Raw genomic sequence first — 57,117 nt, 5'->3', positions numbered from 1 at the left:
CATCACCTGTTCCGCCTCGATGGCGGACGAGGTCACTCGACTCTTCGGTCCACTCCCCGCGCCGCCGCACGTCATCCGCAACGGGATCGACACGCGCACATGGTCGTTCGAGCCGCGGACTCGGCGGGTCGGTGCGCCGTCACTCCTCTACGTCGGACGGTTGGAATACGAGAAGGGCGTGCAGGACCTCATCGCCGCGCTTCCCCGTATCCGCCGGACGCACCCGGGTACGACGCTGACCGTCGTCGGCGACGGGACCCAGGTGGATTGGCTGATCGATCTCGCACGCATCCACCGCGTCCGCCGCTCGGTCACCTTCGTCGGCTCGCTGGAACACGAGGGCGTCCTGGGCCACCTGCACCGCGCCGACGCGCTGGTGCTTCCCAGCCGCTACGAGCCGTTCGGAATCATCGCCCTCGAGGGTGCCGCGGCGGGGACCCCTCTCGTCGCGTCGACCTCGGGAGGGCTCGGCGAGGCGGTGGTGGACGGCGTCACCGGAATGTCGTTCCCGCCAGGCGATCCCGCCGCCCTGGCCGCCGCGGTGCGACGCACCCTGGACGATCCGGTCGGTACCCGCCGACGCAGTGAGGCCGCCAGGGCTCGGCTGACGTCGGACTTCGACTGGAAGAGCGTCGCCGCCGAGACCGAGGCGGTCTACACCGACGCGAAACGTCGTGTGCGGTTCGCGTCCGGCCGGCCGGACATCGTGGAACGTCCGCTACCCGAACGCGACTGAGATCTCAGACCGTCGGGTCGGGCCCCGCGGCCTTCTTGCGCGCGATGTCCTCCAGTGCAGCAACGTATCTCGCCCGATCCTCGGCGCCCGCCTCCCAGTCCGCCTTCCGATTGCGCACGACGCGAGCGGGCGCACCGACCGCGATGCCGTAGTCGGGTACGTGGCCTTTGACCACCGCGTGCGCACCCAGGACGCATCCGCGACCGACGACCGTCTCGCGCAGCACCGTCACCTTCGCCGCGATCCACGTATCGGGTCCGATGCGCACGGGCGACTTGACGATGCCCTGATCCTTGATGGGCACCGTGACGTCGTCGGTGCGGTGATCGAAGTCGCAGATGTAGCACCAGTCGGCCACCAGCGTCGACGCACCTATCTCGATGTCGAGATAGGTGTTGACGACGTTGTCCTTGCCGAAGACCACCTTGTCACCGATGCGCAACGACCCCTCGTGGCAACGGATCGCGTTGCCGTCGCCGATGTGCACCCAGCGCCCGATCTCGAGCCGCGCCAGTTGCGGCGTCGCGTGGATCTCGACGTTCTTGCCCAGGAACACCATGCCGCGCAACACCACATGGGGGTTGGCGGCCTTGAACTTCGCCAGGCGGTAGTACCGCACCAGATACCAGGGCGTGTACGCCTTGTGCTCGATCACCCACTTCAGCGACGCGGGCGTCAGGAACCGCGCCTGGTCGGCGTCCCGTCGACGCGAACCTTTCCACCGTGTCCGCAGCGGCGCGTTCCACATGCTCGTCATGACCGGCACCTTACTGTCGTGAGGACCATCCGCAGGCCGGGGGCCGGGCGGATCTTTTCAGCCGATAGTCTCGTGCGTGCCGATCAGGGACAGACCGTCAGGAGAGTGCATGCACGACGAGAACACGCGGGCCTCGGTTCGCGCTCGTCGGCCGGCGCCCGCCGCCCGGGTACGGGCCGCCGCCGTGTCCGTCGCCGCGGTGAGCGCGCTCCTTCTGGGAGCCTGCGCGTCCGACACCGATCCCATCGACATCTTCGGGCACGCCGGGTGGCAGGGAGGTCTGTCGGACGCCCACAACAGCGCCTCGGTGACCACGAACGGGTCGCGTGAGCTCGCCCTGGACTGGACGCGCCCGCTCGGTGCGCCCACGGCCACTCGGCCGTCCATCGGACCCGACGGCCAGGTAACGGTCACGTCGACCGGGGATGTCGGGTGCGCCCTCGGCTCGTTCCAGGGAGCGACGGGCCGTAAGCGGTTCTGCAATTCCCTCGGACCATCCGGTATCTCCTCGACCGCCGTCGCGGACACGGCGTCCAACCTCTACGCCGGCGACGACGGCAGCATGAGCTCGATCAACCCCAACGGCCAACTTCGCTGGCGTACACCGGTGTACGGCGTGCCCCGGACACCGCAGTTCCTTCCCGACGGCAACGTGCTGGTGATGACCCAGTTCGGTCAGACCAACGTCCTGAGCAACCAGACCGGCGTCGCCGTGGCGCCGATCCTGGATCTCGTCCCACCGCCGCTCCCCCTCGATTCGCCGAATGCCGAACTGCGCCCGGCGAACGACGGTCTGCTGACCTGCCTCGTGGGCGGACCCGACTGCGCCGTCGCCGCATCGCCCGCGGTCGATCCGAACTCGTCGACCGTGTACGTCGTGCTGTGGCGCGCCGGCGCGATCGCCCCGCAACTGGTCGCCCTGACCTACACCGGCGGTGACACCCCGTCGCTCGAGGAAGCGTGGTCCTCACCGTTGCTGCCGAGTTCGGTCACGTCGAGTCCCGTTCTCTCGCCCGATGGTTCGCGCGTCTATCTCACCGACGTCGAAGGCACGGTGCGCGCGTACTCCACCGAGGACGGCACCCCCATCTGGTCGTACTTCGTCGGTGATCGCGCGGCCGGCAGCGTCGCCGTCTCCCCCGACGGAATCATCGTCCCGGCGGGCGGGGCCGGCAGTCGCCTGCAGGCCATCCGCGATGCCGGTGATCGGCCCGAAAGCCTGTGGAAGCGCGATGATCTGGTGCAGCAAGGATCTCCCGCCCTGGCCGGAGGTTCCACCGGGTACACCGTCACCGGCAACGGCGAGCTGTCGCTCGTGACGTTCGACCTGACCACCGGCGAGACCGTGGACACCGATGCGATGCCGGGCTCGACCGGCTACAGCCCCGGAGTCGTCGTCGGCGCGAAGGGCGAGGTCGTCGTTCCGACTGCCCTGGGTGCGCTCTACTCGTTCCGCTGATCCGGCTGCGCACCGGACGTTCGTGGCCCGCAGACGAAGGCTGCGGCGGTTCGTCCGATCCGCGTGATCACCAGGCTCATGGGCCGACTGCCGCGCAAGTCGAGCCGAGGTCGGAGAACGGCCGGGTCGACGTCGATCCCGCGCACCAGGATTTCCAGTGATCCACAGTCCCACTCCGCCAACCGCTTCCGCAGGATCTTCTCCGTGAACGGCAGGCGCTCCACGATCTCGAATCCGGTGGTGTCGGCGGGAAGAGCATCGCCCGTGAGATGCGCGATGCGGGGATCGAGCTGCCACAAGCGGTGTCGGGCGGCGTAGTGCCGCACCAGACCTGCCCGCACGACCGCGCCGTCGGGGTCGACGATGTAGCGGCCGGGTTCCCTGTCCTCGTCGATGTCGTCCGGCTCGGTGTCGGTGAGCGTCCACTGCGTGCCGTCCGATCGCAGCACGGTCGCCCGACGACGAACTGATGCGTCGGCGACTCCCCCGAACCAGAGGCATGCCTCTCGGACACCGCCGTCCAGCGACACCACTTCCACCTCGGCCCGCACCCCGCGAGCGTCGAGATCCAGGGAGTCGACATCGAGGCCCGGCGCGCACTTCACGACGAGGTCGCGACCGGCGTAGACGTCCAGCAAGGCCGGCAGCGGCGGTTCCAACGCTGCCGGGTCGTGACGGCGTCGACCCCCGGCCCGTCGACCCGGATCCGCGACGACGACCGTGTCGCGCGTGGTCGGGGTGAGAGCGTCGGCCCGCAGCACGGCGACGCCCGGAACGTTGTGCTGCGCCATCACGAGACGCACCGGGTCCAGGTCACTGCCCACGACCATCTCGGCCGTGTCACGCAGGATGTGCAGCTCGGTACCGATCGAACACGTGACGTCGTGCACCCGTCGACCACGCAGCCGCTCGGCCCGGTGCCGCGACACCAGCTCCGTGGTGGACTGCTGCAGGGCATCGTCGGTGAACAGCCAGGACGATGCGAAGGGCAACTTGACCCGAGCCCGTCGACGCAGGGTGACGGTCTCGACCAGCGCTGCCGTGCGGTCGCCGAACGTCGCCCTGATCCGCCCGATGTCGGACACCAACGACGCCGGGGTCAGCGAATAGCCGTCGACCTCGGTCAGTTCCTCGGGACGGGCCGACAGGTGCGCGACATCGTGGACGTCGAACGCGTATCCCACGTGTGGAGAGTGTCAGCTCGACGCGGAGTCCGGCTTGGTGCCGGTGATCATCACGTTGTAGAAGTAGCCGCGCGGAACGACGTGGTGCAGCACGTTCTCGTCCAACCAGCTCAGGGACTTCCATCCGTTGAACGCGAACCTCGCCCAGCCCCAGCCCAACTTCTCGGCCGGTACGGCTGCCTCGAAGGTGCGCACCGGCCATCCGAGGAGCGCCGCGGCGAACTCCTCGGTCTTGGCGTGGACATCGTCGGCTCCGGCCGCGATCGCGATGTTCTCGAGCTCCGTCGGATCGAACGTGTGCAGGTCCACCACGGCTTCGAGAGCCGCGGCACGTGAGGACTCGTCCAGCTCCTGCTGCGGGCGCCGCCAGTCGGCGAGGAACGGCAGGCGGGTCGTACGGGTCGTGGCTTCCCACGTCAGTCGTCCCAGCCAGCGGGCGTAGAAGTTGCCCACCGTCGTCGGCTCGCCGGCGAAGACGAAGCGCCCGCCCGGCTTGAGAACGCGGAGAACCTCGCGCAGCGACTGCTCGACATCCGGAATGTGGTGCAGCACGGCGTGACCGACGACGAGGTCGAACGTGTCGTCCTCGTACGGGATGGTCTCCGCGTCGGCGACGCGGCCGTCGACGTCGAGCCCCAGGTGCTCGGCGTTGCGCAGTGCGACCTTGACCATGCCCGGGGACAGGTCGGTGACCGATCCCGTGGCGGCGACGCCGCTCTGCATCAGATTCAGCAGGAAGAAGCCGGTGCCGCAGCCCAGTTCCAGAGCGCGCCCGTACGGAAGTGCCTGATCTCCGGCCACGGCGTCGAACCGTCCGCGGGCGTAGTCGATGCAGCGTTCGTCGTAGGAGATCGACCACTTGTCGTCGTAGGTCTCCGCCTCCCAGTCGTGGTAGAGCACCTGGGCGAGCTTGGTGTCGGACCGGGCAGCCTGCACTTCCTCGGCGCTCGCGTGCGGACGCGGCGCCGGGTCGGACCCGGCGTCGGTCGTCGCGGCGGTGTCGGGGTGCGGTTCACGAGCGGTCATGGACGTTGAGCCTACTTGGTGTGAGGAGCGAGTCCGTCAGTTGCCGGTGAAGGTGGCCTTACCGGGACCGTTCTCGAGGAACGACGCCATGCCGATCGCCCGGTCATCGGTGGCGAAGAGCGACGCGAACACGTGCGCCTCGATCTTGAGGCCGGTCGCCAGGTCGGTGTCCAGCCCCTCGTCGACGGCCGCCTTGGCTGCGGCCAGTGCGCGGGACGCGCCACCCACGAACTGCCGAGCCCATGCCAGTGCCGCCTCGTAGACGGCGTCGGGAGCGACGACCTCGTCGACGAGACCGATGCTCAGTGCTTCCTCGGCTCCGACGAACCGACCCGTGAACACCATGTCCTTTGCCTTGCTCGGACCGATGAGCCGAGCCAGCCGCTGCGTGCCGCCGCCGCCGGGGATCACCCCCAGCAGAACCTCGGGAACACCCAGCTTCGCGTTGTCGCCCACGATGCGTCGATCCGCGGCCAGTGCCACCTCGAGGCCGCCGCCGAGCGCGTACCCCGTGATCGCGGCGACGGTCGGCTTCGGAATGGCCGCCACGGCGCCCAGCCCGGCCTGCAGGCTGCCGATGGCGTCGGTCATCTGCCCGAAGGACATCGCCGCCATCTCCTTGATGTCCGCGCCCGCCGCGAACACCTTCTCACCGCCGTACACGACGACAGCGTGGACGTCGGAATTCTCCGACGCGGCGCGCGACACCTCCAGCAGTTCGCCCTGGACCTGTCGGTTCAGCGCGTTCATCGGTGGTCGGGACAAGCGGATGGTCCCGATGCCGTCGCGGACGTCCAGGGTCACGAATTCAGCCATGCCCGTGGACGCTACCGGGTGGGTGTCACGGGAGATCGGCGTAGTACGCCCCGGCGTCGGCGAAGTCGACCCGCACGGCACCGTCCGTGGTCGTGACACGCGGACACACCGGTGCGAGGTCCACCGTGTCGGACATGGCGCTCTCGACCGTGTCGTGCGCAGCGAGCTGCCTCAGGCAGGCCCAGGTGGGCGGCAACATGACCCGCTCGCCGCGCCGTAACTCCTCCAGCGCGACGGACGGGCGGACCCACGACGCGTCCGACGCCTCGGAGGTCTCACCGTCCGGTCGCTGACCCGACGGCACCGCCGCCGCGAAGAACCTGGTGTCGTAACGCCGTGTGGTCTCTCCCTCCGGGGTGATCCACCGCGCGTACGGCGTCAGCAGATCGGCGCGCACCACCAGGGACGCGTCGGCAAGGAAAGCGCCGAACGCCACATCGTGCCGCTCCACCGCGCGTCGACCCTCCGCGTACTCGGCCGTGTCCGCGACCACCGACTCCGCATCGGATCCGGCGAACAGGACGCCGCATTCCTCGAACGTCTCGCGCACGGCCGCGAGGACCAGCGCGCGGGCAGTCCCGTCGTCGGTCTCGAACTTCTCGGCCCACCACGACGGCGCGGGACCCACCCATCGATCCTTGCCGTCGGCGGGCGTGCGATCCGACGGGTCGACTCCCCCTCCGGGGAAGACCGTCATCCCGGCAGCGAACGCCATCCGTCCGACCCGGCGTTGCAGGAACACCTCGAGACCGGCCGAACCATCGCGCAGGAGAAGGACGGTGGACGCATCGCGCAGGGCTGCGGGAGTGCTCATCTCGCGCGCCGGTGCGAGGACCGACTCCGCTTGCGGCGGGCGAAGAATCGTCCGTCGACCCGGTCCAGCGCGATGCCCTGACTGAACGCCGTCGACAGATGTTCCTCGGTGATGACGTCGTCGATCAGGCCCTGGGCCACGACGCCGCCCTCCTTCAACAACATCGCGTGTGTGAAGCCGGGCGGGATCTCCTCGACGTGGTGCGTGATCAGCACGGTTGCCGGCGCATCCGGATCCATCGCCAGATCCGTGAGGATGGCCACGAGGTCCTCGCGGCCGCCCAGGTCGAGACCTGCAGCGGGTTCGTCGAGGAGCAGCAGTTCGGGATCGGTCATCAACGCACGGGCGATGAGCACCCGCTTGCGCTCACCCTCGGACAGAGTGCCGAACGTGCGGCGTGCGAGGTGTTCGATTCCCGCCGTCTCGAGCATGTTCACCGCACGCTCGTCGTCGACGGCGTCGTACTTCTCCCGCCACCGGCCGAGCACGGCGTAGCCGGCGGACACGACCAGGTCCGCGACCACCTCGTCGGCGGGAATGCGTCCCGCCAGCGACGACGAGGACAAGCCGATACGTGGCTTCAACTCGGAGATGTCGACGTGGCCGAGAGATTCGCCCAGAACGTTGGCGACACCCGTGGTCGGGTACAACTCCGCGGCCGCGACCCGCAGCAACGTGGTCTTGCCGGCGCCGTTCGGGCCCAGCACGACCCATCGCTCGTCCAGTTCGACGTTCCACGACACCGGACCGACGAGCGTCGTACCTCCACGGACGACGGAAACATCGGTGAGTTCGACGAGCAGGTCTGGGTCAGGTTCGGACACGAGACCATCTTCTCCCACACGCCGGGCCCAGACACGGCAGGATCATCACGCGTGTCGCACGAACAGAACCACCGAGCCGGGGCCGGCCGACCCTTCCCTCTGGGATCGCACCTGTGCGACGAGGGTGTCGCCTTCGCCGTCCACGCACCCGACGCCGAGTCCGTCGACCTGTGCATCGTGACGCCGGGAGACCCGTCCCCCGTCGAGACGCGGTACCGCCTGACGGAGCGTACGTACGGAATCTGGCACGGAGTGGTCTCCGATGCGGGAGCCGGAACCGTGTACGGCTACCGGGTGTCGGGGCCGTGGAATCCCGAGGCGGGGCACCGGTTCGACCCGAACAAGATCCTCCTCGACCCGTACGCGCGCCGCATCATCGGCGCCCTCGGCGACGCGCAACGGCTCCTGCCCTACCGGGACGACCCGTTCGGCCCCCCGTCGACGCTGGACTCACTCGGACACGTTCCGCTCGCGGTGGTCACCGCACCGCAGGATGTCACCGATCGCTCGCGGCTCGAAACGGACTGGGACCGTACGGTGATCTACGAACTTCACGTGGGGTCCTACACCGGGGCGCACCCGTCGGTCCCCGAACCCCTGCGCGGAACATATCTCGGCCTCGCCGAGCCGGCCGTCGTCGATCACCTCCTCTCGCTCGGAATCACCGCGGTCGAACTCCTCCCGGTGCACGCCTGCCTCACCGAGCCCGGTGTCCGCGCCCGTGGGATGCGGAACCACTGGGGATATTCGACCGGGTCGTACTTCGCGGTCGAACCGTCCTACGCCAGCGTTCCCGGTGCGGAGGTCGACGAGTTCCGCACCATGGTCGACACCTTCCACGACGCAGGCATCGAGGTGATCCTCGACGTGGTCTACAACCACACCTGCGAGGGTGGCGTCGACGGACCGTCGTTGTCCTGGAGGGGTTTCGACGCTCGTGGGTACTACCTCCTCGACGAGCGCGGACACGACATCGATCTGACGGGATGCGGCAACACTCTCGACGCGGCGTCTCCCACTGTCGTCCGGATGGTGTGCGACTCCCTCCGCTACTGGGTCACCGAACTGGGTGTCGACGGCTTCCGCTTCGACCTGGCCAGCACGCTCGGCCGACCCGGCGGGTGGCGCTTCGACACCCGCGCACCGTTGCTCACCGCCATCGCCGCGGACCCGGTGCTGTGCCGGACGAAGCTGATCGCCGAGCCCTGGGACGCCACGGGACCCGGCTACCAGGTCGGCGGCTTCGGGGGCGTCTGGAGCGAATGGAACGACCGCTACCGCGACACCGTCCGGCGCTTCTTCACCGGCCACGGCGGCGTGCGAGAACTCGCGTCGCGCATCGCCGGGTCCGAGGATCTCTACGCTCCGACCGGGCGCCGGCCGTGGGCCTCCGTCAACTTCGTCACCGCTCACGACGGCTTCACCGCGCGAGACCTGGTGTCGTACAAGCACAAGCACAACGAGGCGAACGGCGAGGACAACCGCGACGGAACGGACAACAACCTGTCGGTCGATCACGGCGTCGAAGGCCCCACCGACGATCCCGACGTGCTGGCCGCACGGGATCGCCACGTCCGGGCGATCCTGTCCACCCTGGCGTTGTCCACGGGCACGCCGATGTTCCTCGCCGGCGACGAACTGGGACACACCCAGCACGGCAACAACAACGCGTACTGCGTGCCGCAGGACACCCCTGCGGCGCAGGCCCACGCCATCGACTGGTCCACACGCGACGACGACCTGACATCGACTCTCGCACGCGCACTGAAGTTCCGGCGGAATGCGCCCGTGCTCCGGCAGCAGGAGTTCTTCGCGGGACGCGACACCCCGAGCGGGGAACCCGATCTCATGTGGTTCGACGTCGGGGGCACCGAGATCGTCGGCGACCGGTGGAACGACGACTCGGCCCGAACCCTCCAGGCGTGGGTCGACGGCTCGGACGTCCGCATCCCCACTCTGCGGACCGAAGGATCACCGGCGCCGACCTTCGAATCGGCTCTGCTGGTTCTGCATTCGGGCGGCGACGCGGACATCGTCGTTCCCGATCACCGCCGCCACGGTCCCGGCGAGGCAGCGCGGTACGTCCCCGTCTTCGACTCCGCGACGCCCGACGGCCGACCGGCGTCCACGGAGCCGGTGGCGTCGGGAAGTAGTGTGCGCGTTCGGGGTCCGATCGTCCTGGTGTACGTCTCGCTCTAGCGCACCGTCAGGTCCGCGATCACCGTCATGGACCCCGGCGCCACCTCGGTGTAGCCGGCGTCCCGCACCCCGACGGCAGTTCCCCGCTCGGCCTCGGCGACCAGTCGCGCCCACGTCTCCGGATCGGCGTCGCGGACGGACGTGGCCCACCCGGTCTCGCCCCACCGCGCGACGTCGTCCGCGCTCATGGCCCCGGCCGCGAGCATGACGGCATGGCCGACCTGCGCCGCCGTCTTTCCGACGGTCATCTCCAGTGCCTCGTTCACCCAGAGCCGGACCGCACCGTCGCGGTGAGGACCCGGATCGTCGCGCTCGAGATCGGTCCCGCCCACCTGCAGCTTGCGCAGGCGTGGATCGAGCGCGCCGACGCGGCACGGCACGTAGGCACGCGCCTGCGCCCCGTTCACCTCGACGGTCACACCGTCCACGTCCTGAGCGGCCGCCCACTGTGCCCCACGAGCGCGCCGCGAGACCTTCCGGATACGGGCGCCGAGCCACGCGATGTACTCCTCGTGCCACGGACCACCGGGCGCGATGCGCTCGTCGAGACACACCCGCATTGTCGCCGTGGCTGCCGCTTCGAGCAGATCGGAGCGAGCCGGCGGGTCGACCTTGGGGATGTGCAGCACGATCGGCATCGCTCGAACGTCGGCGGGATCGTCGGGGTCGACGCGTGATCCGTACGACTCCGCCTCGCTCGTGCCCGCCACCAGCAGCGCGTGCCGCTCCTCGAGTGTCGACGGGGCTATCGGCTCGACGGCCTCCGCCACCGGCTCCGTCACTGGATCGGGATGCGTCGGACGACGCCGTCCAGGGAATCGGCGGCCTCGATCTCGCCGCGGGTGACACCCAGAACGAAGAGCAGTGCGTCGAGGAACGGGTACGAGAGCGCGGCGTCCGCGACCTCCCGCAACGCCGGCTTCGCGTTGAAGGCGATGCCGAGTCCGGCAGCGGTGAGCATGTCGATGTCGTTGGCTCCGTCGCCCACCGCGACTGTCTGCTCCATCGGCACCCCGACCTGGGATGCGAACTGCCGCAGTGCGACCGCCTTGGCAGCACGGTCCACCACGTCACCGATCACGCGGCCGGTGAGTTTGCCGTCGACGATCTCCAGGGTGTTCGCCTTGACGAAGTCCAGTTCGAGCTCGTGCGCCAATCCTTCGATCACCTGCCGGAAACCGCCGGACACCACACCGCAGTGGTAGCCCAGGCGTCGGAGAGTGCGGATGGTGGTGCGAGCGCCCGGCGTCAGTTCCAGATCCTCGGCGACGTCGTCGATAACCGACGCGTCCAGTCCCGCCAGCGTCGCCACGCGGCGATGCAGCGATTCCGCGAAGTCGATCTCTCCGCGCATCGCGGCTTCGGTGACGGCGCGTACCTCGTCCTCCACGCCGGCGCGCGCAGCGAGCATCTCGATGACCTCGCCCTGGACCAGAGTCGAGTCGACGTCGAACACGATGAGCCGCTTCGCGCGGCGGGCAAGGCCCGAGCGCTCCACCGCGACATCGATACCCACTCCCGCCGCCACGGTGGCGAGTGACTGCCGCAGGTCCGCATCCGCCTCGTCGGCGGACGGGCCGCCGACGACCTCGGGCCGGGCGGACACCAACAGTTCGAGTCCCGTGACCGGGTAGTCCGCGATGCCACGGATGGAGTCGATGTTCGCACCCAGACGAGCCAGTTCCCGCGACAGGACGCTGATGGCCCGCGCGGTCACCGGGCGACCCAGCACCACCACGACGTGCGTCGACAACGGCGACCGGCCGTGCTCCCCGCCGACCTCGACGTCGACGTGCACGCCGACCGTCCGCATGGCCTCCTCGAGGTGTTCCTGGAGGTTCTCGACGTCGCCGGGGCAGCTGCCCAGGACGCCGAGTGTGAGACGTCCCCGGATGACCACCTGTTCGACGTCGACGACGCTGACGTCGTGTCGCGCCAATGACGCGAACAGGACGGATGTGACACCGGGCTTGTCGGCGCCGGTCACCGTCACCAGGACGGATGCGGGCGATTGCGGTGCGTTCACAGTGAGTCGAATCTCCTCTTCATGCGAAAAGCCCCTCACCGTGAAGGGAGGGGCTGATCGCCGTGACTGTTCCGGCCTCTGTCGACTGCGACCGGACGGGATCGAGCGGACTACTTGTCGCGGTCGCCCGAGCCCTCGTGATCGCTGGTCGCGATCGGAGAGCGTCGTGCCTGCTCGAGAACCTCGGTCGTCTTGCCGCCACCGTGGCCGGGTCCGACGTGAGCCTCGTCGCGCATGCGCTCGACCATGTGCGGGTAGTGCAGCTCGAACGCGGGGCGCTCGGAGCGGATGCGCGGCAACTCGACGAAGTTGTGGCGCGGGGGCGGGCAGCTGGTGGCCCACTCGAGGGAGTTGCCGTAGCCCCACGGATCGTCGACCGTGACGACCTCGCCGTAGCGGTAGCTCTTGAAGACGTTCCAGAGGAACGGCAGCGTCGAGGCACCGAGGACGAACGCACCGACCGTCGAGATCGAGTTCAGGACCGTGAAGCCGTCGGACGGGAGGTAGTCCGCGTAGCGACGCGGGAATCCCTCGGCGCCGAGCCAGTGCTGCACGAGGAACGTGGCGTGGAAGCCGACGAACGTCGCCCAGAAGTGCCACTTGCCCAGAGCCTCGTCCATCATCCGGCCCGTCATCTTCGGGAACCAGAAGTAAATGCCGGCGTAGGTGGCGAACACGATGGTGCCGAAGAGCACGTAGTGGAAGTGCGCCACCACGAAGTACGAGTCGGTGACGTGGAAGTCGATGGGCGGGCTGGCGAGCAGCACGCCGGACAGACCACCGAAGAGGAACGTCACCAGGAAGCCGACCGAGAACAGCATCGGGGTCTCGAAGGTGAGCTGGCCCTTCCACATCGTGCCGATCCAGTTGAAGAACTTCACACCGGTCGGAACCGCGATGAGGAACGTCATGAAGGAGAAGAACGGCAGCAGCACCGCACCGGTCGCGTACATGTGGTGAGCCCACACGGCGATCGACAGGGCCGCGATGGCGATGGTGGCGTAGATCAGGCCGGTGTAGCCGAAGAGCGGCTTACGCGAGAACACCGGGAAGATCTCCGACACGATGCCGAAGAAGGGCAACGCGATGATGTAGACCTCGGGGTGACCGAAGAACCAGAACAGGTGCTGCCACAGCAACACACCGCCCGTTGCAGGGTCGAAGAGGTGCGCGCCCAGGTGTCGATCGGCAGCCAGTCCCAGCAGTGCCGCAGTGAGCAGCGGGAAGGCGAGCAGCACCAGGATCATCGTCACGAAGATGTTCCAGGTGAAGATCGGCATACGGAACATGGTCATGCCCGGAGCACGCAGGCAGATGACCGTCGTGATCATGTTCACGCCACCGAGGATGGTGCCGAGGCCCGAGAGCGCGAGGCCCATGATCCAGAAGTCGGCGCCCACGCCCGGGGAGTGCACGGCGTCGGTCAACGGCGTGTATGCCGTCCAGCCGAAGTCCGCTGCGCCGCCGGGGGTGATGAAGCCGGCCGAGGCGATGAGTGCGCCGAACAGGTACAGCCAGTAGCTGAACGCGTTCAGACGCGGGAACGCCACGTCGGGCGCACCGATCTGCAGCGGCAGGATGTAGTTGGCGAACGCGAACACGATGGGCGTCGCGTACAGCAGCAGCATGATCGTGCCGTGCATGGTGAAGAGCTGGTTGTACTGCTCGTTCGAGAGGAACTGCATGCCCGGGAGGGCGAGTTCCGCGCGCATGAGCAGAGCCAGGACGCCACCGAACAAGAAGAAGCCGAACGACGTGACCATGTACATGATCCCGAGGACCTTGGGGTCCGTCGTCGTGACCATCTTGTGGATGAACGATCCCTTGGGCCCCAAACGGGGCGGGTACGGCCGGGTAGCCGTCAGCTCGGGGACTGGCTGGGGCGCTAGGGCAGTCACTGATCCTCCTGAAAGCGTCCCCCCGTGCCCGAGGTGAACGCAGTAAATTAGTGCGCTGTAAGGATCGTAACCCCCTGCAGGACCAACCGTGGCACTGGTCCTACTCTGTGTCGTACTTCCGCCCGAGTGTCCGTTCCGGCAGTGCTCGAGAGGGTGCGTAGGGTCGTCGCCATGTCGGATCGTTCTCGTCGTCTCAGCCGGACAGCAGTCGCCCTCGCGACCGTTCCCACATTCCTCTTCCTGGCCGCCTGCGGAGACACATCGAGCGACGATGCGTCCACCATCGTGCGCACCACCACCAACGTCGCCGGAGCCGGCGTCGTGGGTATCGAGCGCGACACGGTGGGTCTGTGCGCCCCCGAACAGCCCGTGGACACTCTCGGTCGGCAGGGCGATTCGCGCCTGGTCGTCGCCGGTGGCAGATCCACCACGGTCCCGGCCGACCCGCAGCGCATCGTGGTGCTGTCCATGACCGCTCTCGACTCCTCGTGCGCCGTCGGAATGTGGGAGCGCGTCGTCGGCGCACCGACCGCTCCCCTCGCGCCTACCGCTCCCCCGTCCGCCCTGCTGCGGCCCGACTACCTCGGCACCGGCATCGCCGAGATTCCCGGCGTCGGGCCCGAGGGCAGCCCGGACCTCGACGCGATCCGCGCGCTCTCTCCGGACGTCATCATCGGCGCCGACTCCCTCGACCCGTCCGTGACGGCGCAGCTCGACGGCATCGCCCCCACCGTGCTGACGCGTGCATCCTCGTCGTGGCTGGAGCGTTCGACCCTGGCCGCCGCGGCGATGGGCCGTCGCGATGCCGCCACCCGGGCCACCGAGCAGTACCGAGCACGCGCCGAGGACGTCGGCCGTCGGCAGAACTCGTCCATCACCGAAGCATCGGTCGTGCGGTTCGGCGCCGGTGACGCACAGCTCCTCGGAGACGACAGTTTCGCGGGCCAGGTGCTGGCGCAGGCCGGCGTCCGTCGACCCGGGCCTCAGCAGGGTGCGACGCGGCCACTCTCCGCGGACGACCCGTCCGACGCCGAGGGTGACCTGATCTACGTGTTGTTCGACGGACAGGACGGCCTGGAACACGGCACGTCCGTCATGGAGTCCGACGCCTGGAAGGACCTCGGCGCCGTCACCGACAGCCGAGTGTTCAGCGTCGACGACACCGTGTGGTCCGGCGACGGTCTCGTGGCTGCCGGAGCCGTTCTCACCGACATCTCGAACTCGCTCAACGGCTACGTCTGACACCTCGGTAGCGTCCACCGGGTGCCGATTCCCGAATTCATCACGACCCTGCGCACCGCGATCGGCCACGACCCGCTCTGGCTCGCCGGTGTCAGCGCAGTCGTCCTCGACGCCGACGACAGGCTGCTGCTGACCCGTCGCACGGACAACGGCCTCTGGGCTGTGGTGTCCGGTGTGCTCGAACCCGGTGAGGAACCCGGGCCTGCCGCGCTCCGCGAGATCGCCGAGGAGACAGGTGTCACCGCCGAGCTCGTGCGGTTGACGAGTGTCGACGTCACCGAACCGATCGTCTATCCCAACGGTGACCGCGCCCAGTACGTCGACATCTGCTTCCTCGCCCGGTACGTCAGTGGTGACGCGCGAGTGTCCGACGACGAGAACCTCGACGTGCAGTGGTTCGCCCGTGATGCGCTGCCCGCGGACATCACCGACACCTCGGCTCTCCGCATCGCCAAAGCTCTCGACCACGGCCCGGAGGCCTGGTTCCGGCAGTAGGTGGCGCGGACTGCACACAACCTGTGCCGCCAGGACACATCCGGCCCTGCCGACGCGTTTTGTGTGCAGGTCTGCGCGGCACCTGGCCACCACCGGGACTCCCGCAACGGTTCCGGCAACCTGCAACGGCCCCAACCGTTGCAAGTTGCTACAGCCGTTGCGGGAAGGCGCGGCGCCGCACGTGCTCCGGTTTCAGCAACCCGCTCCCGTTACTACCGAAGCGGGTTGCGGGAACTGGAGCATGAGACCTCGAAATCTCCAGGCGCCCGGAGGAGTGCGGCCACCCAGGACTCCCGCAACGGTTCCGGCAACCTGCAACGGCTACAACCGTTGCAGGTTGCTACAACCGTTGCGGGAAGGCGCGGCTCCACACCCGCTCGTGCATGCGCGAACACGAATTAGGGCACCACCCGCGATGCGGATGGTGCCCTGAGGTGACGTGGGTCAGAAGTCCCAGTCGTCGTCTTCGGTGGTGACTGCCTTACCGATGACGTAGGAGCTGCCCGAGCCCGAGAAGAAGTCGTGGTTCTCGTCGGCGTTGGGTGAGAGCGCCGACAGGATGGCCGGGTTGACGTCGCACTCGTCCTTGGGGAACAAGCCTTCGTAACCGAGGTTCATCAGAGCCTTGTTGGCGTTGTAGCGCAGGAACTTCTTGACGTCCTCGGTCAGACCGACCTCGTCGTAAAGGTCCTGCGTGTACTCGGTCTCGTTCTCGTACAGCTCGAAGAGCAGGTCGAACGTGTAGTTCTTCAGCTCTTCGCGCTCGGCCGGCGAACGGGTCTCGAGTCCGCGCTGGTACTTGTAGCCGATGTAGTACCCGTGCACGGCTTCGTCGCGGATGATCAGACGAACGAGGTCGGCCGTGTTGGTGAGCTTGGCCCGCGAGGACCAGTACATCGGCAGGTAGAAGCCGGAGTAGAAGAGGAACGACTCGAGCAGGGTGGAGGCCACCTTGCGCTTGAGCGGGTCGTCGCCCTTGTAGTAGTCCATGACGATGGACGCCTTGCGCTGCAGGTTCGCGTTCTCCTCGGACCAGCGGAACGCGTCGTCGATGTCGCGCGTGGAGCACAGCGTCGAGAAGATCGACGAGTAGGACTTGGCGTGCACCGACTCCATGAACGAGATGTTGGTGTACACCGCCTCCTCGTGCGGAGTGATGGCGTCCGGAATCAGTGACACGGCGCCGACGGTGCCCTGAATCGTGTCGAGCAGCGTCAACCCCGTGAAGACCCGCATGGTCAGCTGCTTCTCGACCTCGGTCAGCGTCTCCCAGGACGGGATGTCGTTCGAGATCGGCACCTTCTCGGGCAGCCAGAAGTTGCTGGTGAGCCGATCCCAGACCTCGGAATCCTTGTCGTCTACGACACGGTTCCAGTTGATCGCGGAGACGCGATCGATGAGTTTCGGGCGCGCAACGCCCGCAGGGCTGCTAGCAGCATTCGCAATGGTCATGCGGTCCCGTCTCTCGAGTTTCTGTGTAGGCCTGCCACTGCCGTCCGGACGAATACTCCGGATGTGCGGACGATGGCCCGGGTAGCGTAAATCGCACCCTCACACCAGTACGAGTTTAGACCAAGTCCCCATCGATGAGAACCGGCTCGCCGGAATGAAGCGACTTAATTCTGTCGGCCGAAAAACCGAAAACTGTTCTGACACAACAAAAGCGGCGACGGAACTGTCGCTCCGTCGCCGCCGGCACAGCGTTACACGCGGCGCCTGATGGATCCCTTCAGGTGCCCCTCGGTGTCGCCCGGGGTCACAACATGCAGCTGACGCAACCCTCCACCTCGGTCCCCTCGAGGGCCATCTGACGCAGACGGATGTAGTACAGCGTCTTGATGCCCTTACGCCATGCGTAGATCTGCGCCTTGTTGATGTCGCGGGTGCTGGCGGTGTCCTTGAAGAACAGGGTGAGGGACAGGCCCTGATCGACGTGCTGCGTCGCCGCGGCGTAGGTGTCGATGATCTTCTCGTACCCGATCTCGTACGCGTCCTGGTAGTACTCCAGGTTGTCGTTGGTCAGGTACGGCGCCGGGTAGTAGACGCGGCCGATCTTGCCTTCCTTGCGGATCTCGATCTTCGACGCCACCGGGTGGATGGAGCTGGTGGAGTAGTTGATGTAAGAGATCGACCCGGTCGGCGGGACGGCCTGGAGGTTCTGGTTGTAGATGCCGTGCTGCTGCACGGACGCCTTCAACTCGACCCAGTCTTCCTGCGTCGGGATGTGAATGCCGCTCGTGGAGAACAGTTCCCGGACACGGTCGCTCTTCGGCTCCCACACCTGCTCGGTGTACTTGTCGAAGAATTCGCCGGACGCGTACTTGGACTCGGGGAACCCGCCGAAGTAGGTGCCGCGCTCGATGGCGAGCCGGTTCGACGCACGCAGAGCATGGAACAACACCGTGTAGAAGTAGATGTCGGTGAAGTCGATGCCCTCGTCGCTGCCGTAGTAGATGCGCTCACGGGCGAGGTAGCCGTGCAGGTTCATCTGGCCGAGGCCGATGGCGTGGGAGGTGTTGTTGCCCTGCTCGATCGACGGCACGGAGTATATGTGCGTCTGATCGGACACCGCGGTCAATCCGCGGATGGCGACCTCGATGGTCTGGGCGAAGTCGGGCGAGTCCATCGTCTTGGCGATGTTCAGCGACCCCAGGTTGCACGAGATGTCCTTGCCCACATGGCTGTACGACAGATCTTCGTTGAACGTCGACGGCGTGGACACCTGCAGGATCTCCGAGCACAGGTTGGAGTGCGTGATCTTGCCGGCCACCGGGTTGGCGCGATTCACGGTGTCCTCGAACATGATGTACGGGTAGCCGGACTCGAACTGCAGTTCCGCGAGGGTCTGGAAGAACTCGCGCGCCTTGATCTTGGTCTTGCGGATGCGCTTGTCGTCGACCATCTCGTGGTACTTCTCGGAGACGTTGATGTCGGCGAAGGGCACGCCGTAGATGCGCTCGACGTCGTACGGCGAGAAGAGGTACATGTCCTCGTTCTTCTTCGCCAGCTCGAACGTGATGTCGGGGATCACGATGCCGAGGGACAGCGTCTTGATGCGGATCTTCTCGTCGGCGTTCTCGCGCTTGGTGTCGAGGAACTTGTAGACGTCGGGGTGGTGGGCGTGCAGGTACACGGCCCCCGCACCCTGGCGAGCGCCGAGCTGATTGGCGTAGGAGAAGGAGTCCTCGAGCAGCTTCATGATGGGGATGACGCCGGAGGACTGGTTCTCGATGCGCTTGATCGGAGCACCGGACTCACGGATGTTGCTGAGCAGCAGGGCAACTCCGCCGCCGCGCTTGGAGAGCTGCAGGGCCGAGTTGATGGAGCGACCGATGGACTCCATGTTGTCCTCGATGCGCAGCAGGAAGCAGGACACGGGCTCGCCGCGCTGCTTCTTACCGGAGTTCAGGAATGTCGGGGTGGCGGGCTGGAAGCGACCGGCGATGATCTCGTCGACCAGATCGGTCGCGAGAACCTCGTTGCCGGCTGCCAACGTCAGCGCGACCATGCACACACGATCCTCGAAGCGCTCCAGGTATCGCTTACCGTCGAACGTCTTCAGGGTGTAGGAGGTGTAGTACTTGAACGCTCCCAGGAACGTCGGGAAGCGGAACTTCTTCGAGTACGCGTGCTCGATCAGGCCCTTGACGAACGACCGGGAGTACTGGTCGAGAACCTCTGCCTCGTAGTAGTTCTCCTCGACGAGGTAGTCCAGCTTCTCGTCCAGGTTGTGGAAGAAGACGGTGTTCTGGTTGACGTGCTGCAGGAAGTACGCGCGCGCCGCCTCACGGTCCTTCTCGAACTGGATCTCACCGTTGGGCCCGTACAGATTGAGCATTGCGTTGAGAGCGTGGTAGTCGAGCTCGGCATCCTCGTGTCGCGACACGGCCGGCGACGAGTCGGTGATGGTCGGTGCCATGTGCGTACTCCTGAGATCGGGAATGTTCGGGTTCAGATGGTGCAGGGCGCGTCGAGACGCGCCCAGAATTCTGCGAGGCCCTCTCGGACCCGCTCCACGTCGTACGCCGTCCCCATCACTTCGAAGCGATAGAGGAACGGGACGTGACATTTGCTCGACACGACGTCGCCGGCGAAGCAGTAGGTGTCACCGAAGTTGGTGTTCCCTCCCGCGATGACGGCGCGGATGAGCGATCGGTTGTGAACGTCGTTCAGGAATTTGACGACCGGCTTGGGTACGTAGCCGGTGTCCCGACCGGTAGCGGTCGCGCCGCCGCCGTACGTGGGGAGCACCAGGACGTAGGGACGGTCGATCGTGATGCCGTCACGCGGGTATCGAAGGGGAATGCGCGTCGCCGGAAGATCGAGCTTCTCGACGAATCGGTGGGTGTTCTCCGAGACACTCGAGAAGTAGACCAGCGACTCGGACATTGCTCCACCTTCGGTGACGACTGACTGTGGACGACTCGTGCGGCGCGACGCCGCGCGTCAGAGGTGAGTCGGGGACTCACCGTGACCGTCCCCGTCGAGCGGGGCGGCCGGAGCGCTTCAGGCAGCAGCGGTGACGAGGGTCTTGATGCGGTCGGGGCGGAAGCCGGACCAGTGATCGTCGCCGGCGACGACGACGGGCGCCTGCAGGTAACCGAGGGCCATGACGTAGTCACGCGCCTCGGGGTCCATCGAGATGTCGATGACGTCGTACTCGATGCCCTCTTTGTCGAGTGCGCGGTACGTCGCCTTGCACTGCACGCAGGCCGGCTTGGTGTAAACGGTGACGGTGGTGGCGCTCATGGTCCCTCTTCTCCTACATCGCGTGCGTCGTGTGTCCCGACCGTGAGAAGTACTCACGACCCGGGCGCGCTCGCTGTCGTCCTGACGTCGCCCTCTCCGCGGTGACATCGCACTGCAGGAACGTGGACTGGATCCCCGCTGAACCTGACGTGTACACCACCCGGAAGCTGACCGGTAAACCAGGCTCGACCCGCGCCTCCACGATGGAAAATCGGGGTGGCGCGGGCCTCGAGCCGTTGTGGCCTCTCGGTGTTCAAGACACTACACCTAGTGTCCGACAGCGCAAGGCAACACCACACTTTGTAATGACACTCGTGGAATTACCTGGTCGCAACCGAGAATCGACGGCGTGTCGCACCCTCCCGGGCGCGTCGCGAGGTGTAGTCAGGCGTCGACCAGAGCCGTGCCCGTGAGTGCTGTCACTACATCGGCGATGTCCGACGCGATCTGTGAGTTCTCACGTGGGTGTGCGCCGTCGATCGCGGCCACGATCCCATCGATGGCCAGGTCGACGTCGTCGAGCACGGATGCGCCCGCGATACCGGCAGCCTTGGCGGTGTCCTCCTTGGCCCAACGACCGGCGTTGGCACTCGGCGACGAGCTGATGACAGCGGTCGGCTTACCCGAGATGGCGCCGGCGCCGTACGGCCGCGAGAGCCAGTCGATCGCGTTCTTCAGGACGGCGGGGATGGTGCCGTTGTACTCGGGCGTCAGCAGCAGCAGTGCGTCCGCTCCGGCAACGGCCTCACGCAGTGCGGTGACGGCACCGAGGTCGGCGAGCTTCTCGGGGGTGTCGAGGTCCTCGTTGTAGAAGGGTAGATCGGCGAGACCCTCGTGGATGACGACCTCGACGCCCTCGGGTGCGACGGTCGAGGCGGTCTCGGCGAGTCGGCGAGTGATGGATTCGGCGCGGAGGCTGCCGACGAGTGCGATGACGCGGCTCATGAGTGGATCCCTTTCGATGACGGACGTTCGTGACGTACAACCGGACCGTAGTCCAGTTTCTTCCGACAGAAGGTATCGTGGGGGTGTGACCCGCGCCCCTCTGCCGTTGGCAGCCGACGACACAGAGCGCTGCGACGCCGCTCGCAACCGCCGGCTGCTTCTCGACGCCGCGGTGGGGCTGGTCGACGAGCGGGGGGCGGATGCCCTGACCATGGACGCCGTCGCGACCCGCGCCGGCGTCGGCAAGGGCACCGTGTTCCGACGCTTCGGAAGTCGCGCAGGTCTGATGCTGGCCCTGCTCGACCACACCGAGCGCGAGCTCCAACAGTCCTTCATGTTCGGACCTCCGCCTCTGGGCCCCGGCGCTCCCCCGATCGACCGCCTGATCGCCTACGGACGAGCCCGTCTCGACCTGGTCGAGGTACAGGGCGAGGTTCTGCGCGCCGCGGAGAACTCGGCAGTGTCCCGGTTCGCTGCCCCCGCCCACGCCGTCGGCCTCACCCACGTGACGACGCTGCTCCGCCAGGCCGGGGTCGAGGGCGACATTCCACTTCTGGCCTATGCACTTCTCGCTCAGCTCGAGGCGACGCTCGTGCTGCACCAGATCCGCGACGTCGGCATGAGCGCGGAGCGATTGGCCGACGGCTGGGAGGATCTGGCTCGTCGCATCGTGACCTAGGTCACGCCAGACGAAGGGTGCGCTCCGCCGCCTCGACGAGGCCCACGCCGTATCCGCGACCGTGTCCGGCCGCATGAACCGCCAACGGGTGGAGTTGATGGGCCGGAACGCGCTCGCGCCATCCGTCGACGAGCGGGTGTGTCTCGCCGTACCCGGCGATCACGTCGTCGAGGTACGGGCAGCCGAACAACTCCAGCATCGCGAGATCCGTGTCACGGTGTCCTCCGTGCGCGGCGGGATCGATCAGCACGACTCCGTCCGCGGTCCACACGACGTTGCCGTTCCACAGATCGCCGTGCAGACGTGAAGGAGGGTCGCCGTCGTCCAGAGCTCCCGACGCGATCACCTCGCAGGCTCGTTCGACGAGGATGCACTCGTCGGCCGTGACCGTGCCCGCGTCGACCGCCACCCGCAGGAACGGCAGCACTCGCTCGGCCGCGTAGAAGTGCCCCCACGCGTCGTACTCGGTGGAGGACATCTTGCGGGCTCCGATGAAGATCGTGCCCTCGAATCCCTCGGGCGCACACCCGAAGCTCCGCGCGCCACTGTCGTGCAGTCGCGCGAGCCGGCCACCGAACTCTCGTGCCGCCGCAGCGGACGGACGAGAGGTCTGCAGACGCTCCAGAGTGATGTGCGCGGCGCCCACGTCGAGGACACGGACGGTGCGCGCTCCCCCGGCGGCGAGCCACCGCAGCCCCGCGGCCTCGGCGGCGAAGAAATCGGCATGGGCGTCGTGACGCGTCTTGACGAAGGTCTGCCCGTCCGTGCTCACGCGTTATCCGCCGGCGAAGGGCGGCAACACGTCCACACGGTGACCGACCGGGTACGCGTCGTCACGCACCATCTCGTCGCCGATCAGGAAAACCGCGACGGAGAGCACGCGTTCCAGGGCGGTCCCGTGACGCTCCCGCAGAGCGCCCTTGACGTCGCCGACCGTCGCCCCCGGTCGCAGCTGGTAGGACTCGAGGTCTGTTCCCGCAGCATCGGCGGCACCCGCGAAGTAGCGCACCTCGACGGTCTCGACGTCAGCCACCGATGGCTCCCATCGACCGCTCGGGTGGCACGAAGTCCTCACGTTGCATGCCGTGACCGGCCCACTTGTTCCACATGGCACCGCGCCAGAGCTGCGCGATCTCCTCGTCGCTCGCGCCGCCGCGCAGGGCGACGCGCAGATCCGTCTCGGCGTCGCTGAAGAGGCAAGAACGCACCGTGCCCTCCGCCGTGAGTCGGGTGCGGTCGCAGTCGGCGCAGAACGACCGGGTGACCGAGGCGATGATGCCGACCGTGGCGGGACCACCGTCGACCGTCCACTCCTCGGCAGGCGACGACGCGTCGTCACGCCCGACACCGACGAGCGTGAACCGCTCACCGAGGACGTCGAGCAGCTCGGCTGCGGACACCATCGTCGAGCGTGCCCACTCACGGTCCGCGTCGAGCGGCATCTGCTCGATGAACCGGAGATCCACTCCGCGGTCGAGACACCACTGCACCAGATCCAGTGCGCCGCGCAACGTCTCGCGCATCAACACCGCGTTGATCTTGACCGGGGCGAACCCGGCTGCCAACGCGGCGTCGACTCCCGCCAGCACGGCGGGCAGCCGGTCGCGGCGTGTCAACGAGGCGAAATGGGCACGGTCGACGGTGTCGAGGGAGATGTTCACGCGGCTAAGACCCGCGGACTTCAACCGTTCGGCGCGTCGATCGAGGCCGATGCCGTTGGTGGTCATCGACAACTCCACGGTCGGGGCGCTCGCGGCGGTCCGTTCGATGATGTCGACGATGTCCTTGCGCACCAGGGGTTCTCCCCCGGTGAAACGGACTTCTCGCACGCCGAGCAGTCGATCGGCGACACCGACGAGTCGAGCGATCTCCTCGGCGGTGAGGAGTTGCTCGAACTCGAGGTTCGGCAGGCCTTCCGCCGGCATGCAGTAGGTGCACCGCAGCGAACACTTCTCGGTGACGGAGATCCGGAGATCGCGAGCGATACGGCCGAAGCTGTCGAGCAGGTGCGGCACGTCCGGACGCCCGGCCATGGACGGCGGGCGGCTCACGCCCGGCAGGCTGGGGATTCCCATACTTACCGCCGTCACTCGCACCACCTCCGCAGATTCCTGTACGACCAGTATGCCTGTCCACAGATCCCTAGGATGGTCGCCATGGCGCACAGGCACGGAACGGGCGACCGTTCGGTCGAGGAACACACCCAGCACGTCGACCGGATGATCACGCGTTCCTTCCAGGCGCGGTCACCCGAACGCATCTCCCTCGAGTCCGCGTCGGGCCGGATCACCCACGTCGACGTGCCTGCACGGATCGACGTACCCAACTTCCGGAACTCGCAGATGGACGGGTACGCCGTCGACGCGGCGTCCGTCGCGAGCGTTCCCGTGACCCTCCCCGTCACCGGCACCACCGCGGCCGGCGACGACGGCGGACAGTCCCATCGACACGGCACCGCCCGCAAGATCATGACCGGCGCGCCCGTCCCGGACGGGGCCGATGCGGTCGTTCCCGTCGAGGACACCGAGATCCACGACGACGGCGTGCGCATCCTCGCCGGCCGCAGCGCCGGTGAGTTCGTCCGAGAACAAGGAAGCGACATCCGGGAAGGATCCGTCGTCGTCAGGGCGGGGACGACCCTGCGGCCCCGACATCTCGGGGCGCTGACCGCGGTCGGTTGGGCCGACGTCGAGGTGGCTCCACGGCTGCGTGTGTCCGTCATCGCGACGGGCGCCGAACTCGTCGAGGCCGGCCGCGAGCTGGCACCGGGCCAGTTGTACGACTCGAACGGCCTCACCCTCGCGGCCTACGCGGCGGCCGACGGCGCCGAGGTCACCTTCCGCGGGCGCTCGACCGACAACGCGCAGGAGTTCCGCGAGATGCTGACCGAGGCCGCCGCATCCGCGGACGTGGTTCTCACGTCCGGCGGAGTCTCGATGGGCGACTTCGAGGTGGTACGGGACGTGCTGGGGCCGCTCGGCGGCACGTTCACCCACGTCGCGATGCAGCCGGGTGGTCCGCAGGGATGGACCGACCTGGACGGCACACCGGTCATCAGCTTTCCGGGCAACCCGGTCAGCACCGTCGTGTCGTACCTCGTCTTCGCCCGGCCGGTGATACGTCGACTCACCGGGCTGCCCGTCTCGGCGCCGTCCGACCACGTCGCCGACGCCGAGATCGTGTCCATCCCCGGACGTCGACAATTTCTCCGCGGCCGCCTGACCGACACCGGCGTGGCCGTGACGTCCGGGCCCGGTTCGCACCTGGTGGTCTCGATGGCGGCAGCGGACGTCCTCGTCGACGTCCCGGCGGACACGGTCCGGATCCCCGCCGGCAACACTGTGCGCGTCCTGCCGCTGTGACAGGCTGATCTCCGTGAACGAGACCACCCCGCAGACGAGTCCGGACCAGGAACAGCCCGGCGGCGCCCTCTCGCATCTCGATTCCGACGGGCGCGCCCGCATGGTCGATGTCAGCGACAAGGCCGAGACCCGACGCGTCGCGGTCGCCGCGGGACTGCTGCGGACCACCGCGGACGTGATCCGTCTGGTCCGCGCGGACGGGATGCCCAAGGCCGACGTCCTCGCCACCGCCCGCATCGCTGCCATCTCGGGAGCGAAGCGGACATCCGAGCTCATTCCTCTGTGTCATCCCCTCCCGCTGTCGTCGGTCGCCGTGTCGTTCGAGTTCGGTGAGGACTCCATCTCCATCGAGGCGACGGCCGTCACGACCGGACGCACCGGTGTGGAGATGGAAGCGTTGACGGCCGTGTCGATCGCCGGCCTGACACTGCACGACATGGTCAAGGCCGTCGATCCGGCCGCGTCGATCGAGTCCGTCCGGCTGGTCCGCAAGGAAGGCGGAAAGCGCGGCGTGTGGACACGGGACTCGAAGACACCGACGCCCGCGCCTGCTCGAGCTCCCCTCGGGGATCGCACCGCCGTCGTCGTCGTCGCCTCGACCGGAAGCGCCGCCGGAACGCGCGAGGACACCACCGGACCCCGTATCGCGGCATGGCTCGACGACCGTGGATACGACGTCCGTGGACCGCTGGTGGTCGCGGACGCCGACATCGCCGCCGGGCTGCAGGACGCGCTGACGGACGGTCCCGCACTGGTGATCACCACGGGCGGCACCGGCGTCTCGCCGACCGACGCCACTCCCGAGGCCACCAGGGCAGTGCTCGACCGCGAACTCCCCGGGGTGGCGGAGCAGATCCGGCGCGCAGGCCTCGAGGCGACGGTGCACGCATCACTGAGCCGCGGCCTGGTCGGGGTCGCCGGGCGGAGCGTCGTGGCGAATCTGCCGGGATCTCCGGGAGGGGTGAAAGACGGCCTGGGAGTTCTGGATCCGCTCCTCGACCATCTCGTCGCACAGGTCCGAGGCGGAGGAGCACACGAATGACCGAGATCCTTGCTCGCATCTCGAGCGATCCGATCGATCCCGCCACCGTGTCCGACGCGGTCGCCGGGCCCACTCACGGTGCGGTACTGGTGTTCTGGGGTGTGGTCCGCGATCACGACCACGACAAGTCCGTCTCCGCCCTGGAATATCGCGCCCACCCCGATGCCGAGAAGTTCCTGCGGCGATGCTGCGAGGACGCCGCGGCGGCCTCGGGGCTGCCCACGGCGGCCATCCACCGCGTGGGCGATCTGACGATCGGGGACACGGCACTCGTCGCCGCCGTGGCGTCACCGCATCGCGCCGAAGCCTTCGCCGCCCTGCAGACGCTCGTCGACCGCATCAAGACAGAGGTACCGATCTGGAAGCGTCAGCAGTTCCCGGAAGGCACCAGCGAGTGGGTCGGACTCTAATCCCGTTCTGCCGCACCGTCATCCGTCGACCGGCGGACGAAGCGATGGACCGCCAGCAACTCGGCGTCCGTCGCGCTCTCCGTCCGGATCATGGACTCGACCCGTTGCCTGGTGTCCTCAACGTCCAAGCCTGACCCGATGAACACCAGCGCCGTCCCACCGCGCGGCGACGCCGTCTCGATCTCGATGTGCACTCCGACCGTCTGCACCAGGAACCGAGCATCACCTCGCCCGAATCGGGCGAACCCTTTACAGCGGTACAGCCCCGGTGGCGGGTTCTCCAGGAAGTCGATCAATGCTCTCGGATCGAGGTGGTCGGTCGTCTCGACACTGACCGTCTGGTACTCGGTGTGCAAGTGATCGTGGTGATCGTCGTCCTCCCGGAGGAGGTCGTCGAGCGTCAGTTGGCGCGGTCCGTCGTCCTGTCGTTCCGGCGGATCCAGGAGTAGCCGGACATCCACTGCTCCCCTGGACGTCACCACCCTCGGCGCCGTGGGTGCGGCCCGATGCACCTCGGCCAGAACCGCGTCGAGCGTGGACTTCTCGACCGAATCGGCCTTGTTGACGACGACGAGGTCGGCCATCGCGAGGTGCTGGTCGAGGTGCGGATTGGCCGCTGCCGTCTCGGGCAGGGACAGCGCGTCGACCACCATGACCAGTCCGCCGTAGCGGATCCGCGCATCCGCACTGGCCAGCACCATCTTGATCAACGCTCGTGGTTCGGCGATACCGCTGGCCTCGACGACGATGGCGTCGACAAGTCCACTCGTGGCGGTGAGAGCGCCGAACATGTCGTCGAGATCGTCGGTGTCCACGGCGCAACACAGGCAACCGTTTCCCAGCGTGACGACGGAGTCGACCTGGCCGGCCACCAACATCGAGTCGATGTCCACCGCACCGAAATCGTTGACCACGACGCCTATGCGGAGTCCGTCGTTGCGCCGCAGGATGTGATTGAGCAGGGTCGTCTTTCCGGACCCCAGATACCCGGCCACCAGGACGACCGGAACTGCGTTGCGTGGCACGCCGAACAGGGTACGTGAGCCCCGCTGTGCATCACTCGTCGTGCAGAACGAAGTCGATGATTCCGGCGCCGATCGCGATGGCGTGGGACAACTGTCCGTCCGCGCTTTCCAGAATCGCCGCATCACCGGGGTCGGAGCCGTTCCCCATCTCGACGAACACGACCGGCACCGTGGTCAGTGCAGGCGCGGCAATATCGGATCGTTCCTGGATGCCGTCCACTCCCGCATAGTTCGAGGGCGTGAAACCCTCCCGCAGATAAGCATCGCGCATTGCTGTGGACGCGACCCGCCCGGCGCCGGACTGCACAGAGTTCACCTCCGAGGACGGAATCGGAAGTGTCGGGACAATGATGTGGAAACCGTGATCGGCCGAGTCGGGCGTGCCCGCCGTCGAGGTCGAGTCCGCGTGGATACTCACGGCGACGGCTGCCCCGGACGCACTGGCAGCGGCCGCCCGGTCGGTGATGCAGCCACCCCACCCGTCGTCGTCGGGACGGCTGAGGACGACGGTCGCACCCAGGCTCTCCAGACTCGATTTCACCAGCTGCGTGACGTTCCAGACGATGGTGTGTTCAGGGGTGCCGCCCAGAGCCGTCATGCCGGTGGTCTGGCAGTCCTTCGTTCCTCCCCGCCCGTCGTCTACCTGACGTGAGAGGTTTTCGCCGGCGGAGCTCCCCTGGTGACCGGGGTCCAGGAAGACCACTGTCCCGGCGAGCGGCTCCGCTGCTATGGGAGTGGCTGCAGCGGTGCCTGATACCGCGAATGCGAGAACGACCGCCGACGTCGTCAGCGAGCTGCGCTCGAACATTGTCCTGACCCGCACACGTCCCCCATTCCACGCCGAGCGCGCACGCGCCCGACGAAAACCTCCCACAACATGAAGAATGGCTCGGAAGAATTGACTGTCCGTACTTCCATCGAGAGGCGACCGTGACCGCATCGTGACCGATTACCATGCTCGGCCGGACGGTGACAGCAGAATTCGACAATGGATCCACCGGTTACGGAAAATGACGGCAACAAAGCGCACCCGACTATTACTCGGTCCCTGACCGACGGTAATGTCCGTCGCAGCGCGTTTCAGGAATACGAATACAACGAAAGCGGACGACATGGCAAAGAAGGTCGTTGTTCACCTGGTCGACGACATCGACAGCACCCCTATCGACGAGGACGGCGAACACATCACGTTCGCCGTCGACGGACAGACGTACGAAATAGACCTCGGGCCGGTCAATGCTGCGGAATTCCGCCGCACGGTGGGTTACTACGTGGACCATGCGGCGAAGGTGTCGGGGAGTTCCTCGACCCGGTCCGGCGGTTCGACTCGCACCAACTCCTCGACTCGACGACAGTCGACCGCTGTGGGACGTCGCAGCGCTGAGGAAACGAAGGCCGTGCGCGAATGGGCCCTCGGCGCCGGATACGACCTCGCAGCGCGCGGACGCATCCCGTCCGAGGTGCAGAAGGCGTACGACGCCAGTCACTGAGACACGACGAAGCCCCATGATCGGAAGATCATGGGGCTTCGTCGTATGTCGGTGAATCTCGTTGTTCGGTGGAGCTTGTTCTTTCGGTGGAGCTAAGGGGACTCGAACCCCTGACCCCCACACTGCCAGTGTGGTGCGCTACCAGCTGCGCCATAGCCCCGTGCATCTCCGTGTGGTCCGAAAAGTGCTTCCGTACCGCCCGAAGAACGCTCGACCGAAGTTACACCATCGCCATTGCGAGGTCCAAATCCGGTTCAGCCCAGATCGGCCACCCACCCTGTGTCCGTGGTGGTGTCGACGATCGCACCGTCGACGATGACCGTGGGCGTGCCCTGCGCACCGGCAGCGGCGAGAGCGGCGCTGCCCGCCTCGGCATTCGTTGCCGCGGTTGCTACCCCGGCACCGTCGGTGATGCATTGCACGGCCTCGTCGGATGCGCCCGCATCTCCCGCCGCAGTCGCCAGCTCGGCGTTGGTGTGGTCGGCGCTGCCGTTCTCCTCGGGCTGGAACTCGGGTGAGAACAGGTTCGAGTGGAACGCGGAGAAGGCCGGACCGTCACCCGTGGCCGCGATGCACTGCGATGCGGCTACCGCGCGGGTGCTGTAGTCACCGCTGGGCGAGAGGCGGTTGAGGAAGTCGAGCATGTGGTACCGGACGGCGACTGTCCCGTCGTCGATCTTCTGAGCTAGTTCCTGGCCGTAGGTGTTCTCGAGCTCCGCGCAGTAGGGGCACATCGCGTCCTCGAAGATGTCGACTGTGCGGCTCGCGCCGGGCGCACCCAGGGTGACGACGCCCGAGGGATCGACCGAGGTGGTGACCGCAGTGTTCTGCACGGAACCGTATCCGTCGGCCCGAGGTGCGCTGCGCGAGTTCTGCCACAGAACGCCGCCGATGACGACGGCCGCGATGACGAGGAGCGCGAGACCACCCAGGACATAGGTCGACGTGCTCGACGACTTCTGCGGCGTGTATTTCGACGACTTGGTCGTTCTCGCGGATCCCGACGACTTCGGCGATTTCGGTGACGACGGCGTGGAGGCATTCACGGAGAACACTGTGTCACGGTCGACTGACAACGGCCTGAGAAACCCGGTCCGCAACACGGTCAGGTTTGCCAATGCTTGCTGGTAGAGAACTCGACTTCGCCGTACATTCGCCCGGTGACCCACATCGACCCCCACGACCCGCAGGCCGTCACCTCACCGGCCGGGGAATCGACTCTGCCGCCACACGAGTTCGATCACACACACGCCGACGTCTCCGGCGGATGGCTGCGCGCCGCGACGTTCGGCGCCATGGACGGCCTGGTCACCAACACCTCACTCATCGCGGGTGTCGGTGGAGCCGGCGTCACCACTCACACGCTCGTCCTGAGCGGCATCGCCGGACTCGTCGCGGGCGCGTTCTCGATGGCTCTCGGTGAGTTCACGTCGGTGTCGACCCAGAACGAACAGATCGACGCCGAGGTGAACACCGAGCGTGCCGCGTTCTCCAAGTATCCGGCAGAGGAGCAGGCGGAGCTGGTCGGCATGCTGACCGACATGGGCATGTCCGCCGAGACAGCGACCACGGCTGCCCGTGAGATCCACACGGAACCCGACCGCGCCGTCGATCTGCACATCTCCCGTGAACTGGGCGTCGATCCCACGGAGAAGCCGTCACCGTGGGTCGCGGCGGGGTCCTCTTTCGTGCTGTTCTCGATCGGCGCGATCATCCCGCTGATCCCGTTCCTGCTGGGATCGGACGTCCTCGCCTTCGGACTCGCCTGCGGAGCGGTGGGATTGATGGTCGCCGGAGCACTCGCCGCTCACTTCACCTCACGGTCGACGGTGATCGGTGCGCTGAGGCAACTGCTGTTCGGATCACTCGCCGTCGCGGCGACCTACGGCGTCGGGTCCCTCATCGGCGTCGGGACCGCGTAGCGCGTCGGAACCGCTCGAGACGGCTGCCAGCCCGCCTCCCGACCGGGTGTCCGGAACGACCATCCACCCCACCGCGGCGATCAGCAGGATCGCGCCGGACGAGCCGAATGCCACACCGTAGGACAGGTGCGTCACCAGGACTCCGGCAACCAGCGGCCCGATGACCGAACCGACGTCCATCGCCATCTGGAAGGCAGCGAGGACCGGGCCGCCGCGGGCGCGGCTACCGATGAGGTCCGCGACGGCCGCCTGCTGGGTCGGCGTGATCAGACCGGACCCGATGCCGGCGACGAACGTGATGACCAGGAACACCTCGGTGGACCCGGAGATACCCATCGCCGAAGTGGACGCGCCGCACAGCAGCAGGCCGGCGACCAGGAACGGCTTGCGGCCGTGCCGATCGGACAGGCGCCCCGCAGGCACCAAGGCCACCGCGTTGCCGACCGCGAACACCGCGAGGGCGATGGCGGCCATCGATGCGCTGCGGCCCAGCGCCGACACCACGAACAACGGAACGATGGCTGTCCGCACCCCGAAGACCGCCCACCCGTTGGCGAAGTTCGACAGCAGCGCCGACCTGTACGTCGACGATCGGAGCGCGTCGGCGAAACGCAACGTGACGGATGCGGCCTCGTCGGCTCTCGTGGTGGCTGCCGGCGAGCGCAGGCCGACGGCAACGACCCCAGCCGCGGCGACGAGCGTGACCGCATAGAACACGAACGGTGCACGGAGGCCGCCGATCCCGAGCACGATCCCTCCGACGAAAGGCCCCAGGACCGTTCCGGCGAGGAAGCTCGACGCGTACATGCCGGACACGCGACCGCGGCGGTCCGGCGGGGCGATGCGGATGAGCAACCCGAGCGCCGACACCGTGAACATGGTCGACCCGATGCCGCCGAGCGATCTGAACAGCAGCAGTTGCCAGTACGTCTGAGCGAGCGCACACAAGCCCGTCGATACCGCGACCACGACGAGTCCGGTCAGGTAGACCCTGCGCTCACCGATGCGCTGGACGAGCGACCCACTGGCCGGGGCGAAGATCAACCTCGTGGCCGCGAAGGCGGAGATGATGACCGTGACGGCGAACTCGTCGACGCCGAAGTCCAGCGCGAACCCCGGCAAGGCCGGCGCGACGATGCCGAACCCCAGAGCGATGACGAACGCGGCGGAGACGAGAATCCAGATGTCACGCGTCGGGTCGTCCTTCGCCGAACTCTTCGGGGCAGGGCCGCCGTTCGAGAGGTCGGACGAGTCCGTCACGTCCCGGACAGGACGGACGAGACGAGATCGCGTGCCGCACTCTGCACCTCGGCCAGATGGTCCGCTCCCTTGAAGGACTCCGCGTAGATCTTGTAGACGTTCTCGGTGCCCGACGGGCGCGCGGCGAACCACGCGTTCTCCGTCGTCACCTTCAGCCCACCGAGGGCGGCGTCGTTCCCGGGCGCGGACGTCAGCGTCGCGGTGATCTCCTCCCCCGCCAACGTCGTGGCCGTCACCTGATCCGCGGACAGCTTGGCCAGCAACGCTTTCTGCTCACGATCGGCGGGCGCATCGGTACGCGCGTAGGCCGGGTTGCCGAAGCGGTCGGTCAGGGACGAGTACCGCTGCGACGGCGTCGACCCCGTCACCGCCGTGATCTCCGAGGCCAGCAGCGCGAGGATGATGCCGTCCTTGTCGGTCGTCCAGACGGATCCGTCTTTCCGCAGGAAGGACGCACCGGCACTTTCCTCGCCGCCGAACCCGATGTCGCCGGAGATCAGACCGGGCACGAACCACTTGAATCCGACGGGGACCTCGAGCAGTCTGCGGTCGAGCGAGGACACGACCCGGTCGATCATCGACGAACTGACCAACGTCTTTCCGACGGCGGCGGCGGTCGGCCATCCGGAACGGTGCGAGAACAGGTAGTCGATGGCCACCGCGAGGTAGTGGTTGGGATTCATCAACCCGTCGGGGGTGACGATGCCGTGGCGGTCGGCGTCGGCGTCGTTTCCGGTGGAGACGTCGAAGTCGTTGCGCGCCTCGATGAGCGAGGCCATCGCGTTGGGCGACGAGCAGTCCATGCGGATCTTGCCGTCGGTGTCGAGAGTCATGAATCGCCAGGTGGCGTCGACCAGTGGGTTGACGACCGTCAGATCGAGACGGTGCCGCTCGGCGATCGCACCCCAGTAGTCGACGCTCGCACCGCCCAACGGGTCGGCGCCGATACGCACGCCGGCGGAACGGATCGCGTCGATGTCCAGGACGGACGGAAGGTCGTCGACATACGTGCCCAGGTAATCGTATTTCTGCACACTTCCGGCGAGTGCGGCAGCGAGGGACACCCGCTTCACGGACGCGACTCCCGAGCGCAGGATCTCGTTGGCTCGCGCGGCGATGACCGAGGTGGCGTCGGTGTCGGCGGGCCCGCCGTTCGGCGGGTTGTACTTGAAACCGCCGTCGCGCGGGGGGTTGTGCGACGGCGTGACGACGATTCCGTCCGCGAGCGCCGACGGGCCGGTGGCGTTGTGCCGCAGGATGGCATGGCTGACGGCAGGTGTCGGCGTGTAGCGACCGGCGGAGTCGACGAGAACGACGATGTCGTTGGCGGCGAGAACCTCGACCGCGGTGACCCATGCGGGCTCCGACAGGGCGTGGGTGTCCTTGCCCAGGAACAGGGGGCCGGTGGTGCCCTGCGACGCGCGGTACTCGACGATGGCCTGCGTCGTGGCGATGATGTGGTCTTCGTTGAAGGCGCCGTCGAGGCTGGATCCGCGGTGGCCCGACGTTCCGAACACCACCTGCTGATCGGGGTCGTCGACGTCGGGCGTCACGGTGTAATAGGACGTCACCAGATGTGGCAGGTCGACCAGATCCGACGCCTGCGCACGTTGTCCCGCTCGCTCGTGAGCCACTTGTGGTCCTCCTGTGTAGATCGCGAACCCCCGTCGTGAACGACCCTAACGGGCGCCGTCGATCACAGGTCCGGGAGTCGGGAGAATTCGGCGATCGCGATGACGTCGTCGAGTGCCGTGGCCACCACCCGGAGCCGCTGACCGACGGTGTCGGCGGTGAGGATCTTCGAACGATCGGACGAGCCGAAGGGCAACGACGACGCGAACGCCCACAGTTCGTCCGTCGATCGTCCCCCGCCGGCGTCGACGCGTGGAACCTCGGGTGTCGGAAGATCGCGCGCCCGGGCGATGTCGGTGAGAATGTCGAACAGTCGCTCGGTCCGCTCCTGCACCAGATCGACGATCTCGTCGTTGTTCTCCGCGGTGTCCGGCGCATCGGGCCACGCGGTGACCCGAGCCCGAGGGTAGGGATCGTCGGTCAGCCATTCGACGACACGGATGCGCTCCACGCCCCGGCACTCGAGGACGAACCGTCCGTCCTGGGTGGGCAGCGCTCGGTCGATTCGCGTGGACACTGCCGCGGTGCCGCGGACGTCGCCACCGCCCACCTCGTGGCCGCGCTCGATCAGGACGACCCCGAAGTGCGAGTCCGTGTCGAGGCAGTGCTGCACCATGGCGCGGTACCGCGGTTCGAATACGTGCAACGGGACGTCGTCTCCGGGTAGTACGACGGAGCCCAGCGGGAACATCGGCAGGATCGACATGTCGTCCGGCCTGGTGTCCGGTTGCCGGTCGAGGGTGCCGTCGTCGTTGTCCACGCCTCCAGCATGCACCTACGGCCGGGAGTGACGCTCGCAACCGCCTCACCGTCTCCGGTGTCGACACGGCCTCCGCTGGGTAAGGATGCGTGCATGAGCCCCTCCACTTCGGCAGATGCGTCGACCCTTCACACGTTCTCCGTCTGGGCGCCCACGCCGGACCGTGTGCGACTGCACCTCGACGGTCGACTGCACGAGATGACCGAGTCGAACGGGTGGTGGACCGCCGAGGCCGCTGCTGCCGACGGCGCGCGGTACGGCTTCGTCCTCGACGACGACGAGTCGGTGATTCCCGATCCTCGCTCGCCCCGGCAGCCGGACGGGGTGCACGAGGCCTCCGCGTTGTACTCCCCCGAGTCCTACGCATGGTCCGATCAGTCGTGGACGGGTCGTCCGCTGGCGGGCGGCGTCCTGTACGAGCTGCACATCGGAACCTTCACCACTGCAGGAACTTTCGACTCCGCGATCGAGCGACTGGACTACCTCGTCGATCTGGGCGTCACCTTCGTCGAGGTGATGCCGGTCAACGGTTTCAACGGTACGCACAACTGGGGCTACGACGGTGTCCTCTGGTACACGGTGCACGAGGGGTACGGAGGCCCGGAAGCGTTCCAGCGCTTCGTCGACGCGTGCCACGCGCGAGGATTGGCCGTCACGCTCGACGTGGTCTACAACCATCTCGGACCGTCGGGAAACTATCTGGAGAAGTTCGGCCCGTACATGTCCGACGGCGCCAACTCGTGGGGACAGACGGTCAACGTCGCGAGCGACGGATCGGACACCGTCCGCCGCTACATCATCGACAACGCGCTGCGGTGGTTCGACGACTTCCATGTCGACGCACTGCGTCTCGACGCGGTGCACGCGCTGGCGGACACCACCGCGACGCACATTCTCGAACAGCTGGCCGTCGAGACCGCGACGCTGTCGGCCCACGTCGGTCGACCGCTGAGCCTCATCGCCGAGAGCGATCTGAACGACCCCACGCTGATCACGGCTCGCGCAGGCGGTGGCTACGGGCTGACGGCGCAGTGGGACGACGACGTGCATCACGCGGTCCACGCCGCCGTGTCGGGCGAACGGCAGGGCTATTTCGGCGACTTCGGTTCGATGCAGTGCCTCGCGACGACGATCTCGCAGGGCTTCTTCCATGCGGGTACCTACTCGACGTTCCGCGGACGGGTGCACGGGCGGCCGATCGACCGACGTCTGCTGCCGGCGAGTTCGTTGGTCGCGTACACCACGACGCACGACCAGGTGGGTAACCGCGCGATCGGCGACCGGCCGGGCTTCTACCTGACGCCTGGCCAGCTGGCGGTCAAGGCCGCTCTGATCCTGTTGTCCCCCTTCACTCCCATGCTGTTCATGGGCGAGGAGTTCGACGCGTCGACACCGTTCCAGTTCTTCACCTCGCACCCGGAACCGGAACTCGGCGAGGCGACGGCGAAGGGTCGCAAGGCGGAGTTCGCCTCGCACGGATGGAACAGCGAGGACATCCCCGACCCGCAGGATCCCACGACGTTCACCGACTCGAAGTTGAAGTGGGAGGAGATCACCGAGGGTGATCACGCGCGGGTCCTCGAGTGCTACAAAGCACTGCTGGCCTTCCGCTCGAGCCGCATCGAGATCACCGATCCGTGGCTGACCGATCTGCACGTCGACTACGACGAGGACGAGCGGTGGATCGCGATCCAGCGGTCACCCGGACTGCGCATCGTGTGCAACCTGTCCGAGTCGCCGGTCACGGTCCCGTACGGCGGCACCCCGCTCCTGTGGTGGGAGGAGGCCACGCCGAACGCGACCGGATCGGCGACCACGGTCCCGGGTCACTCCTTCGTCGTCCTGTACTGACCGTCACCGCCGCGCAACGCGAGTGCCACGAGCACCGCGTTGCCGGCGAGGACCACGGCGGTCGCAACTGCCGCGACGTGCATGCCGTCGACGAAGGCCACGCGTGCCGACGCCGCGAGCGCGTCACCGATCTCGGCGGGCAGTGTCGACGCGATCGACACCGCCTCGCCGATGGTCTCCTGAGCGCCGGCCGCGTCCGAGCTGTTCAGCGCGGCGAGATCGATGCCTCCGCGGAACACGGACATCACGACGGAACCGAGGAGTGCGACACCGAGCGCGATACCCAGTTCGTAGGCAGTCTCGGACACGGCCGACGCAGCCCCGGCGCGTGACGGCGGCACCGACGCGACGACCAGGTCCGAGGTCAACGTCAGGGCCAACCCCGCACCGACCCCGACGAGAACGAACGATGCCATGAACACGGCGATCCCGTCCGTCTGGCCGAGTCGGGTGAGCAGCAGCGCGCCCACGGCGGACGTCGCGAGACCGACCGCGAGAACGGTGCCCGCCTCCCACCGTCGAACCAGGTGAGCCGCGGCCAGCGATGCCAGGATGCTGGTGGCGGTACCCGGCACCATCACTAGGCCTGCCTCCAGTGGTGACACCCCGAGAACCGACTGCAGGTACTGCGACCCGAAGAACAGCACGCCGGCGAGAGCGAATACCGACAGCAGGTTCGTGGCGACGGCCGTCGAGAAGCGGCGCTGGGCGAACAGCGTGAGGTCGATCATCGGTGCTGACAGTGTCCGTTGGCGTCGGACGAAGACGAGGCCGGCGAGTATCCCGACCAGCGCGATCGGCACCATCACGGCGTTCGGGCCGTGGGCCGCGGTCTCCTTGACGGCGTACACGACGGGAACGATCGCGAGAATCGACAGGACCGCGCTCGGAATATCGAATCGTCCGGGGTTCGGATCCTTGGATTCCGGGATCGTGAAGGGCCCGACCACGACGAGCGCGATCATGATCGGCACGTTGATCAGGAAGACCGATCCCCACCAGAAGTGCTCGAGCAGGTACCCGCCGACCAGCGGTCCGGCGGCAGCGCCGCCGCCCGCCATCGCGCCCCAGACGCCGATGGCCAGGGTGCGCTCGCGTCGTACCTGGAACATGGTCCGGATCAGGCCGAGTGTCGCCGGCATGAGTGTTGCGCCCGAGATCCCTTGGAGCACACGAGCCGTGATCATCATCGCCGGATCGACCGCGAATGCCGCCACCACCGACGACAACCCGAAACCGACGGCGCCGATCAGCAGAAGCTTGCGTCGGCCGATGCGGTCACCGACCGTGCCCATCGTGACCAGTAGTCCCGCGAGCACGAAGGAGTAGACGTCGATGATCCACAGCAGCTCGGTACTGCTGGGACGCAGATCGGAACTCAGGAACGGGAGCGCGATGTCGAGCACGGTGCCGTCGACGGCGATGAGCATCACCGCTCCGGCGAGCACCATCAGTCCGATCCATTCACGCCTCGTGGCGGGTACGGCGGACTCTTCGGGATTCGGCTGCACGGACGCAGCCGCGGACACGGACACAGGTCACCTCTTTCGTTTACCGTCCGGACGGTACAGTCGGACTCCGTCAGAGTAGCAACAACCGTCCAGCCGGTACAGTCCTTGTCATGGCAGCCGATACGCGCGACCGAATCCTGGACGCCCTCGAGGCGCTGCTGCTCGACGAAGGCCTGGACAGGACGACCCTCGAAGCGGTGGCCGCGCGGGCGGGCGTCTCCAAAGGTGGCTTGCTGTATCACTTCCCGAGCAAGGACGCGATGATGGCGTCGATGGTCCGACGGCTCGGTGACCGCGCGGACGCACAGCGAGTCGATGCCGAGAAGGCCGGCTCCTCGCTCGCGCAGTGGTACCTCCAACCGCCCGACGCGACCTCGGCCGAGGAAGTGGCGCTGTACCGCTCCACGCTGGCTGCGCTGCGCAGCATGGACGGGCGGCCCGGCGAGGTCCACCAGGCCGTCATCGAAGTCATGGGAATGTGGGACCGAGCCTTGCAACGCGAGATCGAGGATCCGGTCCACGCGGAGATCGTCCGCCTGGTCGGCGACGGCATCTACTTCGCCGCGCTGCTGGGCCTTCCCCAGACGGATGCCGACCTGCACCGCGCCGTCGTCGAGCGACTGCTCGGGACGAACTACGTCAGGTAGCGGTACGCCGGGGAGCCCGGTTCGAGGTGCTCGACGTGCATCGGCGAATCTTCCATCCGCTCCAGCAGGGCCGACAGATCCGCGGAGGATCCCAGTTCGATGCCGACGAGCGCGGCACCGGTCTCGCGGTTGTTCCGCTTGACGTACTCGAAGAGCGTGACGTCGTCGTCCGGGCCCAGCACGACGTCGAGGAACGTCCTCAGCGCGCCCGGCTCCTGCGGGAAGTCGACGAGGAAGTAGTGCTTGAGACCCTTGTGGACCAACGACCGTTCGAGGATCTCGCCGTAGCGGGACACATCGTTGTTCCCACCCGAGATCAGGCACACCACGGTCGACCCGGCAGGAATGTCGACGTGCGACAGTGCGGCCACCGACAGTGCTCCCGCCGGCTCGGCGATGATGCCCTCGCTCTGATAGAGGTCGAGCATGGCCGTGCAGATCGCGCCCTCGTCGACCTGCGTCACGACCACCGAGCCGCGGCCGTCGTCGGTTCCGGTCCTGATGGGAAGCGCGGAGTGCGATTCGACCGTGGTGCCGAGGCTTGCCATCACGCGATACGGCAGGTTCCCGACGCGTCGGACCGCCGCGCCGTCGACGAAGGGATCGACCTCGGGAAGCGTCACGGGGCCACCGGCCATCAGGGCCGCCGCCATCGACGCTGCACCGGTGGGTTCGGCTCCGACGATCGACGTGCTCGGAGAACGTTCCGCCAGGTATGCGGCCACTCCCGTCATGCACCCGCCGCCTCCGACAGGAACGACGACGAGATCGGGAGTGGTGGTGCCGAGCTGAGAGAGCATCTCGGCGGCGATGGTTCCCTGGCCGGCCGTCGTCCGAGGGTCGTCGAACGGCGGGACGATGGTGGCTCCGGACCGTGCGACGTCCTCGAGAGCGGCCGCGGCGGCGGCGTCGAACGTCGATCCGACGCTGATCACCTGAACCATGTCGCCGCCGTGGAAGGCGATGCGATCACGCTTCTGCTTCGGGGTGTTGGTGGGGACGTAGATGCGGCCGCGGACGCCGAGTGCACGGCACGCGAACGCGACTCCCTGTGCATGGTTACCGGCACTGGCAGCGACCACACCGACAGCGCGCTCGGCATCGGTGAGCTGGAGCATGAGGTTGTACGCGCCACGCAGCTTGTACGAGCGGACCCGCTGCAGGTCCTCGCGCTTGAGATAGACGTTCGCACCCGTCACCGCGGACAGCCTGTCGCAGTACTCGAGCGGTGTGAGAGTGGCGATGTCCCGCAACCTGACGGCCGCAGCGTCGATGTCGGCTGCGGTCGGCGCAGCGGCGTCGGTGCGGGTCGTCGTCTCGGTCACACGGTCATGCTGCCACGGTCAGCGGCCGGACACCGACGTCAGGCCCTCTCGAGGACGAAGACCGGTATCTCGCGATCCGTCTTCTCCTGATAATCGGCGTAGTCGGGGTATGCGGCCACGGAGCGTTCCCACCACAGCGCTTTTTCCTCGCCGTGGACCTCGCGGGCCACCATGTCCCACTTCTCCGTCTTGTCGCGCAGCTCGACGTGCGGGTTCGCGAGGACGTTGAAGTACCAGACCGGGTGCTTCGGTGCACCACCGAGCGAGGCCACGGCTGCGTACGCACCGTCGTGCTCGACTCGCATCAACGGCGTGCGCCGCAGCTTGCCCGTCTTGTTACCGATCGTCGTGAGCAGGATGACGGGCATCCCCCGCATCTCGGTTCCCTCGGTTCCACCGGAGCTCTCGTACAGGTCGGCCTGATCGGCTGCCCAGGTGGACGGACTCGGTTCGTACTCCCCTTGTAATGGCATGAGACCAGTACACACAGCACCTCCTCGATCGGCAACCGAACGGGCCTGATCGGCGAGTTTCGGTGGCCCGAACTTCGAAGTACGTGTAGCCTTCGAACCAACGCAGGGTGCACGGAAATCGACGTTCGGGAGGCAGCATGACCACGGTCGACCTGACAACTACTCGCGCTCTCCCCGTCCGGACGGTGGACGTTGCCGGCACCGACTGGCCGCTCTACAAAATCGAAAGCCTGGTGCTCGCGCTCCTTGTCTTCGCCGCCCTTGCCCTGACTGTCACCATGCAGACAGCCGTCCTCACCTCTGCCGCTGTCGGTGTGACGCTGTGGTGGGCCCTCGGAACGACCGAGCGGTTCCGCACCCGACGCTGACCACGTACACACGCCGACGGGGCGCCCACATCGTGTGGGCGCCCCGTCGGCGTTCGTGTGGTCCGGCCGTATGTCAGGAACCGAACGGCAGAACACCGGGGGCCAGGTAGAGCCCGCTGCTTCCGGCGGCGATGCCACCGACGAGTTCGAGCGCGGCGTTGATGAAGTTCGTGATCATGGGATCGTCCCTCTCGGTCGAGTTCGATTGACGATCCGACGGTACCGTCCGTTCCTGTGAACGGTCACGATCTGGTCTGGTACGTCGGCTACGGCTCGAACACCCTGCCCGCACGCCTCGACGCCTACCTGGGCGGCTCCGCGGCCGACAGCAGATTCGGTGCGCACGCCGTCCCGCGGACCCTGTCGCCTCCGCGCGAGCGCCGGTGGATCACCGTGCCGCACGCGGTGTACTTCGCCGGCGTCTCGGCCCGGTGGACCGGAGCGTCCGCGTTCCTCTCGCTCACACCCTCCCCCGATTCCGACAGCATCGCCCGCGCCTACCTCCTGGACTGGTCTGCCCTCGACCACATCGCGACCGTGGAGAACGCACAGACGGAGCAGACACTCGACGTCCGCGCCTCCCTGCCCACACAGCCGGGGGCGTGGGCGCTGCTCCCGGTGGAGCCGTCGACCGAGCCCCACCGCGGCAAGTACGACGCGGCGCTACGCCTGGACGACATCGACGGCGTCCCGGCCGTGACTCTGACGTCGAGCCACGTGCGAGAACGCGGAGTGCCGGCCGACCGCTACCGCGACGTCATCGCGGAGGGCCTGAGGGACAACCCTTTCGGCGTCGACCCGGATGTCTACCTCGCGGCGGCCGTGGAGCGGTCGGCCGTCGTCAGGCGGTGAGGCAGCATCAGACGGCGAGGCAGCCGGGTCCGAGCAACGCCTTGAGATCGCCCATCAGCGCCGATGACGGTGTGACGCGGAGCTTCTCGTCCACCTTGAGCATGGTGACCCGATCGCCACTGATGAGTCGCAGGTGCACGTCCGTGGTGCCGGGATGGCTGGCCAGCACCCGCTTGAGGGCACCCACCTTGTCCGCGGTGCACTGACGCGTCGGCAAGCTGACGGCAACTGGTTTGGCAACTCCGACGGACGACAGGTCGGGCACCGCGATGTCGTTGGCGATCAACGAGATCCGGTCGTCGCGCGCGGACACCCTGGCCTTGACCAGCACGACGGCATCCTCGGCCACGTCCGCGCCGAACACCGAGTACGCCTGGGGGAAGAACAGCACCTCGATACCGCCCGTGAGGTCCTCGAGTTGAGCGGAGGCCCAGGTGAGGCCGTTCTTGTTGACGCGCCGGTTGACGGACGCCAGGATGCCGCCCACCGTGACCTGCGTGCCGTCCTTCAGGCTGCCTTCCAGAATCGTGGGAATTGCGGTGTCGGACTGCGCGGCCAGCACGTGTTCGACGCCGTTCAACGGGTGCCCGGACACATACAGGCCCAACATTTCCCGCTCCAGCGCGAGACGGTGCTTGCTGTCCCATTCCTCCGCGGGGATCTTGACATTGAACACGGACGTGATGGACTCGTCGGCGTCGACACCGCCGAACAGGTCGAACTGTCCGATGGCCTCGGCCTTCTTGGTTCCGAGCACCGCGTCGATGGCGTCGGCGTGGATCAGCATCAGACCCTTGCGCGGGTGGTCCAAGGAGTCGAATCCGCCTGCCTTGACCAGCGACTCGGTGACCTTCTTGTTGCAGGCCGTGGCGTCGATCTTGGCCAGGTAGTCGGAGAAGTCGGTGAACTTCCCCTTCTCCTTGCGCGCCGCGATGATCGAGGCCACCACGTTCGCGCCGACGTTGCGGACGGCGCCCATACCGAAACGGATGTCCGTGCCCACCGAGGCGAAGTTGAGCTCGGACTCGTTGACGTCGGGCGGCAGCACCGTGATGCCCAGCCTGCGACAGTCGGCAAGGTAGATGGCGGCCTTGTCCTTGTCGTCACCGACGCTGGTGAGCAGACCGGCCATGTATTCGGCGGGATAGTTGGCCTTGAGGTACGCCGTCCAGTAGGACACCAGCCCGTACCCGGCGGAGTGCGACTTGTTGAACGCGTAGCCGGCGAAGGGCAGGACCGTGTCCCACAGTGCCTTGATGGCCGCTTCGGAGAAGTCGTTGTCCAACATGCCCTGCCGGAACCCGGCGTAGGCCTTCTCGAGCTCGGAGAGCTTCTTCTTACCCATGGCGCGGCGCAGGAGGTCGGCCTGGCCCAGCGAGTAGCCAGCCACCTTCTGTGCGAGCTGCATGATCTGCTCCTGGTAGACCACCAGGCCGTACGTCTCGCCGAGGATGACCTTCAGTGGCTCCTCGAGTTCGGGGTGGATGGGCTTGACCTCTTGACGGCCGTTCTTGCGATCGGCGTAGTCGTTGTGCGAGTTCATGCCCATCGGACCGGGCCGATACAGCGCCAGCACGGCCACGATGTCCTCGAAGCCGGTGGGCTGCATCTTGCGCAGCAGATCGCGCATGGCGCTGCCGTCCAGCTGGAACACTCCGAGAGTGTCACCGCGAGAGAGCAATTCGAACGTCGCGGGGTCGTCGAGCGGAAGCGCGTCCAGATCGATGTCGATCCCGCGGTTCGCCTTGATGTTGTCGATGGCGTCGCCGATGACGGTGAGGTTGCGCAGCCCCAGGAAGTCCATCTTCAGCAGGCCGATGGCCTCGCACGACGGGTAGTCCCAGCCGGTGATGATGGCGCCGTCCTGCGGACGCTTCCACACCGGGATCGCATCGGTGAGCGGCTCCGAGGACATGATGACGGCACAGGCGTGGACGCCGGCGTTACGGATCAGACCCTCGAGGCCCTTGGCCGTCTGATAGATCTTCGCCACATCCGGGTTGGAGTCGATGAGCGAGCGGACCTCGGTGGCCTCCTTGTACCGCTCGTGCGCGGGGTCGGTGATACCGGCGACCGAGATGTCCTTGGCCATGATGGGCGGCGGCAACGCCTTGGTGATCTGGTCGGCGATGGCGAAGCCGGGCTGGCCGAACTGCACGCGCGCCGAGTCCTTGATGGCGGCCTTGGTCTTGATGGTGCCGAACGTGATCACCTGTGCCACACGGTCACTGCCCCACTTCTCGGTGGCGTAGCGGACCATCTCGCCGCGGCGGCGATCGTCGAAGTCGATATCGATGTCGGGCATCGACACACGCTCGGGGTTGAGGAAGCGCTCGAAGAGCAGTCCGTGCGGTAACGGGTCGATGTTGGTGATACCCATCGCGTACGCCACGAGCGAGCCGGCGGCGGATCCACGACCCGGTCCGACGCGGATACCGACGTCCTTCGCGTGGTTGATCAGGTCACCGACGACGAGGAAGTAGGCCGGGAACCCCATCTCGAGGATGACGCTGATCTCGTAGTCGGCGCGGGAGAGGTACTCCTCGGTGGGACCGTCGGGGAAGCGGCGGTGCAGACCGTCCATCACTTCCTTGCGGAGCCACGTGCCCTGGGTGTAACCCTCGGGGACCGGGAACACCGGCATCCGGTCGCGGTGCTCCCACACCTCGTCGTAGGGCTGGACGCGCTCGGCGATGAGCAGCGACGAATCGCACGCGCCGGGCACCTCGTCGTCCCAGAGCGCGCGCATCTCCTCGGCCGACTTGAGGTAGTAGCCGTCGCCGTCGAACTTGAAGCGGGTGGGGTCCGAGAGTGTCTTGCCGGTCTGGATGCACAGCAGCGCTTCGTGATTGACCGACGCGTCCTTGGTGACGTAGTGGCAGTCGTTGGTGGCCAGCGGAGGGATGGACAGCTGCTGCCCGATGTTCAGCAGACCCTCACGGACACGACGCTCGATGGACAGACCGTGGTCCATCAATTCGAGGAAGAAGTTCTCGGGGCCCCAGATCTCCTGCCACTTCGCCGCCGCCTCGAGCGCCTCCCGATCGTGGCCGAGACGCAGACGGGTCTGGATCTCGCCGGACGGGCACCCCGTGGTGGCAATGATGCCCTGGGCGTGATTGGCGATGATCTCCTCGTCCATACGGGCCCACTTGCCCAGCTGACCCTCGGTGGACGCCAGCGACGACAGCTTGAACAGGTTGCGCAGACCGGTCGCGTTCTCCGCGACCATCGTCATGTGGGTGTACGCGCCGCTGCCGGACACGTCGTCCGACTTCTGACTGCGGTCTCCCCACAGCACGCGCTTCTTGTTGAAGCGGGACTCCGGAGCGATGTACGCCTCGATGCCGATGATCGGCTTGACCCCGGCCTTCTTGGCCTCGTTGTAGAACTCGCTGGCGCCGTACATGTTGCCGTGGTCCGTCATACCGACCGCGCTCATCCCGAGGCGCTGGGCCTCGGCGAACATGGGCGCGATCTTCGCCGCCCCGTCCAGCATGGAGTACTCGGTGTGATTGTGGAGATGAACGAAGTCCGACACGGGAGCCACTCTAAGGCTTCGGACCGACACGCAACGCCGTCACACGCGCCTGTGACGACTGTGACGGATGAGGACTCAGCGTGGTGTGTCCGCGGACACCGCCTCGACCGGCACCGACGCCACCCGGTGGGCCCGCAGACGCCGTACGGAGTCCACCGTGAAGATCACCAACGCGCACCAGATGAGCGCGAATCCGATCCACCGGGACGCCGGCATGTCCTCGTTCAGCACCAGCACTCCCCACGCGAGCTGCAAGCCCGGTGTCAGGTACTGCAGGAGGCCGAGGGTGACCAACGGCAACTTCTGCGCAGCCATTCCGAACAGCAGGAGAGGCAGTGCGGTGACGGGCCCGGCGAGTACCAGGAGCAGGGCGTGCGGCACCCCGAGGGACAGCGCGCTCGCTCCCCCTCCGACCCCCAGGACGATCAGGTAGACCAGGGCGATCGGTGCACCGACGAGTCCCTCCGCGGTCAGCGACGTGGTGGGTTCGAGCCGGACCACCTTCTTCATCACTCCGTACAGAGCGAAGGAGAACGCCAGCGTCAGCGCGATCACGGGCGGTCGGCCGTAGTCCACGGTGAGCACGACCACCGCCACGAATGCCAGTGCGAGAGCCGCGATCTGGGCACGACCCAGCCGTTCCCGGAACACGACGACTCCGAGCAGGACGCTGACCAGAGGGTTGATGAAGTATCCCAACGCGGCCTCGACCACCCGGTCCTGGGAGACGGCGTAGATGTACACACCCCAGTTGATCGAGATGAAGACCGACGACAACGCCACCACACCCCAGGTGCGCGCCGGCAGACCTCGCAGTGTCGACAGTCGTCCGAGCGCGGCGAGGAGCACCAGCATCAGGACCAGTGTCCACACGATCCGGTGAGCGAGGACCTCGACCGGCCCTGCGAACGACAGCACGCCGAAGAACGCCGGGAACAGTCCCCAGAGGCCGTAGGCGCCCACCCCGCTGAGCAGGCCCACGCTGCCGGCAGAGCGCGGAGTGCCGTCATGTCGTGCGCCGACTCGGAACCGGGAACTCGTCACACCGCTCACGCTATCCCCGCTGCCTGCGCCCCCTACGCGGGGCGTGACCCCCGGACGACGGGGAAGGGCACAATCGAGTGCGTGGCACACAGGAAGCGATCGGCCGAGGCCGCGACATCACGCGAGGACAAGACGTGTGTGGTGTGCGGGCGCCGGATCAAGTGGCGCAAGAAGTGGGAGCGCGACTGGGACTCCGTGAAGTACTGCAGCGACTCCTGCCGCCGAACCGGTGCGGACGGCGCCGACGACGGTCTCGAGGACGCCATCCGGCGCGCCCTCGACGGGCGCGCTCGCGACTCCTCGATCTGCCCGTCCGACGTCGCACGCGCGGTGGCCCCCGACGACTGGCGTCCCCTGATGGAACCCGTTCGCCGAGCCGCCCGACGCCTCGTGGCCGCCGGCGAAGTCCAGATCACGCAGAAGGGTTCCGTGGTGGACCCGTCGACGGCCAAGGGTCCCATCAGGATCCGATGGACGCGCTGAGCCCGGCCCTCAGCTGCCGGCACGTACGCGTCGCACCGCGTCGGCGACGGAACCGCGGTGCACAGGCCCGTGGCCGGGAATCAGCACGTCGGCATCGAGGGCGGCGAACGCGTCCAGGGCGGCCAGCTCGCGCGGCCGATCGTGCTCGAACAGCGGTGGAAGCATCTGCGGACCCTCGTGCGCGCTGAGGGCGTGACCGGTGATCACCGCGTCGCCACTGAGGACGGCGCCGGCGCTCGGGACGGAATAGGCCGTGTGTCCCGACGTGTGCCCGGCCGTGTCCACCGGCACCGGGCCACCCGGCAGGTCGAGCGGACCGCCGGGAACCGGCCCCACGACGGACCCGAAACCGTCGGCGTCGGGCACCGCTCCCGACTCGGTCCCGCCCGCCCGGAGGATGCGGAACGTCCAGGGCAGCGCGCCGCGTCGCCAGACATTGCGCGCCACGTCGAGCGGCGTCGCCTGCTCGAGGTACTCGCGCCGAGCGTGGCGCGCCTCCGTGTCCGAGGTCAGCACCGGAGTCCCGTAGGTGGTCGCGAAGTGGGCAGCGCCGCCGATATGATCGATGTGGGCGTGGGTCAGGAGGATCGCGCGGACATCCTCCGGACGGCGTCCGACCCGGGCGAGCGATTCCAGGACGGCACCGACGTAGCGGGGGTAGCCGGAGTCGACGAGGGTGACGTCCTCACCGTCCACGAGGAGCGTCCAGTTGACGTCGGGACCGTACGCTACGTGGACGCCGTCTGCGACGGTCGTGACTTCGAGGCTGCTCACAAGTGCCGAGTATGGACGGTGCGACGCGATGTGTCATGACGTTCATCACCGTCGGTGCGAAAAGCCCGAGGCGACAGACGGTCCCGCGAGTCGGTACCGCATCCGTGCACTACGCTGATTCGACGTGATCGACGATCGAACCCTCGGCTCCAGCACTTCCTCCACGATGACCTCCACGCCCGTCGACAGCACCGCCGACGTGCCCCCGACCACCCGCCGGTGGAGCCCCGGCGGCTGCGTCTGGTGCGGCAGCCGTACCGATATCGAGACGTTCCGGGACGAGCCGCGGTGCGCGGAATGCCGCGAGCACGAGAACACGATCGACGCTGCCCGCCGGTTCATCGGGATGTACGGACTGCGTCCCCTGGGCGGCGCTGTCACGTCCGACGACGACGAGGAACTCGAGCACCGCACCGCGGCTCGCGCCTCCCGTGCCGCACTCGACCGCGTGCGCCTGCCCAAGCGACCGGGTGCAGCCGACGTACGGAAGGCCTCGGCGCGCGCCGGAGCATCGGCGTCGGTCCGCTCGGCTCCGGCCCGGTCGACCACCGCTGCGACGAAGCCGGCGCCCTCGGGCGTCGTCACGGATGTCGACGTCTCCGTCCTGGCCGACCGCGTCGCGGGACTGCTCGAGCAGCTCTCGGCGATCGACGTGGGAATCACCGACGCGGAGTCCTCTACCGGGCTTCCCGCGCGAGCGCGGCTGAGCGACCTGCAGCGCCAGCGCGCGACCGTCATGTCGACTCTCGCCGCTCTCGAGAAGGCGCGACGGGGCAGCGCGAACTGACCCCGCCTCACCGGCCCGATCAGGCTGCGGTGACCTCGCGCAGTTCTCCACTGGCGACGTCGAAGACGAACCCGCGCAGTGACGTGGTCTTCGTGACGAACGGGCTCAGCTCGATTCGCTTCAGCTGCTGACGCACGTCGGTGTCCAGATCTCCGAACGCCTCGGCTGCCCATGTCGGCTCGACACCGACCTCGTCCGCGATGCCGGCCTTGAAGTCGTCGTCGGAGAAGGTGAGCATGCCGCAGTCGGTGTGATGGATCAGGATGATCTCGGTGGTGCCGAGCAGCCGCTGGCTGATGGCGAGCGAGCGGACCTCGTCGTCCGTCACCACTCCGCCGGCATTGCGGATCACATGCGCTTCACCGTCGTTCAGCCCCAGGATGCGGTAGACGTCGAGCCGCGCGTCCATGCACGCGACGACGGCGACGCCCTTGCTCGGCGGAAGCGGAAGCGGTCCCGAGAACGAGGCTGCGTAGTCCTTGTTGTTCGCGAGGTACTGATCGGTGACGGACACGTCGGACTCCTGAGGTCGGTTCACATGGCGACATGAGCACTCGTGCATGAATGCTCTCGCTCACACTCCCCCGGCGCCGACCGGCCCGACAGGGTTCGACTCGAGGTGATTCCGAGCGTGCTCAGCGCGCCGCTTGCTGCACCTCGTCCGTCGCCGGCGTCGAGACGGCGGGAGGTCTGCCGCGCAGGACGTCGAGCACCGCCTTGGGGCGCGCCAGCAACTCGCGGACGAACTGCCGCAGCAGGGCGCGGCGTGAACAGTCGCACGCGGCGATCACACCGTCGGCGTCGAGTCCGACCGCGCGACACAGCGCTACCGCTCTGGACACGTGGGTCCCCTGACTGACGACGATCGCTCGTCCTACCCCGTAGGTGGTCACGGCACGCAGGCACGTGTCGTACGTGGTCAGACCTACGCCGTCCACGACGATCCTGGACGGGTCGACACCCCGATCGACGAGGTAGTCGGTCATGACGGCGATCTCGTCCCCCGACGCGCCGTTCGCATTGCCGGAGAGCAGCAGAGCACGGACCGTCCCGTCCTCCATCAACCGGAGTGCCGCGTCCAGTCGCCCGCGCAGGAACGCCGACGGCTCACCGTTCTGTACGCGCGCCCCGAGGACGATCGCGACAGGGGCGGTCGGCGCATCTGCCGCGTCGTGCATACGGCCGTGCGAGGCGAGAGCCACCCACGATGCCGACCCGACGACGACCGCCGTGACGGCGACGAGTGCCACCGACACCGCGACCGCGACGCGTCGGCGACCTACGGAAGTCATGCGTCCAGTTCACCATGTGAGGGTTCGGTGAAGATCCACCCGGCGGCGCCCGCATCGCCGTGCGCGTCGGTAGCGTCGAGGCCATGACGACGACCACACGAACACGGGTCCGCCGCAGTGCCGTCGGCGTCGCCGCAGTCGGCATCATCGTCGGCGGCGCCGTGGTGTGGTCGGCGCCGGAGCGTTACTTCCCCTGGGACACAGCCGATTTCCCCGCAGCGAGCTCGAATCTGACGCCGGCGCAGCAACGCGTCGTCTCCGTTGCGGGGCGCGAGCACGACGACCCCCGTCCGGGAACGTTCTATGCCGAGGGCGTCGAGGAAGCGTGGTGTGCCGATTTCGTCAGCTGGGTCATGCGTGAGAGCGGCATGCCGCTGGAGAATCCGAACTCCGGCAGCTGGCGGATCCCCGGTGTCTACACGCTGACCGAGTACTACCAGGAGCAGGGCCGCTTCGAACCGGTCGGCGACTATCGGCCGGCCGTCGGCGATGTGGTGCTCTACGAATCGGGCGGTCCGCTGGGAAACGTCCTGGTGGGTCAGCACACCAACATCGTGGTGGCGGTGGACGGCGATTCCGTGACCACCGTCGGCGGTAACGAGATGGGCGGGATCAGGGTGCACGATCTCGCCGTGGACGACGACTCGGCCGTCCTGGGCTTCGGTCGACTCGAACCCTGACTCACCTCACGCGGGCGGGAGCGGCCCGTCGTCGGGCTGGACGGCGTCGCCGACACGTTCGGGGTACAGCGGCGCGACGGCGAAACGTCCGAACACTGCGTCCGTCGGAAGTGCTTCCACCGCACGGATATCCGCGCTGCCCGCCAGAGCAACCAACCGGTTCCCGGTCGACCGGACCAGAACTCCCGCGACGCACGCACAGTCCGCGAGAAGCCGGTTCCGGACCAGGGTCTGCACAGCTCTCCCTCGCTCGCTGCGACCGGGCGGGACCAGACGCGCGGCCTCGCGCACCGACCGGATCACGACCTGTCGTGTGTCCGGGACCGGCACCTCGACGAGCGGGGTCTGGACCCGATCGACGACGACATGGACGTACACGACGGAGACTCGGGCGCCGTCCACGACGGACGGCACCTCGTCCGCGGTAAGTTCCCGCGAGAACGACACGAGAGCCCACTGCGGGTCGTCGCCGGGGACGGGTGCGCCCACTCGGTCGAGATACTGCTCGGCGGTCTCGTCGTTGTCGGGACCCAGCGCATCGGTGCGAACAGAGGACATCCGCACCGGATTCACGACGCCCAGCACCAGGACGAGCACGGCCAGCACGACGACGGCCGCCACCGGCGCGGCCCGATGCACCACGGTCAGGTCGCCCTCAGCACGTCCAGTGCATGCTGCAGATCCGCCGGATACGGGCTGGAGAATTCGACGTAGCGGCCGTCGCCCGGATGTGTGAATCCCAGTGCCCTCGCGTGCAACCACTGCCGCTCGAGGCCCAGCCTCTCGGCCAGACGTGGGTCCGCGCCGTACGTGAGATCGCCGCAGCACGGATGCCGGAGCGCCGAGAAATGGACCCGGATCTGGTGCGTGCGACCGGTTTCCAAGTGGACGTCCAGAAGGCTCGCCGCCTGGAAGGCCTCGACCGTGTCGTAGTGCGTGATGCTGGCTTTACCGTCCGCCGTCACCGCGAACTTCCAGTCGTTGCTGCGGTGACGCCCGATGGGGGCATCGATGGTTCCGCTGCTCGGGTCGGGATGGCCCTGCACCAGTGCGTGATACCGCTTGTCGATGGTGCGTTCCTTGAACGCCCGTTTCAGCAGCGTGTAGGCCCGCTCCGACGTGGCCACCACCATGACACCGGACGTTCCGACGTCGAGCCGATGGACGATGCCTTGACGTTCGTGCACGCCCGACGTCGAGATGCGGAAGCCGGCCGCCGCGAGACCACCGATGACCGTGGGACCGGTCCATCCCACACTGGCGTGCGCCGCGACACCGACGGGCTTGTCGACGACGACGATGTCGTCGTCGGAGTACAGGATCTCCATCCCGGGTACCGGTTGCGCCTCGATGGTCAACGGGCGCGCCGGCTCGGGAAGCTGGACCTCGAGCCACGTACCACCACCCAGCCGGTCGGACTTCGAGACGTCGGCGCCGTCCACCTGCACGGAGCCCTCCTCGGCGAGGGTCGCCGCGACCGTCCGAGACACACCGAGCAGGCGCGCGAGGCCGGCGTCGACACGCATGCCGTCCAGCCCGTCCGGAACGGGCATCGACCGCGACTCCCTCACAGTTTCTTCTCCACGTTCACAGCGTCGTCGGAACTGTCGTCGGTGGCATCGGAGCGGCGTCGTCCGTCGGGTTCGATACCGAACACCGTGATGGCCACCAGCAGGATCGCCCCGCAGACGATGGACGAGTCGGCGACGTTGAACACCGGCCACCATCCGATGGACACGAAGTCCACCACGTGCCCCTGCAGCGGGCCCGGGGCGCGGAAGAAGCGGTCGATCAGATTGCCCAACGCACCGCCGAGCACCAGACCGAGTCCCAACGCCCACCATCCGGATCGCAGTGTCCGGCCGATACGGACGACACCGATGACGACAGCCACGGCCACCAGCGTCAACAACCAGGTCATGCCCGTCGCCATCGAGAAGGCAGCGCCCGCGTTGCGAACCAACCGGAGAGTGACGGTGTCGCCGACGATGCCGACGCGCTCGCCCGGCGCGATCAGAGCGACCGCGGCGATCTTGGTGGCGAGGTCGAGCGCGAGCACGACGGCAGCGACAGTGACGAGCCGTCGCATGCGTCGGGCAGCGGGACGGCTGCGAGGTTCAACATCGGGCGGTTCCACGTCGGTCACCGGTCCATTCTCCACTACATCGGATCCGCCGTTTCCCGTCCGTGCCCGAATACTGCTCACCGAGCGCTCAGGTTGCACCGCTAACCTCGGGTGTGTGACACCCCTCTCCACGCGCCCCGGTCCGTGCCGTGCCCTCGTCGCCGCAGCGGCACTGTCCGTCGTCCTCGCTGTCGCTGCGTGCGGGACCGATTCGGACACCCCCGCGACGGAGGAACTGACGCCCAGCACCACCGCCGTGACGTTGCCTGTCTCCGACGTGACCACCACCCTCGTCGACCCGGGAGCCGAGCCTCGTGCCGTCATCGCCTCGGGACCGTCGCAGGACCAGCAGTCCGCGACCCTGACGACGGAGTCGACGATCGTCCAGCAGATCGATGCGGCCGCGCCGCAGGACTTCTCGACCCCCGCGCTCACGATGCCGATGACGGCGACGTCGTCCGAGACGGAGGGCGCGGACACCCTGGACATCGCGATGACGTTGGGTGCGGCCACCACTCCCGACGCGACTCTGCAGGCGAGCCTGTCGCCCACCGAGGGGTCGTCGGCTCGCCTGACCACCACGGCGTCCGGCGCGGTCACCGCACTGACCATCGACCCGTCTCCCGACGCACGCGACATCGCCCGCTCGGCCGTGGAACAGGCACTCTCGCAGGCGGTCTACCGTGCTGTTCCCTTCCCGGCCGAGCCGGTCGGGGTCGGGGCGTCGTGGACGGTGACCCAGGAAGTGGTCAGTGGGATCTCGCTGAAGCAGACGACGACCGTCACCCTGAAAGCTCTGGACAACGGAGTCGCCACCGTCGACGTCGCTGTCGAGCAATCGCCCGAGGACCCGGTGTGGCAGTTACCCGACAACCAGGGAACGTTGAACATCGAGTCGTTCGTGATGACCGGTCAGGGTGAACTGCGGATCGACCCGTCCAAGCCGCTCCCGCTGGGAGGGACCGTCACCGTCGGTGGTGATCAGATCTACCGCGACGCGAACAGTCAGACGACGCTGAAGCAGACCACCGGGAACACGGTGACATGGAGTTGAGCGCTCGGGTCGCGACAGCGGCCATCGCGGTGATCACCCTGACGGCCTGCAGCGGTCCGGCGGAGACGGACACGTCCTCCGAGTCCTCCCCCGAGGCACCGACCGTGGAACTGTCCGCGTTCGTCCCCGTGGAGCCCCCGGCGGCCACGACCGGGAGCGGACCGATCACCGACAACGCTCTGCTGGCGGGCAGGATGATCAGCATCGCCGACCTGCCTCCCGGCTACACCGGGTACGACTTGCCGCCGCTGGACCCCTCGTCGCCCGGCGCGTCCGCGGAGGACCGATCGAGCACCGACCCGGCCGAGTGCGCTGCCGTGCTCGCCCCTGTCGCCACTCAGCTTCCCGGCGTCATCAGCTCCGCCTCCGTCACCTACGGCGGTCCGGACTTCTCCTCCATCGACCAGGACACCGCCAGCTACGACGGGCCCGGAGCGCTGACAGCCTTCCGGACGGTGCAGGAATCCCTGACTCGTTGCGCGACCTTCTCCGGCACCGATGCCGACGGCGTGCGAGTCGACTACCGCGTCGGGGCGTCCACTCTGTTGACCGACGCGCCCACGATCGGCGACGCATCCGTGGCCGTGCGACTCGCGGTGACCAGCGACGGCGTGTCCCTGACCACCGACGCGGTGCTGACCCTCGTGGGGTCGACCGTCAGTCAGCTGGTGGCAACGGGGACGGAGCCGGTGAACGCGGACCTGGTCAGGCAGCTTGCACGGACCTCGGCGGACCGCCTGCGCTGACGGCGAGCCGGTCACGACAGCAGAACGCCGACACCACCCGAGAGGGTGATGCCGGCGTCGGCGATGGAGACGTAACTCAGGCGGTGCAGGCCGGCGAGGTGAGCTGGGCCAGCGACACGATCGCGCAGGCGTTGTCCTTCGACAGCTTCCACTGACCGTCCTCAGCCACGTAGGTGACCTGGAGCGGGTTGACCTGGCCACCGAGGTCGATGGTGGCGTTCGAGCTCAGGGTGCCGTCGCCGAGATCGGTGACGTCGAGAACCTGGATCTGCGCATTGTTGACGCGAGCGGCCTCGGCGACCTTGTTGATCAGCTCGGGATCGAGCTCGGCGCCCTGGACGTAGGCGACCTTCTGGTCGAGCGGCACGGCGGGATCGAGGCTCTGCTGCAGGCGAGTGTTGAGCTCCTCGGCGGTCGGAACCGGGGGGAGATCGGTCGGGGCTTCGGACATCGCGCTGGACGAGGAAGCGGCCGTCGTGGTCGTCTCCGGGGTCTCCTCGCTGGAGCTGCAGGCCGTCATCGTCAGGGCCGCGGCGACTGCCATGCCTGCCACCAGTGCACGTCCGGTACGGGGAAGCTTCACGTGTACATCCTCTTCATCTCGTGAGTAACTGGTTTCCCAGTGTCGGTGTATCGAGCGTCGGGCCAGACCTTACCGATCGGTTCTGAGGAAACGATAAAGCTCGGATTCCTTCGGTAGATGTCCAGAAGATCTGGCGAGGTCTCGATGAGTTCCCGCGCTGCCGAGGGTCGACACCTACAGGTCGCACACGCACCCCGGGAGGATTCATGGCAATACTGACGTACGGCATGCACATCTCGCTCGATGGATACATCGAGGATTCCGCCGGCAGCATCGGTTTCGGGACTCCGGACGAGGAGATGCATACGTTGGCCAACCAGCAGGCCCGCGACACGGCCGCCTTCCTCTTCGGGCGGCGGCTCTACGACGTCATGGAGGAATTCTGGACATCGCCGGAGCGCGCCGACGGTGACCCGGTGGAGGCCGAGTTCGCCGAGATCTACGCCGAGACACCCCGCATCGTCTTCTCCGACTCGCTCGAGTCCGTCCCCGAAGGGTGCCGACTGGTGCGCCGGGCCGACACCGTCGACGAAATCACACGGCTGAAGCGGGACCTCGACGGGATTCTGAGCGTCGGCGGTGCAGAACTCGCGGCGTCGGTGGTCGACCTGATCGACGAGGTGAACCCGTGGATCCTGCCGGTCGTCCTCGGCGGCGGGACGCCGTTCTACCCGGTGGGCACGCGACTCGACCTGACCCTCGTCGAGCACCGGTCCTACCAGCCGTCCGGGTGGGCCTACACGAGGTACACGGTCACGCGGTGATGAGTCCGTCGGCTCGGGACGTGCCTGTCGATCGCACAGCCCATGACCGGCACAGCGCGAACACGGCTGCCAGAACGAGCGCGACAACCAGTGAGACCACCGTCCAGACCATGGAATCGGTGCGAAATCCCAACAGCCATGCAGTCCCCGTGCCGGCTGCCGTCGCGGCGATCGCACCGAACGGAAGCGCGACTGCGACGGCCTTCACGGTTGCTCCGACAGCGACGTCGTCACCGACTCTCAGCGCCGACCTGACCGCGACGAGCGCTGCAAGGTACGCAAGGAGAGCACTGATCGCGTAGGCGATCAGTATCGCGTCGACCGGTACGGCGATGGATGTGTCAGGCCCGAGTCCGGCGATCGTCGTCCAGATCAGCACCAGAACAGGAGCCAGCCCCACGACGACGCCGAGCAGTCCTGCCGCCACGACGCGCACGGTCCTGTTCTCGGCCGGCGATGTAGTGCGGACCCCGGCGGCTCGCGCGACGAGCCCGATCGCGGCTCCCGTCCCGGCCCCGACCGCGACGACGACGAGTAACGACCGGTCTCCGGCGGCGAGGTCGTAGTCGGCGAACCGACTCTCGTAGACCATCCACCCCCCACCGGACCGATCCATAACTTGTCCGGCCGCCGCTCCGAGGACTGCCACGATCGACCCCAGCAGAGCGAACCCGACTGTCTGTTTCAGCATGGTGTCATCATGATGCACAGCCCCGACGGCCGAGCGGCGGCGCTCAGCGTGACAACGGCAGAACGCGTGCCATCAGCGACCGTGCGGCGGCGACGACGAGATGACGATCATGCGTGAGGATGAACTCGAACCTGCGGTCGGCATCCGGCCTGTCGGTGTCACCGATGTCCCGAGCGATCAGTGCTGCGAAGTAATGCGCGCCGACCGCCGTGACGGTCCACTCACGGGCGAAGCGCTCGGACGGGTCCAGTCCGGCTCCCCGCACGCCGGGGGCAGGCTCGGGACTCAATCCCGCTCCGACAGCAGCGACGAAGGGGTGTTTCGCCGCCAGCGCGGCGTACCTCTCGACCACATTCGGCGCGAACCACCGCGACCGCTGGAAGGCCGACTGCACGGTCAGTTGCTCACCCGCGGCGCGAGCGAAGTCCTCGATTCCCCGTGCCATCGTCAACAACAGCGCCTTGTCCCCGATCGACGGCGCACGATGCTCGAACAGATCGGACGGTACCGCCGGGATGTCGTCGCTCGTCATCTCGCGGGGTGACCGCGGGGCCGGTGACCAGGACAGCTCGGCAGAGTGGTGCTCTGCCGCGAGCGACGCGGGTCGGCCGAACATCCAACCCTGACCCAGAGTGGCGCCGAGCGCGCGAGCCCGCGTGAGGTGAGCAGGCGTCTCGATGCCTTCCGCGAGGAGTGTCGCTCCCGTCGCCTCGATGTAGGCGGACACTGCCGCGACCGTCCGTCCGTCGGCAGCCGTCAAGGTGTTCATGCCGG

At 67.4% G+C, this 57,117-nt stretch carries 57 protein-coding genes, 1 tRNA gene and 2 pseudogenes (1 of these 60 only partly in view); 22 read left to right on the top strand and 38 right to left on the bottom strand.

All coding sequences use genetic code 11. From position 1 onward, the window contains the following. A protein-coding gene (locus tag RU01_RS20750) for a glycosyltransferase family 4 protein (RefSeq protein ID WP_042576484.1) crosses the window boundary here: on the top strand, positions 1–736 show its 3' portion. It extends 512 nt beyond the left edge of the window; 736 of the gene's 1,248 nt are visible here — the last part of the coding sequence; the start codon falls outside the window, past its left edge; its stop codon occupies positions 734–736. Between the two features lie 4 nt (positions 737–740). Here the strand turns inward: RU01_RS20750 and RU01_RS20745 are convergent, their stop codons facing one another. Further along, positions 741–1,493, bottom strand: a complete 753-nt coding sequence (locus tag RU01_RS20745) for an acyltransferase (RefSeq protein WP_042576483.1) — start codon at positions 1,491–1,493, stop codon at positions 741–743. A gap of 109 nt (positions 1,494–1,602) precedes the next feature. Between RU01_RS20745 and RU01_RS20740 the strand changes: the two genes are divergently transcribed. After that, complete coding sequence (locus RU01_RS20740) at positions 1,603–2,952, top strand: outer membrane protein assembly factor BamB family protein (protein ID WP_042576482.1); 1,350 nt, start codon at positions 1,603–1,605, stop codon at positions 2,950–2,952. On the opposite strand, the gene RU01_RS20735 is transcribed toward RU01_RS20740, so the two are convergent. The 5 genes from RU01_RS20735 to RU01_RS20715 are packed head-to-tail and all read right to left on the bottom strand — an operon-like array spanning position 2,937 to position 7,616. Further along, entirely contained in the window at positions 2,937–4,136 is a 1,200-nt protein-coding gene (locus RU01_RS20735; RefSeq protein WP_042576481.1) for a THUMP-like domain-containing protein, read from the bottom strand. The genes RU01_RS20740 and RU01_RS20735 overlap by 16 nt on opposite strands. Before the next feature lie 12 nt (positions 4,137–4,148). Next, the gene (locus RU01_RS20730; RefSeq protein ID WP_042576480.1) at positions 4,149–5,162 is read right to left on the bottom strand and encodes a class I SAM-dependent methyltransferase; all 1,014 of its coding nucleotides are present in this window, start codon (positions 5,160–5,162) and stop codon (positions 4,149–4,151) included. 36 nt (positions 5,163–5,198) lie between these two features. Then, on the bottom strand, positions 5,199–5,978 hold the full coding sequence (locus tag RU01_RS20725; RefSeq protein ID WP_042576479.1) for an enoyl-CoA hydratase/isomerase family protein: 780 nt from the start codon (positions 5,976–5,978) through the stop codon (positions 5,199–5,201). Between the two features lie 25 nt (positions 5,979–6,003). Then, positions 6,004–6,792 (bottom strand): NUDIX hydrolase, encoded by a 789-nt coding sequence (locus tag RU01_RS20720; protein ID WP_042576478.1) that lies wholly within the window; start codon positions 6,790–6,792, stop codon positions 6,004–6,006. Continuing rightward, positions 6,789–7,616 (bottom strand): ABC transporter ATP-binding protein, encoded by an 828-nt coding sequence (locus RU01_RS20715; protein WP_042576477.1) that lies wholly within the window; start codon positions 7,614–7,616, stop codon positions 6,789–6,791. The genes RU01_RS20720 and RU01_RS20715 overlap by 4 nt, the downstream gene beginning before the upstream one ends. A 51-nt stretch (positions 7,617–7,667) precedes the next feature. On the opposite strand from RU01_RS20715, the gene glgX reads away from it, so the two are divergent. Then, positions 7,668–9,815, top strand: coding sequence for a glycogen debranching protein GlgX (glgX, locus tag RU01_RS20710; RefSeq protein ID WP_042576476.1), 2,148 nt, complete (start codon positions 7,668–7,670; stop codon positions 9,813–9,815). Here the strand turns inward: glgX and RU01_RS20705 are convergent. From RU01_RS20705 to ctaD, 3 genes are all read right to left on the bottom strand, one after another. Then, positions 9,812–10,597 (bottom strand): aminoacyl-tRNA hydrolase, encoded by a 786-nt coding sequence (locus RU01_RS20705; protein WP_042576475.1) that lies wholly within the window; start codon positions 10,595–10,597, stop codon positions 9,812–9,814. The genes glgX and RU01_RS20705 overlap by 4 nt on opposite strands. Then, positions 10,594–11,841 carry a phosphoserine phosphatase SerB gene (gene serB / locus RU01_RS20700; protein WP_082043287.1) on the bottom strand — a complete coding sequence of 416 codons (1,248 nt, stop codon included), beginning with the start codon at positions 11,839–11,841 and terminating at the stop codon, positions 10,594–10,596. Before serB ends, RU01_RS20705 begins: the two co-directional genes overlap by 4 nt. A gap of 110 nt (positions 11,842–11,951) precedes the next feature. Next, on the bottom strand, positions 11,952–13,739 hold the full coding sequence (ctaD, locus tag RU01_RS20695) for an aa3-type cytochrome oxidase subunit I (protein ID WP_042576474.1): 1,788 nt from the start codon (positions 13,737–13,739) through the stop codon (positions 11,952–11,954). Positions 13,740–13,910: 171 nt separating this feature from the next. On the opposite strand from ctaD, the gene RU01_RS20690 reads away from it, so the two are divergent. Both RU01_RS20690 and RU01_RS20685 read left to right on the top strand, forming a co-directional pair. Continuing rightward, complete coding sequence (locus RU01_RS20690) at positions 13,911–14,981, top strand: ABC transporter substrate-binding protein (protein WP_042576473.1); 1,071 nt, start codon at positions 13,911–13,913, stop codon at positions 14,979–14,981. Between the two features lie 21 nt (positions 14,982–15,002). Next, positions 15,003–15,476: an NUDIX hydrolase gene (locus RU01_RS20685; RefSeq protein WP_042576472.1), complete on the top strand. Its 474-nt coding sequence runs from the start codon at positions 15,003–15,005 to the stop codon at positions 15,474–15,476. A gap of 444 nt (positions 15,477–15,920) precedes the next feature. Here the strand turns inward: RU01_RS20685 and nrdF are convergent, their stop codons facing one another. The 5 genes from nrdF to RU01_RS20660 form a co-directional block, all read right to left on the bottom strand. After that, positions 15,921–16,928 (bottom strand): class 1b ribonucleoside-diphosphate reductase subunit beta, encoded by a 1,008-nt coding sequence (gene nrdF / locus RU01_RS20680; protein ID WP_042576471.1) that lies wholly within the window; start codon positions 16,926–16,928, stop codon positions 15,921–15,923. Between the two features lie 304 nt (positions 16,929–17,232). Further along, positions 17,233–19,395, bottom strand: a complete 2,163-nt coding sequence (nrdE, locus tag RU01_RS20675; protein WP_042576470.1) for a class 1b ribonucleoside-diphosphate reductase subunit alpha — start codon at positions 19,393–19,395, stop codon at positions 17,233–17,235. Between the two features lie 32 nt (positions 19,396–19,427). Then, positions 19,428–19,865: a class Ib ribonucleoside-diphosphate reductase assembly flavoprotein NrdI gene (gene nrdI, locus RU01_RS20670; protein WP_042576469.1), complete on the bottom strand. Its 438-nt coding sequence runs from the start codon at positions 19,863–19,865 to the stop codon at positions 19,428–19,430. Positions 19,866–19,982: 117 nt separating this feature from the next. Next, entirely contained in the window at positions 19,983–20,225 is a 243-nt protein-coding gene (locus RU01_RS20665) for a redoxin NrdH (RefSeq protein WP_042576468.1), read from the bottom strand. Between the two features lie 384 nt (positions 20,226–20,609). After that, entirely contained in the window at positions 20,610–21,170 is a 561-nt protein-coding gene (locus tag RU01_RS20660) for an NAD(P)H-dependent oxidoreductase (RefSeq protein WP_042576467.1), read from the bottom strand. Positions 21,171–21,255: 85 nt separating this feature from the next. Between RU01_RS20660 and RU01_RS20655 the strand changes: the two genes are divergently transcribed. Beyond that, positions 21,256–21,849 carry a TetR/AcrR family transcriptional regulator gene (locus RU01_RS20655; RefSeq protein WP_042576466.1) on the top strand — a complete coding sequence of 198 codons (594 nt, stop codon included), beginning with the start codon at positions 21,256–21,258 and terminating at the stop codon, positions 21,847–21,849. 1 nt (position 21,850) lies between these two features. Here the strand turns inward: RU01_RS20655 and RU01_RS20650 are convergent, their stop codons facing one another. Genes RU01_RS20650 through moaA form a run of 3 tightly spaced genes read right to left on the bottom strand, consistent with a single transcriptional unit; the run spans position 21,851 to position 23,939 of the window. Next, a complete protein-coding gene (locus tag RU01_RS20650) occupies positions 21,851–22,621 on the bottom strand; it encodes a fructosamine kinase family protein (RefSeq protein ID WP_042576465.1) in 771 nt (256 codons plus the stop codon). Positions 22,622–22,624: 3 nt separating this feature from the next. Continuing rightward, positions 22,625–22,882: a MoaD/ThiS family protein gene (locus RU01_RS20645; RefSeq protein WP_042576464.1), complete on the bottom strand. Its 258-nt coding sequence runs from the start codon at positions 22,880–22,882 to the stop codon at positions 22,625–22,627. Continuing rightward, the gene (moaA, locus tag RU01_RS20640) at positions 22,875–23,939 is read right to left on the bottom strand and encodes a GTP 3',8-cyclase MoaA (protein WP_156149028.1); all 1,065 of its coding nucleotides are present in this window, start codon (positions 23,937–23,939) and stop codon (positions 22,875–22,877) included. The genes RU01_RS20645 and moaA overlap by 8 nt, the downstream gene beginning before the upstream one ends. 66 nt (positions 23,940–24,005) lie before the next feature. On the opposite strand from moaA, the gene RU01_RS20635 reads away from it, so the two are divergent. Genes RU01_RS20635 through RU01_RS20625 form a run of 3 tightly spaced genes read left to right on the top strand, consistent with a single transcriptional unit; the run spans position 24,006 to position 26,663 of the window. Next, entirely contained in the window at positions 24,006–25,211 is a 1,206-nt protein-coding gene (locus tag RU01_RS20635; RefSeq protein WP_042576535.1) for a molybdopterin molybdotransferase MoeA, read from the top strand. Positions 25,212–25,224: 13 nt separating this feature from the next. Further along, on the top strand, positions 25,225–26,253 hold the full coding sequence (moaCB, locus tag RU01_RS20630) for a bifunctional molybdenum cofactor biosynthesis protein MoaC/MoaB (protein ID WP_269430168.1): 1,029 nt from the start codon (positions 25,225–25,227) through the stop codon (positions 26,251–26,253). After that, positions 26,250–26,663 carry a molybdenum cofactor biosynthesis protein MoaE gene (locus RU01_RS20625; protein WP_042576462.1) on the top strand — a complete coding sequence of 138 codons (414 nt, stop codon included), beginning with the start codon at positions 26,250–26,252 and terminating at the stop codon, positions 26,661–26,663. Before moaCB ends, RU01_RS20625 begins: the two co-directional genes overlap by 4 nt. Here RU01_RS20625 and RU01_RS20620 read toward each other — a convergent pair. Together RU01_RS20620 and RU01_RS20615 are read right to left on the bottom strand one after the other, a co-directional pair. Then, positions 26,660–27,688 carry a CobW family GTP-binding protein gene (locus RU01_RS20620; RefSeq protein WP_042576461.1) on the bottom strand — a complete coding sequence of 343 codons (1,029 nt, stop codon included), beginning with the start codon at positions 27,686–27,688 and terminating at the stop codon, positions 26,660–26,662. The genes RU01_RS20625 and RU01_RS20620 overlap by 4 nt on opposite strands. 43 nt (positions 27,689–27,731) lie before the next feature. Then, positions 27,732–28,496 (bottom strand): annotated as a pseudogene (locus RU01_RS20615) (N-acetylmuramoyl-L-alanine amidase); the annotation flags it as partial. 304 nt (positions 28,497–28,800) lie between these two features. Between RU01_RS20615 and RU01_RS20610 the strand changes: the two are divergent. Continuing rightward, positions 28,801–29,178, top strand: coding sequence for a histone-like nucleoid-structuring protein Lsr2 (locus RU01_RS20610; protein WP_042576460.1), 378 nt, complete (start codon positions 28,801–28,803; stop codon positions 29,176–29,178). A gap of 87 nt (positions 29,179–29,265) precedes the next feature. Here the strand turns inward: RU01_RS20610 and RU01_RS20605 are convergent. Together RU01_RS20605 and RU01_RS20600 are read right to left on the bottom strand one after the other, a co-directional pair. Then, a tRNA-Ala gene (locus RU01_RS20605) sits at positions 29,266–29,338 on the bottom strand. A 94-nt stretch (positions 29,339–29,432) separates the two neighbouring features. Then, positions 29,433–30,224 carry a DsbA family protein gene (locus tag RU01_RS20600; protein WP_042576532.1) on the bottom strand — a complete coding sequence of 264 codons (792 nt, stop codon included), beginning with the start codon at positions 30,222–30,224 and terminating at the stop codon, positions 29,433–29,435. Positions 30,225–30,347: 123 nt separating this feature from the next. Between RU01_RS20600 and RU01_RS20595 the strand changes: the two genes are divergently transcribed. Beyond that, positions 30,348–31,100, top strand: a complete 753-nt coding sequence (locus RU01_RS20595) for a VIT1/CCC1 transporter family protein (protein WP_042576531.1) — start codon at positions 30,348–30,350, stop codon at positions 31,098–31,100. Here RU01_RS20595 and RU01_RS20590 read toward each other — a convergent pair. The 3 genes from RU01_RS20590 to RU01_RS20580 form a co-directional block, all read right to left on the bottom strand. Beyond that, positions 31,041–32,285, bottom strand: coding sequence for an MFS transporter (locus RU01_RS20590; RefSeq protein ID WP_231568797.1), 1,245 nt, complete (start codon positions 32,283–32,285; stop codon positions 31,041–31,043). The two genes, RU01_RS20595 and RU01_RS20590, sit on opposite strands and share 60 nt — an antisense overlap. 71 nt (positions 32,286–32,356) lie before the next feature. Further along, positions 32,357–33,994, bottom strand: coding sequence for a phosphoglucomutase (alpha-D-glucose-1,6-bisphosphate-dependent) (gene pgm / locus RU01_RS20585; protein ID WP_042576459.1), 1,638 nt, complete (start codon positions 33,992–33,994; stop codon positions 32,357–32,359). Between the two features lie 62 nt (positions 33,995–34,056). Continuing rightward, positions 34,057–34,752: an LON peptidase substrate-binding domain-containing protein gene (locus tag RU01_RS20580; RefSeq protein ID WP_052493391.1), complete on the bottom strand. Its 696-nt coding sequence runs from the start codon at positions 34,750–34,752 to the stop codon at positions 34,057–34,059. A gap of 93 nt (positions 34,753–34,845) precedes the next feature. On the opposite strand from RU01_RS20580, the gene treZ reads away from it, so the two are divergent. Next, positions 34,846–36,603, top strand: a complete 1,758-nt coding sequence (treZ, locus tag RU01_RS20575) for a malto-oligosyltrehalose trehalohydrolase (RefSeq protein WP_082043285.1) — start codon at positions 34,846–34,848, stop codon at positions 36,601–36,603. Here treZ and RU01_RS20570 read toward each other — a convergent pair. After that, positions 36,579–38,054, bottom strand: a complete 1,476-nt coding sequence (locus RU01_RS20570) for an MFS transporter (protein ID WP_082043294.1) — start codon at positions 38,052–38,054, stop codon at positions 36,579–36,581. The genes treZ and RU01_RS20570 overlap by 25 nt on opposite strands. 170 nt (positions 38,055–38,224) lie before the next feature. Between RU01_RS20570 and RU01_RS20565 the strand changes: the two genes are divergently transcribed. Next, positions 38,225–38,761 (top strand): TetR/AcrR family transcriptional regulator, encoded by a 537-nt coding sequence (locus tag RU01_RS20565; RefSeq protein ID WP_042576458.1) that lies wholly within the window; start codon positions 38,225–38,227, stop codon positions 38,759–38,761. On the opposite strand, the gene ilvA is transcribed toward RU01_RS20565, so the two are convergent. After that, a complete protein-coding gene (ilvA, locus tag RU01_RS20560) occupies positions 38,749–40,086 on the bottom strand; it encodes a threonine ammonia-lyase IlvA (protein ID WP_042576457.1) in 1,338 nt (445 codons plus the stop codon). The two genes, RU01_RS20565 and ilvA, sit on opposite strands and share 13 nt — an antisense overlap. A gap of 38 nt (positions 40,087–40,124) precedes the next feature. Beyond that, positions 40,125–40,559 (bottom strand): nitroreductase family deazaflavin-dependent oxidoreductase, encoded by a 435-nt coding sequence (locus tag RU01_RS20555; protein ID WP_042576456.1) that lies wholly within the window; start codon positions 40,557–40,559, stop codon positions 40,125–40,127. Between the two features lie 137 nt (positions 40,560–40,696). Between RU01_RS20555 and RU01_RS20550 the strand changes: the two genes are divergently transcribed. Continuing rightward, positions 40,697–40,927 (top strand): hypothetical protein, encoded by a 231-nt coding sequence (locus RU01_RS20550; protein WP_042576455.1) that lies wholly within the window; start codon positions 40,697–40,699, stop codon positions 40,925–40,927. A 234-nt stretch (positions 40,928–41,161) separates the two neighbouring features. Next, positions 41,162–41,779 (top strand): hypothetical protein, encoded by a 618-nt coding sequence (locus tag RU01_RS22290; protein WP_052493389.1) that lies wholly within the window; start codon positions 41,162–41,164, stop codon positions 41,777–41,779. A gap of 7 nt (positions 41,780–41,786) precedes the next feature. On the opposite strand, the gene dnaE is transcribed toward RU01_RS22290, so the two are convergent. Beyond that, positions 41,787–45,320 (bottom strand): DNA polymerase III subunit alpha, encoded by a 3,534-nt coding sequence (gene dnaE, locus RU01_RS20540; RefSeq protein WP_269430166.1) that lies wholly within the window; start codon positions 45,318–45,320, stop codon positions 41,787–41,789. A gap of 75 nt (positions 45,321–45,395) precedes the next feature. Further along, positions 45,396–46,364, bottom strand: a complete 969-nt coding sequence (gene rarD, locus RU01_RS20535) for an EamA family transporter RarD (protein ID WP_231568793.1) — start codon at positions 46,362–46,364, stop codon at positions 45,396–45,398. Between rarD and RU01_RS23485 the strand changes: the two are divergent. Together RU01_RS23485 and RU01_RS23430 are read left to right on the top strand one after the other, a co-directional pair. Further along, positions 46,329–46,577, top strand: a pseudogene (locus RU01_RS23485) (DUF2256 domain-containing protein); the annotation flags it as partial. The gene rarD and the pseudogene RU01_RS23485 sit on opposite strands and share 36 nt — an antisense overlap. Continuing rightward, a complete protein-coding gene (locus RU01_RS23430; protein WP_268793354.1) occupies positions 46,560–46,847 on the top strand; it encodes a DUF3253 domain-containing protein in 288 nt (95 codons plus the stop codon). The pseudogene RU01_RS23485 and the gene RU01_RS23430, both read left to right, overlap by 18 nt. Before the next feature lie 9 nt (positions 46,848–46,856). Here RU01_RS23430 and RU01_RS20525 read toward each other — a convergent pair whose 3' ends face one another. Further along, entirely contained in the window at positions 46,857–47,621 is a 765-nt protein-coding gene (locus RU01_RS20525; protein ID WP_042576452.1) for an MBL fold metallo-hydrolase, read from the bottom strand. A 124-nt stretch (positions 47,622–47,745) separates the two neighbouring features. Between RU01_RS20525 and RU01_RS20520 the strand changes: the two genes are divergently transcribed. Then, complete coding sequence (locus RU01_RS20520) at positions 47,746–48,408, top strand: hypothetical protein (RefSeq protein ID WP_231568792.1); 663 nt, start codon at positions 47,746–47,748, stop codon at positions 48,406–48,408. Positions 48,409–48,427: 19 nt separating this feature from the next. Here the strand turns inward: RU01_RS20520 and RU01_RS20515 are convergent, their stop codons facing one another. After that, positions 48,428–48,922 (bottom strand): beta-class carbonic anhydrase, encoded by a 495-nt coding sequence (locus tag RU01_RS20515; protein ID WP_042576523.1) that lies wholly within the window; start codon positions 48,920–48,922, stop codon positions 48,428–48,430. A gap of 121 nt (positions 48,923–49,043) precedes the next feature. Continuing rightward, positions 49,044–49,700, bottom strand: coding sequence for a SanA/YdcF family protein (locus tag RU01_RS20510; RefSeq protein WP_197074841.1), 657 nt, complete (start codon positions 49,698–49,700; stop codon positions 49,044–49,046). Positions 49,701–49,783: 83 nt separating this feature from the next. On the opposite strand from RU01_RS20510, the gene RU01_RS20505 reads away from it, so the two are divergent. Next, complete coding sequence (locus tag RU01_RS20505; RefSeq protein WP_042576521.1) at positions 49,784–50,380, top strand: CHAP domain-containing protein; 597 nt, start codon at positions 49,784–49,786, stop codon at positions 50,378–50,380. Between the two features lie 6 nt (positions 50,381–50,386). Here RU01_RS20505 and RU01_RS20500 read toward each other — a convergent pair whose 3' ends face one another. Genes RU01_RS20500 through lspA form a run of 3 tightly spaced genes read right to left on the bottom strand, consistent with a single transcriptional unit; the run spans position 50,387 to position 52,469 of the window. Next, a complete protein-coding gene (locus RU01_RS20500; protein ID WP_042576451.1) occupies positions 50,387–51,022 on the bottom strand; it encodes a hypothetical protein in 636 nt (211 codons plus the stop codon). Between the two features lie 2 nt (positions 51,023–51,024). After that, positions 51,025–51,951, bottom strand: coding sequence for an RluA family pseudouridine synthase (locus RU01_RS20495; RefSeq protein ID WP_042576450.1), 927 nt, complete (start codon positions 51,949–51,951; stop codon positions 51,025–51,027). Then, a complete protein-coding gene (gene lspA, locus RU01_RS20490) occupies positions 51,948–52,469 on the bottom strand; it encodes a signal peptidase II (protein WP_156149031.1) in 522 nt (173 codons plus the stop codon). The genes RU01_RS20495 and lspA overlap by 4 nt, the downstream gene beginning before the upstream one ends. Before the next feature lie 151 nt (positions 52,470–52,620). On the opposite strand from lspA, the gene RU01_RS20485 reads away from it, so the two are divergent. Then, a complete protein-coding gene (locus tag RU01_RS20485; protein ID WP_042576449.1) occupies positions 52,621–53,559 on the top strand; it encodes a DUF6263 family protein in 939 nt (312 codons plus the stop codon). Next, positions 53,556–54,305: a hypothetical protein gene (locus RU01_RS20480; RefSeq protein ID WP_231568791.1), complete on the top strand. Its 750-nt coding sequence runs from the start codon at positions 53,556–53,558 to the stop codon at positions 54,303–54,305. Before RU01_RS20485 ends, RU01_RS20480 begins: the two co-directional genes overlap by 4 nt. 76 nt (positions 54,306–54,381) lie before the next feature. Here RU01_RS20480 and RU01_RS20475 read toward each other — a convergent pair whose 3' ends face one another. Continuing rightward, positions 54,382–54,888 (bottom strand): hypothetical protein, encoded by a 507-nt coding sequence (locus RU01_RS20475; protein WP_042576447.1) that lies wholly within the window; start codon positions 54,886–54,888, stop codon positions 54,382–54,384. Positions 54,889–55,094: 206 nt separating this feature from the next. Between RU01_RS20475 and RU01_RS20470 the strand changes: the two genes are divergently transcribed. Then, positions 55,095–55,652 carry a dihydrofolate reductase family protein gene (locus RU01_RS20470; protein ID WP_042576446.1) on the top strand — a complete coding sequence of 186 codons (558 nt, stop codon included), beginning with the start codon at positions 55,095–55,097 and terminating at the stop codon, positions 55,650–55,652. Here the strand turns inward: RU01_RS20470 and RU01_RS20465 are convergent. Together RU01_RS20465 and RU01_RS20460 are read right to left on the bottom strand one after the other, a co-directional pair. Next, entirely contained in the window at positions 55,642–56,343 is a 702-nt protein-coding gene (locus RU01_RS20465; protein WP_042576445.1) for a hypothetical protein, read from the bottom strand. The two genes, RU01_RS20470 and RU01_RS20465, sit on opposite strands and share 11 nt — an antisense overlap. Before the next feature lie 43 nt (positions 56,344–56,386). After that, positions 56,387–57,117: DICT sensory domain-containing protein (locus RU01_RS20460; protein WP_042576444.1), on the bottom strand; the 731-nt coding region annotated here is incomplete at its 5' end.

It is taken from the genome of Rhodococcus sp. MEB064 (assembly GCF_000834565.1).
GTDB lineage: Bacteria > Actinomycetota > Actinomycetes > Mycobacteriales > Mycobacteriaceae > Rhodococcoides.
Note: the sequence above shows the minus strand (reverse complement) of the source record. Positions and strands in the feature narration are given on the sequence as shown.

Bases quoted from the DNA above. Each gene is read 5' to 3' on its own strand.
- treZ (WP_082043285.1), top strand. From the start codon at position 34,846: ATGAGCCCCTCCACTTCGGCAGATGCGTCGACCCTTCACACGTTCTCC.
- RU01_RS20550 (WP_042576455.1), top strand. From the start codon at position 40,697: ATGACCACGGTCGACCTGACAACTACTCGCGCTCTCCCCGTCCGGACG.
- RU01_RS20720 (WP_042576478.1), bottom strand. From the start codon at position 6,792: ATGAGCACTCCCGCAGCCCTGCGCGATGCGTCCACCGTCCTTCTCCTG.
- RU01_RS20690 (WP_042576473.1), top strand. From the start codon at position 13,911: ATGTCGGATCGTTCTCGTCGTCTCAGCCGGACAGCAGTCGCCCTCGCG.
- RU01_RS20725 (WP_042576479.1), bottom strand. From the start codon at position 5,978: ATGGCTGAATTCGTGACCCTGGACGTCCGCGACGGCATCGGGACCATC.
- lspA (WP_156149031.1), bottom strand. From the start codon at position 52,469: ATGCGACGGCTCGTCACTGTCGCTGCCGTCGTGCTCGCGCTCGACCTC.
- RU01_RS20745 (WP_042576483.1), bottom strand. From the start codon at position 1,493: ATGACGAGCATGTGGAACGCGCCGCTGCGGACACGGTGGAAAGGTTCG.
- nrdF (WP_042576471.1), bottom strand. From the start codon at position 16,928: ATGACCATTGCGAATGCTGCTAGCAGCCCTGCGGGCGTTGCGCGCCCG.
- RU01_RS20730 (WP_042576480.1), bottom strand. From the start codon at position 5,162: ATGACCGCTCGTGAACCGCACCCCGACACCGCCGCGACGACCGACGCC.
- RU01_RS20610 (WP_042576460.1), top strand. From the start codon at position 28,801: ATGGCAAAGAAGGTCGTTGTTCACCTGGTCGACGACATCGACAGCACC.
- RU01_RS20570 (WP_082043294.1), bottom strand. From the start codon at position 38,054: ATGGTGCTCGCCGGAGCGGTGATGCTCATCGCCGTCGACGGCACCGTG.
- RU01_RS20625 (WP_042576462.1), top strand. From the start codon at position 26,250: ATGACCGAGATCCTTGCTCGCATCTCGAGCGATCCGATCGATCCCGCC.
- RU01_RS20740 (WP_042576482.1), top strand. From the start codon at position 1,603: ATGCACGACGAGAACACGCGGGCCTCGGTTCGCGCTCGTCGGCCGGCG.
- RU01_RS20565 (WP_042576458.1), top strand. From the start codon at position 38,225: ATGGCAGCCGATACGCGCGACCGAATCCTGGACGCCCTCGAGGCGCTG.
- RU01_RS20465 (WP_042576445.1), bottom strand. From the start codon at position 56,343: ATGCTGAAACAGACAGTCGGGTTCGCTCTGCTGGGGTCGATCGTGGCA.
- RU01_RS20470 (WP_042576446.1), top strand. From the start codon at position 55,095: ATGGCAATACTGACGTACGGCATGCACATCTCGCTCGATGGATACATC.
- RU01_RS20505 (WP_042576521.1), top strand. From the start codon at position 49,784: ATGACGACGACCACACGAACACGGGTCCGCCGCAGTGCCGTCGGCGTC.
- RU01_RS20510 (WP_197074841.1), bottom strand. From the start codon at position 49,700: ATGACTTCCGTAGGTCGCCGACGCGTCGCGGTCGCGGTGTCGGTGGCA.
- nrdI (WP_042576469.1), bottom strand. From the start codon at position 19,865: ATGTCCGAGTCGCTGGTCTACTTCTCGAGTGTCTCGGAGAACACCCAC.
- nrdE (WP_042576470.1), bottom strand. From the start codon at position 19,395: ATGGCACCGACCATCACCGACTCGTCGCCGGCCGTGTCGCGACACGAG.
- RU01_RS20635 (WP_042576535.1), top strand. From the start codon at position 24,006: ATGGCGCACAGGCACGGAACGGGCGACCGTTCGGTCGAGGAACACACC.
- RU01_RS20660 (WP_042576467.1), bottom strand. From the start codon at position 21,170: ATGAGCCGCGTCATCGCACTCGTCGGCAGCCTCCGCGCCGAATCCATC.
- RU01_RS20555 (WP_042576456.1), bottom strand. From the start codon at position 40,559: ATGCCATTACAAGGGGAGTACGAACCGAGTCCGTCCACCTGGGCAGCC.
- RU01_RS20665 (WP_042576468.1), bottom strand. From the start codon at position 20,225: ATGAGCGCCACCACCGTCACCGTTTACACCAAGCCGGCCTGCGTGCAG.